We start from the raw sequence: 55,532 nt of genomic DNA, 5'->3' as shown, positions 1-55,532 counted from the left end.
TGGGAGACGACGCCGACGGGCTTCGCATTATTTTAAGTGGCGGTGTTCGCATTTGGATATCCGATCAAGACGGGCAAGAATTGACCGTTGCCTTGCTGGAAAAAGGCGACAGTTTTGGCGAGATCGCGCTGTTTGACGAACTCCCACGCACAGCAAGCGCAACGGCGACTGAAAACACCGAGTGTTTGTATGTGCCCCGTTCGGTTGCAGATACATTGCTTAAACAAAACCCCGACTTTGCCAAACAGATCATCCAAATCCTCTGCGAAACCCTGCGGCGCAACACCAAAGAAATGAGCGCGGTGATGTTCCTGAACTTGGAAAAACGACTGGCGCAAAAACTATGTGATCTCGCGTTTACCCATGCACGGATTGAGGACAACAAAGCCTGTTTTAACCGCAAGTTTTCCCAAGCCGATCTGGCAAAAATGTTGGGGGTGTCCCGTGAGGCGATTAATAAACGCCTCACGAATTTCGCCCAACAAGGCTTGATCGAAGTAAAGGGAGGAAAGCTGAGCATCCTCGATGTCGCCCGTTTAAGTGACTTCAAATAGACCCTCACGTCGTTGACATTTATGCCCTGCTCGCTCACGCAACTGAATAGGCCAGAACCATGCCACCCACCGCAGCAAGCGAGCCGCCCGACACAATGTTCAGCGCTTTGCTCAAGCCCGCTTTTGACAACGCAAAGCTCGCTAGAATATAAGGGAAGAGCGCAGCAAACCCTGACAAAATCACAGCAGAGCTAAAGAACACAGCGATCCCAAGGCTCGCACCGTTTGTCTGTTCGGGCATAAAGGCAGGAAATAGCGTTAGAAAGAACACCAAGGTCAACGGGTTCGCAAAGCCAATGCAAATGCCCGACAGGACCAATTTGGCAGGGCTGGTCTTTGTCTTGGCGTTGGGCATCGCAGAAATAGTTGATGTGGATCTGATAATTTTAAGGCCAAGCAAGACCAAAATAAATCCGCTTAGAATCTGGACTGTTAGCAGAACGTCAGAGCTTATGTTTTTTGCGCCCAGCGCAAGCCCTAAGGCGATCAGGCACCACATAAAGTCAGCAATCAAAATGCCGCACAAAGCGATATAGCCACCTCGTGCGCCAATACGGGCGGTAGACGCTCCGACCAAAGCGACGTTCTGCCCCGGCGCGACTGCGCTGATGAAATTGGCAAAGGCGAAGGCGATCCAAATCTCTAAAGTCATCAATTTTCTCCCATAAACAATGAGAGCGTTGTCGCAGAAATCCAACGGCCAAGCTGTGAACGCGGTCACACCTTTGCAAACGAAAGAGTTGCCGCATAGAAAATTACCGCTTAGCGTTTCTTTTAGGAAACGGCCTGTAGGTGCTGGTTTTCTTATTTTTTAGGAGACTTTATGCTCGTTGATCTATTTTTGCCCGCTGTTTTGACTTTGATTATGTTCTCGCTGGGCCTAGGCCTAAGCATGGCTGATTTCAGCCGCGTTTTTCAGATGCCCAAAGCCTTTGGCCTTGGCGCATTTAACCAAGTCATCGTTCTGCCCATCGTTGGTTTTGGCGTTGCTGTGGGCTTTGGACTGCCTCCCGCGCTCGCGGTTGGAACCATGGTTCTTGCGCTCTGTCCGGGCGGTGTGTTGTCCAACGTTCTTGCGCGTTATGCACATGGCTCAGTGCCCTTGTCGGTGTCATTGACCGCAGTAATCAGCCTGCTGAGCATTATCACTGTCCCTCTCTTGGCCGCTCTGTCAGTGCGCTATTTCATGGGGGATGAAGCCCCGCCCGTAGATGTGACCGCATTGGGTGTTGCGATGTTCTTGCTAACGGTTGTGCCAGTGGCGCTTGGGATGGCTTTGACCCGTATCGCGCCAGTCCTTGTCGAAAGGCTTGCCCCTATTATGGGCACGGTCGCAATGGTTTTGTTTGCAGTGCTGATTGTCGCCGCGCTGGCTGCGAACTGGGGCAGCTTCACCGCAAACATCGGCACGCTCGGACCTGCATTGTTAACGATGAACGCAATCTTGCTCTTGGTGGGCGTACTGACATCGAAAATGGCCGGGCTTTCGGTACAAGACACAACAACCGTCGCAATTGAATCTGGCATTCAGAACGGAACCCTTGGCATAGCCGTCGGCAGCATGATCGCAGGCGTCGCAACAGGACTGCCCGAAATGGCGCTCCCTACGGCGATCTATTCGATCACCACCTGGGCCTTGTCCTTGCCCTTTGTTGCATGGCGCCGCTCGCTTGCGCGTTAAGCGTCGAATTGCCAGATCAAAGGACGCTCGATACCGATGTTGCTCAGCAAATTGCGCCAATCATCGGTATCAGCGCTGGCCAGCCCAGCGCCCTCTAGCCGAAACAAGGCATGCGCAGCGTTGTAGGCCATGCCGAGCTGGTTTGCGGCTTCCACCGAAGCACGCCAGCTCTTTTCAGCCGCTTGCGCATCTCCTTTGAACCAAGCCGCATCGCCCTGCGCCAAATGCGCCATCGGCGCGCCAGTGCGATATTGCTTTGCAACCTGCTTACCGCTTTTGAGCACTAATTTCTGCTGTTCAAGCAATTCTGCATCCCGATGCCCACGCGCCCATAGCGCCCAGATGATATCCGAATAATAATCTACATTCTGCACCATATAAACTTGCGGTCGCTTGATCCGTTTGAGCATTTCAATAACGGTATCAAGCTCTGCCCGAGCATCTTCGTCGCGATGTTCTTTCAGTGCGCAAAAGGCGCTGGCATAGTGAAAGACCAGATTGTTGTTGTCGTTGGAATCGCCTGTCTTCGTCGGGTCATTCAACATGCGTTCCAGCGCAGCGACATCCTCGCGCAGCTCATCAAAATCGCTCAGACACAAGAGATCACGCGCGCGTCCATTATGGGACCAAATGATGCCGTGATCGATGCCGCGCTCGCGAGACGCCTGCATCGTCAGATCGCTCCACCCTTTGGCCTCGGAGAAATACCCCTCTAAACGCTTCAAATTGCCAAGGCAGGACATCGCCGTTTCCCATGTCTTACGCTCGCCGCACGCTTCTGACACAACGCGCGATTGGTTCAACTGATCCGCGCCGCGCGCCCAGCCGCCCTTACCCGTTTCGTAAACACCCGACACCATATAGACCCACGACGCGGTCGCGGGATCGTCCAAACGATCAACAATTTCCAACGCTTGCGCCTGCAATTCATCCCCATCAAGCGCCCAAGGCAAAGAGGTCGAAATCAAAGCCATCCCGATGTAAAGCTTAGCAAGGACCTGACTGTCCCCTCCCGCTTTACGCGCAAGGTTTGCGCCCTTCAGGATTTCAGACAGGGCAAAGGGGATTTTATTCAACTCATAATGAATTTCCGAGAGCATCATATTCGCATCCGCCGCCGTAATAATCGGCTTGCGTTGGGTCTCGGGTTGCTCTGCGCGGTGGGGGCGCAACTTTAGCTTTGCAAATTCACGCAGCAATTGCCCAGCCGCTTGAAATCCCGTTTCCGGCGCGGGGCGTTCAAGGGTGGAAATGGCCGACTTAAGAAATTCTTCTGCCCGTTGATATTGCCCAAGCGCACGCAAGCTTTCAGCGATTTGGACGCGCCACTCGCTTAACTGCAATGGTTTCGCATCAACCTCGTCACTCGCATCGCTCAACGCGATTGCGCGGGTTAAGAAATCGACAATCTCAACATTACTGTAACTGCGCCGCGACACACGTGCGGCCTCTGAAAGATAGGGCACCGCTTTGCTTGGCATGTTCGCTGCTTCAAAGTGATAGGCCATCAACGCCAATTCGGTTTGCTCTGCCTCACCGCCATCAGCCATAGCCAGCGCTTCGATCCGATCACCAGCCGCGCGATGCAGCGAATGCTGCTGTTCGCTCGTCAGCATTTCATGGGCGCAATCTGCAATTATCGCGTGATGAAATCGGAAACGCCCCTCGCCTTGATCCTCTATCAACCCCGAAGCGACCAACTCAAAAATTCGCTCATTTAGCGTCGCTGCATCTTCGTTGAGCGGATAGACGTCTGACAATGCCGACAACTCGAAATACCGCCCAAGTACCGCTGCGGTTTTTATCGTGAGTTGTCCGTTTAAATCGAGGCTAGAGATCCGTTGTGAAATCACGCCTTGGACACCCTGTGGGAAGCTCAAACTCGACAATGGCGCGCCGCCGAGATGCAGATGGGCATACCCATCTTCCAGCCGGATCAAGCCGCGATCCAACAGACTTCCGCAGAGCGCCGTTGTATAAAGCGGATGGCCCGCAGCTTCTTTAATAACAAGCTCTGTGATCTGATCCGCAACCTCTGCCCCGCCCAGCGTTTGCCCAAGGATTGAATGCGTATCCTCGCGCGAAAGAGGGCCAAGTTTGAGATGCAGCGCCCTGTCATCTTCGGCAAAAAGCTTTTTGGCTTCTGTTGGGATTTGGTCCTCATCAATCGGTCTTGCAACGATCATCAAAGCAAGCCCGTCAATATCCCGTTTCGCCGCTTCGATGCAAAGCCAAGAGGCTGAATCGAGCCAATGGGCATCTTCTACGATCAAGACTGCGACCTCGCCTTGCTCCAAGTCTAATAGCTTTTCGAGTAAAGAAACGATCATGCCGCGTGTAAGCTCTGCGCGACCAGCCCCAATCAATGTTTCTGTGTGATCATTTTCCGCAATGTCGACGGGCAAGACAGGGCTAAGCAGCGGTAGCAGGTTTAGCGCTTTGGCCTCACCTTCGAACATTTGCGCTAACCGCTCAGAGCAATCGTGTTCATTCATGTCTTCAGGCCAGTCTAGCAGCGCATCAAAGACTTGTCGAAGCGGTAAGTAGCTCGATGTTTGGCGCAGTTGCTCTGCATTCATGCGCAAAGCTTGCATGCCCGCGTCGTGTAGGCGTTCTTCAAACCATGCCGCAAGGCGCGACTTGCCGATCCCCGCCTCTGCGATGATGCGAATGTCATTGGCTTGCCCTTTGCGCCAAAGCGGCAGCATCGCATTCATGTTCTGGCACTCAGTTGCGCGACCGACAAAATCGCCCGCGTGATCTACGCGTTTCACCTGTTCGCCAATCGGTACAAAAACCGCCGTCGGCGCTGAATGACCTTTCAGCGTGATGTCCGTCAGTTTTTTGGAGGTAATTTCGCTTGGCAAGCTCTGCTTGCTGGTTTGATCTAGCGTAACATCGGCGAAATCTTCGACTGCCATACTCGCAGCGCGGCTGAGAACGTCGCCCACGACACTATATTGAAGCAAGGGGCGCGCGCCGAGCAAGCCAGCAAAAATCTTCCCAGACGTCACAGCCGCATTTGCCTTTACGCCCACCAATTTAAGATCGCCTGTTAATGTCTGCGCTGCCAAAACTGCGCGCGCGGCGTCATTTTCATAGGCGCTTTTTGCCAGCCCCCAAGCGGCAAGGCACACCAGTCCTTTGTCATCCGTGCATATCTGCAAAAGCGTGCCACCCTGCCGGTGAACGGCCAAACACATCTTGTTTATAATGTCGGCGACATGTTCGAGATCGCTCTCGCCAGCAAAGGTAAACTCGGGCACGCGCACAAAAAGGACATGAGCGGTGCGAAATTCAGCCAACCAAGTTTCCGCTCCGAGCGCGATGCTGCTGCGCAAAAAGGGCTGTAGATAGGCATCGCTCGCGGCGAAACGTTCGCGTGTTTCAACATCAAGCAAATCAATTGATTGCAGCGCAGTTACCCGCACCGTGTCTTTGTTTTTCTGCGCTTCAACTTTTCCAGTCACATGGTTGTCTAGCGCTGCAAACAAGGCGGCGTTCATGGAAACTCCCTGCCCTGACGCATTCAACGCATCCTGCGCCAACCCTTCCAGCACCGCGCCACAGAACAAGATTTGCCGCGCTTCAGGCGTTCCGGGCGCATCCACACACCAAAGCGGCCCATGACGTAGGTTCGCTTTCATCTCAATGCTTTGGCCCTGCCACATGTCTGGCAGTTTCTTGCACCGTTCCTGAATATCAAGGCCGCAGGCAACCGCGCGTGCGCAAGCGCTGCCAAGCTCATTCGCATCACCGGGCCAAGTCGCGTTCACCGCATCCCCCGCATAATACAGCAAGCTCCCCCCATGCGCAGTGACAGAGGCAACCACCTCTTCGAACACGGCATTGATAAGCGCGCCCAAGCCCTCTGCGCCCCGCTCTGACTGGGTGACTCTTTCAGATGCCAAACGCGAAAAACCTGACATATCAACAAAAAGAACGAGCGCTTTGGATCCATAGCACTTTGCCTGCGAAGCGCCCACTTGCGCACCTTTAAGAAGCTGCAATGCGCGGTCAGGAATGAAATCCTGAGTTTGTAAATTCAAAGTCATAAAAGCATATTCCAATTCGGGTAATGCCTTACGATACCACAAATTTGGCGTGCTTGGAGAGATTTGACGCACTCCACCCAATTCAACGCGATCTTGGCCTGATCAAATGGAGAACTGGCGCCAAAAGCGACGGTGCACCAGCGAAACACTTAACTATTTGATTGAAGATCGATGGCCAACAAACAGTCTCAAACGGGTCTTCACACATTGCCAAGCAGGAGCAATCGCACATAACATAAATTCAAAGTGCTTTTAAATGCAGATCCCTGCAATGCCGCGCTGTTTCGTGGAGGAAAATATGCCTAAACCTTTCGGCTCGCTGTTAGTTAGCATTGCGCTCAGCGGTGCAAGTGCCGCATCCGCTGTTGAATTAGAGGTTACACACTGGTGGACATCTGGCGGCGAAGCAGCAGCAGTTTCCAAGCTTGCGCAGGCGTGGCGCGCAACAGGCAACACATGGCTTGATGGGGCCATTGCAGGATCGGGCAGTACAGCGCGTCCTATTATCGTCTCGCGTATCCTTGGCGGCGATCCAATGGCCGCGACCCAGCTAAATCATGGCCGCCAAGCGGAAGAGCTGATCGAAGCGGGCCTGTTTCTGGACCTGTCAGACGTTGCCGAAGCCGACGGATGGAAACAGTTTGTGAACCCGCCGTCTTTACTTGAAGCCTGTACGTTTGAAGGAAAAACCTACTGCGTTCCTGTGAATATTCACTCAGCGCAATGGATTTGGCTCTCGCACGCAGCTTACGAAAAAGCAGGCATAAACGTTCCCGCCAATTGGAATGAATTTGTTTCATCAGCCGACAAGCTGCGAAGCACAGGCACATTGCCATTGGCGATGGGGCAACAAGGCTGGCAGCAAAATATCGCATTCGGGGCAATTGCCCTCGCCGTGGCGGGTCTGGATGCATGGAAAGAGGTTAACATTCACAAAAACGCCCGTGTTGCGCGCGGCCCGGAATATCAAGCTGTGTTCGAAGCAGCAGCCGACGCGCGTGAACTTGCGCGCGGATCGAATATTCAAGACTGGAACCAAGCCACCAATCTGGTGATTTCCGGCGACGCTGGCGCGCAAATCATGGGCGATTGGGCTCAGGGCGAATTCGCTGTAGCGGAACAAACGGAAGGCAAAGATTACTCCTGTCTTCCCGGTTTGGGTCTGAACGCTGTTTTGGACACGGGCGGTGATGCGTTCTATTTTCCTGTGATTGATGATCCGGAAATTACCGCAGCGCAGAAAGAATTTGCGTCTTTGCTGATATCGCCAGACGTCCAAGTCGCATTCAACTTGGCTAAAGGTTCGCTTCCCGTGCGCGGTGACATTGATATGACCTTGGCAAACGGCTGTATGCAAAAGGGCCTCTCAATACTGGCAGACGGCGGCGTGTTACCATCCAGCGACATCTCTTTTTCTCAGGACACAACCGTTCAAATCGAAGATCTGATGGCGCGTTTTTGGTCAAGCGATATGTCAGCGGAAATGGCACAAGCGGCCTATGCCGAGCTGATTGAAAAAGCCGACTAAAAGCGGTCGGCTTAGCTTGGGATCTGAATTTGACAGAGACTTTTAATTTGGCAGGACCAGTACGATGAACATGATCTCGCCGCCCTCTACCTCAAATGAAACGCGCCCTATCCGCCCCTTCAAGAACCTGATCGCCAAAATCGCGCTGCTTCCGATGATCGCTGCAGCGCTTGTCGTTTTCGTTGGCGGAACCGTTTGGAGCATTATTTATTCCTTTACGGGTTCTCGATTGTTGCCAAAAGAAAACTGGGTTGGCTTAGATCAATACGAACGCCTTTGGGCGTCGGAACGTTGGATTATCTCAATCAAGAACCTTGGCATCTACGGTAGCTGCGCAATGCTTCTTACGCTCTTGCTTGGCTTTTTTCTGGCTGCATGTCTCGATCGGAAAATCCGCTTTGAGGGCGCTTTTCGAACCATCTTCCTCTACCCTTTTGCGCTCTCTTTCGTTGTAACGGGACTGGCTTGGCAATGGATATTGAACCCCGATTTCGGCGTGCCAAACACACTGCACAAGTGGGGGTGGGAGAGCTTTTCGTTCAATCCCTTAAACGATCCCAATACAGTTATTTACGGACTTCTTATTGCGGGGGTTTGGCAAGGCTCTGGTTTGATTATGTGCATCATGCTCGCAGGGCTACGGAGCGTTGATGACGAAATTTGGCATGCCGCGCGCCTCGACGGGATTGGAACGATCAAGACTTATGTTGCGATCATCATCCCAATGATACGCCCCGCGTTTGCGACCGCTCTTATTCTTATCGCGGCAGGCATTATCAAGCTCTACGACCTCGTAATCGCGCTCACCGATGGCGGGCCTGGTCTGGCTTCGGAAGTTCCTGCAAAATACGTAATCGATTATATGTTCAAGGCTCAGAACCTCGGCCAAGGTTTGGCAGCGTCAACCATGATGCTCTGCTCGGTTGCGATTGTTTTGATCCCTTGGGCCTATCTTGAATTCGCAGGTCGCAAGCGTGGCTAGAGCGAGTGAAATCAGTGGCCCGAGACCTGCGCGGGCGCTCTCGCGAAACAGCATCCTGTTGTACGGAACGCTTTTTGTACTTTCCATTTACTACCTGCTGCCGCTGTACGTGATGATCATGACGTCGCTAAAGGGCATGCCCGAAATTCGCATGGGCAACATTTTCAGCCCTCCCATGGAGATCACATTCGAGCCTTGGATAAAAGCCTGGTCAAAGGCCTGTACGGGGATCAATTGCGATGGCTTGTCCCGTGGCTTTGGCAATTCCATTCAAATTTTGCTGCCCGCGCTGCTGATGTCTATCGGGATCGCCTCGATCAATGGCTATGTGCTGACATACTGGCGATTCAAAGGGTCTGAGGTCTTTTTTACGCTACTCTTGATCGGTGCCTTTATCCCGTACCAAGCGATGATCTATCCAATTGTGATTTTGCTGCGCGAAGTAGGTCTGATGGGCGACAGAGCAGGCTTGACCCTCGTGCATACGATCTTTGGCATGCCCATACTAACGCTGCTTTTTCGAAACTATTTTGCCGCGTTGCCCGAAGAAATTTTCAAAGCGGCCCGTATTGATGGCGCGGGCTTTTGGCAGATCTATTTTCAGATCATACTCCCAACGGCGCTACCCATTTTTGTCGTTGCGATCATCCTTCAGGTCACTGGCATCTGGAACGATTTCTTGTTTGGTGTGGTCTATACCAAACCAGCAAGCTATCCGATGACCGTGCAATTAAACAACATCGTCAATTCCCACCAAGGCGTGAAAGAATACAACGTCAACATGGCTGCAACGCTGATAACAGCCTTGTTTCCGCTGCTCATTTACCTCGTTTCCGGAAAGTTCTTTGTTCGAAGCATCACCGCTGGCGCGGTCAAAGGATGAGCAACACATGCGCAATGCCGTAGAAATCAAAAACCTCAGTTTGAACTTCGGGAGCGAGCAGGTCTTAAGCAACCTTAGCCTAGAGGTGATTGAGGGCGAATTTCTGGTCCTTCTTGGCGCATCGGGATGCGGGAAATCTACGCTTTTGAACTGCATCTCAGGGCTTCTGGATGTCTCGGCGGGGCAAGTTTTTATCAAGGGCGAAAATGTAACATGGGCCGACCCATCCGAGCGCGGCATCGGAATGGTTTTTCAATCCTACGCTCTTTATCCGCAAATGACGGTGCGCAAAAATCTCTCATTTGGTCTAAAAAATGCGAAGGTGCCCAAGGCCGAAATCCAAGAACGCATCGCGCGTGTGGCTGACACCCTTCAGATTACTCCCCTTCTTGATCGCAAACCTGCGGCGCTCTCTGGCGGGCAGCGGCAGCGGGTTGCGATTGGCCGTGCGCTTGTGCGCGATGTAGATGTGTTTCTCTTTGATGAACCCCTCTCCAACCTTGATGCCAAGCTGCGCATGGAATTGCGCGTTGAAATAAAGCGCCTGCGCAAGAAGCTGCAAAATACCATGATCTACGTGACCCACGATCAGGTAGAGGCGATGGCTTTGGCTGATCGCATATCAATTATGAAAAACGGGGTTATCCAACAACTCGGCACGCCAGAGCATGTCTACGCATCGCCCTGCAACAAGTATGTCGCGGAGTTTGTCGGCTCTGTCGCGATGAACATGTTTGCAGGGCATCTTGAAGGCAGCACCTTCAAAGGCGACGGGTTTAACGTTGATGTGAAGGGATATGAATTTACGGGCGACGGCCCGAGTGAGGGAGCGGCTTGGCTGGGAGTTCGCCCTGAACATATTGCTATTCATCGTGGCGACGATGGTCTTTGCTTTAGTGAGCAAGCGGAAGTCGAACTGGTTGAACCAATGGGCGCTGACACTCTGGTTTGGGTAAAGTTCGCAGGCCACTCCATACGCCTTCGTACTGATGGGCTGACCAAGCTAAAGATCGGCGATAAGATCGAAATAGGATTTGATGCCGCGCGTCTTCATCTGTTCGAGATGCCCACAGAACGTCGCCTCTAAACTAATCGCAGCGGCGCAATTTGCACACTTTTTAACCTCTCAGCCGATTTTTGCACTAAATTAAGGCACTTCACCCAGATTCAGCCACAAAAACAGGCATTCTTATAGCTCCAACCCGCCAACACCGTCACACAAACAGCGACCGATCAAGGCGGAGTCGAACGGATCAATCAACTTAGCAACATAACGCCCGAAGCTGTCGCAGTGCCTCAACCGCGTGCGATTGGGGCGGTGCGTCTCAGTACCAAGTTGCGAAAAGGACGCACCGCGCTTGATAAGTTGCACCAATCCGGGTCTTCCAAATGCTTGTTTCCGCGCAACGCCACACAAAACTTTGAAGCCGTGCTTTTGAACACAGCCGGCGGCGTCACGGGCGGTGATCGCTTTTCCAACACTCTGGAAGCGGGCACAGAAACGACGCTCACGATTAGCACTCAAGCCTTCGAGCGCGCTTATCAAGCCCAACCAGGCCAATGGGGCAAGATCGACAATCATCTGACGATTCAAGCAAAGGCACGGATCAACTGGCTGCCACAAGAAACCATTCTATTTAACGGATCTGCCCTCGAGCGCCGCCTCAAGATCGACATGGAGGCAAGCGCGTCCCTTCTGATGGTAGAGCCGCTGGTGTTCGGGCGCGCAGCGATGGGCGAAGTTCTCACAAAGGCCAATCTTAAAGACAGAATAGAAATTCGCCGTGCGGGCGACCCGATCTATTTTGACGCTCTCCATCTTAACGGCGATGTACAGTCGCATCTGGAAAACACCTTTGTCACGAACGGCGCATGCGCAATGGCCTCGCTGGTCTATATCGCTCAAGACGCTGAGAACCATCTGAATGCGATCCGCCAAATGCTGCCAGATACCGCAGGGGCCAGCATGATCCGCGACGATGCTCTGGTCCTGCGCTTGCTCGCCCAAGACAGTTTCGAGCTGCGCAAAACCCTTATTCCCATTCTCAACCGCTTAAACGGCGGTGACCTCCCCAGATGCTGGATGATTTGATATGAACCTGACCCCCAGAGAAAAAGACAAACTACTCATCGCAATGGCGGCAGAGGTTGCTCGCAAGCGCCTTGCGCGCGGCGTTAAACTCAACCACCCCGAAGCCATCGCCCTGATCACCGATACGGTTGTGGAAGGTGCGCGCGACGGGCGCACGGTCGCCGAAATGATGCAAGCAGGTGCGGAGGTGATCACGGCCGATCAATGCATGAGCGGTATCCCCGAGATGATCCACGACGTTCAGGTTGAGGCGACATTTCCCGATGGCACCAAACTTGTCACCGTCCACCACCCTATTCGTTAAAGGAGGCCAGTTATGATCCCAGGCGAACTTTTCCCCGCAGACGGAACACTGACGTTGAATGAAGGTCAGCAAGTCACGGTTCTCATGGTTGCCAATACGGGCGATCGCCCCGTGCAAGTGGGCAGTCATTATCACTTTGCCGAAACCAATCCTGCGCTGGATTTTGACCGCGTCGCGGCGCGTGGCACACGGCTTGATATCGCGCCGGGAACTGCCGTTCGGTTCGAACCGGGACAAAGGCGCGAAGTCGCGCTGATCCCGCTTTCAGGAGCACGCAAAGTGTTTGGCTTTAATCAAAACATTATGGGCACGCTCGACTGAATTTCCAGCGCCCCTTTTTCCTTTCTCGGAGACCACAATGCCCGCAAAAATAGCCCGCGCCGATTATGCAGCAATGTTCGGCCCCACCATCGGTGACAAGCTTCGCTTGGCCGATACGGATTTGATTATCGAAGTAGAGCGCGATCTGACGGCCGAGCGCGCAGCACAAGGCAGCGGCGCGAACGCCCTGCGCTATGGCGAAGAGGTCAAGTTTGGCGGTGGCAAAGTCATTCGCGATGGAATGGGGCAAAGCCAGATCACCCGCGCGCAAGGCGCGGCTGATACGGTTATCACCAACGCGCTTATCGTGGATCATTCGGGTATCTACAAAGCAGATGTCGGCTTGAAAGACGGGCGCATTGCCAAAATCGGCAAAGCAGGCAACCCTGACACGCAGCCCGGCGTTGATATTATCGTTGGCCCCGGCACCGAAGTCATTGCCGGTGAGGGCCGTATTCTGACCGCAGGCGGCTTTGACAGTCACATCCATTTCATCTGCCCGCAGCAAATTGAAGACGCGCTTCATTCTGGCTTGACCACAATGCTAGGCGGCGGCACTGGCCCTGCGCATGGCACGCTTGCGACGACCTGCACCCCCGGTCCTTGGCACCTCGGGCGTATGTTGCAAGCTGCGGATGCCTTGCCGATGAACCTTGCTTTTGCGGGCAAGGGCAATGCGTCGCTCCCTGATGCTTTGGAAGAGCAAATCCTTGGCGGCGCTTGCGCGCTCAAGCTGCATGAGGATTGGGGCACCACGCCCGCTGCAATTGATTGCTGCCTCTCGGTCGCGGATGATTTGGACGTTCAGGTAATGATCCACACGGACACCTTGAACGAAAGCGGATTTGTCGAAAACACCGTCGCCGCGATGAAAGGCCGTACAATTCACGCCTTTCATACCGAGGGCGCGGGCGGCGGCCATGCCCCTGACATCATTCGCATTTGCGGCGAAGAGCATGTTCTTCCCTCCTCCACCAACCCGACGCGCCCCTTTACGGTAAACACGCTCGAAGAACATCTCGACATGCTGATGGTTTGTCACCACCTCGACAAATCCATCCCCGAAGATGTGGCTTTTGCCGAAAGCCGTATTCGCCGTGAAACCATTGCAGCCGAAGACATCCTGCACGACATGGGCGCTTTTTCGATCATCGCATCTGATAGCCAAGCGATGGGCCGCGTGGGAGAGGTGCTTATTCGCACATGGCAGACCGCAGACAAAATGAAGAAACAACGCGGGCGTCTGTCTGAAGAAACCGGTGAAAACGACAATTTCCGTGTGCGGCGCTATATAGCGAAATACACGATCAACCCAGCGATTGCGCATGGGATCAGCCACGAGATCGGCTCGATAAGCGAAGGCAAACGCGCCGATCTCGTGCTGTGGGATCCTGCCTTCTTTGGCGTGAAACCCGAAATGGTTCTGATGGGCGGCACGATTGTCATGGCGCAGATGGGCGATCCGAACGCCTCTATCCCAACGCCTCAGCCGGTCTATTCGCGCCCTATGTTTGGCGCTTTGGGCCGCTCGCTTGAAAATTCCGCAGTGACCTTTGTTAGCGCTGCTGCGCAAGATGCGGGCATTGGCGCATCGCTTGGCTTGGCTAAACAAACCGTCGCGGTGAGCAATACACGCAACATCGGCAAGTCTGATTTACTGCTCAATGCGGCGACGCCCGAAATCGAAGTGAACCCCGAAACCTACGAAGTGCGCGCAGATGGCGAATTGCTCACCTGTGAACCCGCGCAAGAGCTGCCAATGGCGCAGCGCTACTTCATGTTCTGATCGAGGCAGCCGTTATGTCCCAACCCCAACTCATCGCGCGCAGATATCATGACCATTGCCACGGCCTTGAATTTGCCAGCGCTTCGCTTGATTACGATGCCCGCTTTCTGCGCCGCAAAGTGATCGCCACCGACGATGGCCAATCCGTTTTGGTCGATCTTAGCCAAACGACCTCCCTCAACGATGGCAGTGCTTTGATCTTAGAGGATGGCCGCGAAATACGCATCCAAGCCGCGCCAGAGCAGCTTTTGGAAGTGACGGGCGATGAATTGATGCGCATCATCTGGCACATCGGAAATCGCCATACCCCCTGCCAGATCGAAGCCAATCGCGTCTTGATCCAGCATGATCCTGTTATTCAGGACATGCTTGGAAAACTTGGCGCAAGCGTGCGAGAGGTCACAGAACCCTTCACCCCAGAGGGCGGCGCATATGGTCATGGGCGCACGCACAGCCATGCCCACTGACAGCGAAATCCTTACTCTCGCGCAATGGTTCTCGCCCGGGTTTCCTATCGGCTCATTCGCCTATTCGCATGGGTTGGAGTGGGCCATCGAATGCGGCGACGTGAGCGATGCCACATCTGCGCGGGCGTGGATCTTAACCGCGCTTGAACACGGTAGCGGGCGCAATGATTGCATTTTCCTAAGCGCGGCATTCAACGCTGAAAAACCCGAAAACATCCTCGAAATAGATGCCACGTGCCGCGCTTTCGCGGCATCGCGTGAGCGTATGAAAGAAAGCGATCTACAAGGAGCCGCCTTTTGCAAAGTTGTCTCGGCTATTTGGAAGAGCGAAATTGAAGGGCTGTGCTACCCCATCGCCGTCGGACGCGGCGCGCGTCTGCAAGGTTTGCCGCTGGAGCTTACCGCGCAAATGTATCTGCACAGCATGCTTTCCAACCTTGTTGCCGTTGCGATGCGCATAGTTCCGCTTGGCCAAACTGAGGGTCAAAGTATTATTCACGATCTCACGCCAAAGATGGCGCTAATTGCCAAATCTGCTTGCACAGCCAGCCTCGACGACGTCGCCTCAAGCGCATTCCTATCAGACATCGCCGCAATGAAACACGAAACGCAATACTCAAGGATTTTCCGCACATGACCCAGATGAATGGCCCTCTTCGTGTTGGCATCGGCGGCCCTGTCGGCGCTGGCAAAACCACATTGACCGCTGCTCTGTGCAAGGCGCTTAGCAAAACCCATTCGATTGGCGCGATAACCAATGACATCTACACCCAAGAGGACGCGGAAGCCCTGATGCGCCTGCAAGTTCTGCCACAAGATCGCATCATTGGCGTTGAAACGGGTGGCTGCCCGCATACGGCCATTCGCGAGGATGCTTCGATCAATCTGGCAGCGGTCGCCGAAATGGTCGCGCGTCACCCTGATCTGGAAATCGTGCTTATCGAAAGCGGCGGCGACAATCTTTCTGCTACGTTTAGCCCCGAATTGGCTGACGTCACAATCTACGTGATCGACGTCGCAGCTGGTGAAGAAATCCCGCGTAAAGGCGGGCCGGCGATCACCAAATCGGACATACTTGTGATCAACAAAACCGACCTTGCACCGCATGTTGGTGCCTCTCTTGATGTCATGGATCGCGACGCAACAAAAATGCGCGCGGGGCGTCCCTATGAATTCTGCTCACTTCGTCATGGCGCGGGCGTGGACAAAGTCGTCGCTTTGCTAGGGCAAATCGGGGGTATTTCTGGATTACCAAGCGCAGCCTAAGGCGCGCGGGATGGCCCAAGGCAAGCTCTTGCCGATGATCTATGCTTGCAGAAGTTTCGCGTTGTGACTTGCGCGCTCGTAAAATAACACTTTTGACGGGGCTTAGCAGTAGGCACTCAAGCGTCAAACGATCTTGTCGCCAGCCTACTCAGCCTTGATTGTAACGCTTAAACCCGCGCCCAAGCACTTAGGAAACCTCGCATGAAACTTCTTTCTGTTCTCGCCCTATCTTCGCTCGCTGCGGCCCCTCTTTTCGCAGAAGGCAAACGTTCGCTTGATGCACACGAGCACGGTGTGGGCCAGCTCGATATCGCGTTTGACGGCCAACAAATTGCGATGGAGTTTCATGCACCGGGCGCTGATCTGGTCGGGTTTGAATATGCCGCCACAAGCAGCGAAGATCGCAAAGCGGTAGATATGGCTGTCGCAACACTTGCGCGTCCTTTGGATTTATTTGTTTTGCCCCAATCCGCGGGATGTAGCGTCACGCAGGCCTCAGCCGAGTTGGAGAGCGAAGCTGCACACAGCACGCATGATGAGCACGATAATCATGCCGAACATGATGAGCACGATAATCATGCCGAACATGATGAGCATGATGAGCACGCCCATGAACACCATAGCGAACATAGCGAACACGCGCACGATAAGCACGAAGCAGACGATCACGCAGCCAGCGCGGGGCACACGGAATTTCATGCAGAATACATGCTGAATTGCGCCGATACCTCTGCTGTCGCCAATATCTCTTTTGCTTATTTCGACACTTTTCCTAACGCGCGAGAAGTTGAGGTTCAGATCATTTCAGAGTCCGGCGCGCAGTCATTTACTGTCGAGCGCACTTCACCAGTGCTTGACCTGCGCAATTTGTTCTAGCCACACTCAGGCGCATGTCCGACCTCGACCCCATTCTTAATCTTGAGAGCACGCGTTACCGATGGCCGGGGCGAGCTGGCTTTGAGCTATCAATCCCCACGCTAAGCCTTGCTCCGTCTGAAACGGTGCTGTTGCTGGGCGAAAGCGGATCGGGAAAATCGACGCTGCTTTCGCTTATTTGCGGCACGATCCTAGCGGACGAAGGACGCGTGTCGGTCGCAGGTTGCGATATTGCCCGGCTCTCTGCGGGCAAGCGCGATGGGTTTCGCGCCGAGCAAATCGGATTGATCTTTCAGCAATTTAATCTGCTTCCTTTTGCCAGCGTTGAAGATAACATTCTATTGCCGCTGCAATTCGCTCCTAAGCGACGTAGCCGCGTTTTAGACACGAAAGCCGAAGCGAAGCGCTTGTGCCAAGATCTGGAACTGCCAAGCGATATTATGACAATGCGCGCAGGTACCCTTAGCGTGGGCCAGCAGCAACGAGTTGCAGCCGCGCGCGCATTGATTGGTGCCCCTCCCCTCATCATCGCGGACGAGCCGACTTCTGCGCTTGATGCCGAGACACAAGCGCGCTTTCTCGATCTGCTGTTCGCCCAATCGCGCGCGCATGGCACAACGCTGTTGATGGTGAGCCATGATGCCCGTCTGTCGCGACAGTTTGATCGCGTGCTGCAAATGCACGATATCGCCAAAACGCATCGGCCAATGACATGATCGCGCGCCTCGCTCTTGGCTCGCTCTTGGCGCGCGCGCTTACAGTTTCGATGACTGTGCTTGCCATAGCGTTGTCTGTCGCGCTGTTTCTTGGCGTCGAAAAGGTACGCACCGGGGCAAAGGCCAGCTTTGCGGACACGATCTCAGGCACGGACCTTATCGTTGGCGCGCGCTCAGGCTCGGTTCAACTGCTTTTGTATTCTGTTTTTCGCATCGGGAATGCGACCAACAATCTGACAATGGACAGCTATCTCGACCTCAAGGCCCGCCCCGAGGTCGATTGGATCGTGCCAATTTCACTGGGTGACAGCCACCGCCAATTTCGCGTGATGGGAACAACTACGGAGTTCTTTGAGCGCTACAAGTACCGCTCTGGCCAGTCTTTAACGCTTCGAGATGGCGCGCTGATGGATGATCTCTTTGACACAGTGATCGGCGCGGATGTCGCCAAAACGCTGGGATATAGCGTCGGTGATCCAATCGTCGTCGCGCATGGGCTTGCTTCGTTTTCGCAGCACAAAGATCAACCCTTTCGGATTTCAGGGATTTTGAAGAAAACGGGAACACCCGTAGATCGCACCGTCATCGTCAGCCTCAAAGCGATTGAAGCGATCCACGTCGATTGGCAAAGCGGCGCGCAAATTCAAGGGCAGTCCACGCCGGCAGATGTACTCCGCAAAATGGACTTGCAGCCAAAAGCGGTAACAGCGGCCCTCGTGGGTGTCAAAAGCCGCCTTCACGTTTTCAAACTTCAGCGCGCTATCAACGACTACCCGCAAGAACCCTTGATGGCGATCTTGCCTGGGGTTGCATTGCAAGAGCTTTGGCAAATCGTAGGCATCGCCGAAACCGCATTAATTGCGGTGTCGGCGATGGTGGTTGTCACTGCCTTGATCGGTATGATGGCGACGATCTTTTCCAGCCTGAACGAGCGGCGCCGCGAAATGGCAATTTTCCGCGCGATGGGCGCACGGCCGCGCGTGATCTTAGGAATGCTGGTCCTAGAAGCCGCAGTCATGTCTGCATGTGGCGCAATTCTCGGCCTCGCCCTGCTCTATCTTGGGCTATTCATTGCACAACCTCTTATCGACACAGCCTTTGGTCTGTGGATTCCAATAGAAGCGCCTACGCTACGCGAAGCTTTGGTTTTACAGGGCGTCATCGTCGCTGGCGCAATTGTGAGTATGATCCCCGCTCTCAGAGCCTACCGCATGTCGCTGGCTGATGGTATGATGGTGCGGATCTAGGATTAAAGGCCAACCCATGTTTCTGTCCCGTCGCCAGCTTCTCGCCGCTGCCTTTGCGAGCGCCGCGCTCCCCCAAAACGCCTTTGCCAAAACGGCGAAGATCATCACGTGGGATGACTTGATCCCACCTGGCGTTCCTTATTCCGAGATCATCGCGGAAGGTGAAATAGACGAAGTTAACGATCGGTGGAAACCTGTCTTTGACGAGAATGCAAACAAGCTTAACCCGCGCCTTGATGGCGCCTATATCAAGATGCCCGGCTTTATCGTGCCGCTGGATCAATCGACCAAGGGGATCACCACTTTCATTCTCGTTCCATACGCAGGCGCATGTATCCATACACCGCCCCCACCGCCAAATCAGTTGGTGTTTGTCACAACGAAAACACCTTGGATGAGCGATGATCTCTGGGAGCCTGTGTGGGTCACTGGTTTGCTGCGCCATCAAGCGCAATCAACCGAAGTTGCCGATACAGGCTACGCGCTCGTTTCAGACCAAATCGAGATTTATGAATGGTGACGCGGTCTTTGGACAGGCGCGCGGTGCTGACGGGTCTCGCCGCCGCTACAGCGCTTTTGCCACAAAATGTGTTGGCAAAAGAGATCATTGATCTCAACTGGACAGACCTAATCCCCGAAGGCCAACCCGTTATTCCGCCTGCTCTTCGAAACCTGTTGCAACACGACGAAAGCGCGCCTGCCAGTCAGCAACCTCAGTCGATGGGCGTGAGGACTGATTGGAACAATCGAACGGTGCGGTTGCCCGGGTTCATTATACCGCTGGATTACTCGGGCAAAGGGATCACCGCCTTTATCCTCGCGCCTTTTGTCGGGGCCTGTATTCACGTCCCACCGCCGCCCGCGAACCAATTGGTGTTTGTGACAAGTGAAACGCCTTATTCGGGCAAAGGCATGTTTGAGGCAGTCAAAGTCGTTGGTGAATTGAGCGTTTCGAGCATTTCAACCCATCTGGCTGATGTAGGGTACGCATTGACCGCAGATCGGATCGAGCCGTACGAAGTCTAGCTATTAGCCCCACCTAAGGGCGCCGCGAGCATAGCCATCAAACATCATGCGCAATCGACGGGGCAACCTTTTCGAAGTTTGGATAAATGGCGATCCCTCGAGGACTCGAACCCCGAACCCTCTGCTTAGAAGGCAGATGCTCTATCCAGTTGAGCTAAGGGACCGCTAAAGCGATCTATCGCGCAAAGTGGGGGCGACGTGCAAGAGCGAATTCGCGCTAATCTTTTGCCAGTTCGGCCAATATTTCAGCGCGGTTAGCATCGCGCAAAGGTGCTGGGTTGATCTTTGGCACAACGCCATCAAATCGAGGCGCGGGCGCGGCTTGCAAATGCCCGTGCGCTTCACTCCACGTCGCGCGCGCGCGCATGTGTGGCTCCTGCGCCGCTTCCCACGGCGTTAAGACCGCGGCAACGCAGGCTTCCGAGCCATCAAAATGACTTGCCCATGCATTGCGAGACTTGCTTGCAAAAAGAGCTGTCAACGTTGCGGTTTGCGTTGGCCATTGACGGGCGTCGTGTTGCGCTGACATTGACGGATCATCTTGCAGATCCAATGCCTGTAGCAAAGCCGCATAAAACTGGGGCTCCAACGCCTGAACAGAAATGTATCCGCCGCAAGCGCATAGATAGCTGCGCGACCAATGGGGCCCATCGAGCAAGCTTTTTCCACGCTCATGAGAAAGCCCACCGCCTTGCCCGAGCGCCATCAAAAGCGACATCATATGGGCGGAGCCATCAACGATTGCAGCATCGACGACACAGCCCTGCCCCGTGCGCCCCGCTTTGATAAGACCAGCCAACATGCCCGCTACAAGATAAAGCGCACCACCGCCGATATCACCGACCAAAGTGGCCGGCGTTACTGGCGCATCCTTGGGCAGCCCAGCATAATGCAGCGCGCCAGAAGTAGCGATGTAATTGAGATCATGACCCGCTTGCTGCGCGCGCGGGCCGGTTTGCCCCCATCCGGTCATACGGCCAAAGACCAATCTGGGATGATCTTCGTGCAACGCTTCCGGGCCAAGACCCAAACGCTCCATCACGCCAGGTCGAAACCCTTCAATCACCCCATCAGCGCGCGTTATAAGCGCGCGCGCTATGCGTAGATCATCCTTGTCTTTCAAATCCAAAGCAATGGATCGTTTGCCACGATCCAAAAGACTTGAAGGCGCAGTTATCGCACCGGTCTTTCCTTTGCGGTGGATCACCGTGACTTCAGCGCCAAGATCGGCGAGCATCATTCCAGCGAACGGCGCAGGTCCAAGCCCTTCGATTTCGACGATTTTGACCCCAGAAAGCACTGTTTTTAAAACGCTTTAAAGGTCATCGTCGTCAGCGAGCGCTCGATGCCTTCAATCGGCAGCAGATGTTGGTTGATGTACTTTCCGATATCTTCGCCTTCGGGAATATACATTTTAACAATCAGGTCATACTCACCCGAGGTCGAGTAAATTTCCGAGTGAATTTCTTCGAGCGCAATTTTCTCCGCGACTTCATATGTCGTGCCGGGCTTGCATCTGATCTGCACGAAAACACAGGTTGCCATTGGATTGTTCCTTATCTGGGTTCGTCTCAAAGCTGGCATAGAGGTCACGCCAGTGCAATCGCGAAACGCAAGTGCTTGGCGCGGCGCGCGGCGGTGCTATAAGGGCGACAACTTAAGACACCCAAGGATATTTTCCATGCGAACGGCCACAGTGACACGCGCGACCGCAGAAACGGATATTTCGGTCGAGATCAATCTCGATGGAACTGGCGTTTATGATAACAAAACTGGCGTTGGGTTCTTTGATCACATGCTGGATCAGCTCGCGCGCCATTCGCTGATCGACATGACGATCCGTGCAACAGGCGATCTGCATATCGACGATCACCACACGGTTGAAGATACTGGGATCGCTTTGGGTCAAGCCTTGGCCGAGGCGCTCGGAGACAAACGCGGTATTCGTCGTTACGGCGAATGCCACCTACCTATGGACGATGCTCAGGTACGATGCGCGCTGGATTTGTCGGCGCGCCCTTTCCTTGTGTGGAACGTTGACTTGCCGACACAAAAGATCGGCGCGTTTGATTGCGAACTTGTGCGTGAATTTTTCCAAGCCTTCGCGACCCATGGCGGCATCACCCTGCACGTAGATCAACTGCATGGTTTCAACAGCCACCACATTGCAGAAGCTGCTTTCAAAGCCGTTGCGCGCGCTTTGCGCATTGCCGTTGAAACAGACCCGCGCAAATCCGACGCGGTTCCTTCGACCAAGGGAACGCTGTAACGTGCTGACGGCTATTATTGATTACGAAAGCGGCAATCTTCACTCTGCCGAAAAAGCCTTTGGCCGTATGGCGCAAGAGGCCGGCGCAGGCGATGTTGTTGTCACGACCGATGCCGACGTCGTGGCGCGCGCAGATCGGATTGTTCTGCCCGGCGACGGCGCGTTCCCTGCTTGCGTAAAAGCGCTGAAAGGCACGGGCGGCCTGTTTGATGCGCTGCAAGAAGCCGTCACCGTCAAAGCGCGCCCATTTCTTGGAATTTGCGTTGGTATGCAGCTTATGGCGCGCTTGGGACGCGAGTATGAAGACACAGACGGGCTTGGCTGGATCGACGGCGAAGTCGTCAACATCACGCCAAGCGATGCCAACCTGAAAGTGCCGCACATGGGCTGGAACGATCTGGTGATTGACGCGCCCCACCCAGTGTTTAAGGGCGTTGAAACTGGTGATCACACCTATTTCGTTCACTCGTATCATTTTGACGTGGCAAACCCTGCCGAACGGCTTGCCCATGTTGATTATGCGGGCGACATAACCGCCGTGGTTGGGCGCGATACGATGCTGGGCATGCAGTTTCATCCAGAGAAAAGCCAAGGCGTCGGCCTACGGCTTATCTCCAATTTTCTGACATGGACGCCGTGATTAGTTCACGCGCATCCATGTTCCCGCATCACGGCAAATTCCCAGAACGCAGCCATCCACCTTTAGCTTGGAACCAGAAAGCTTAAGACGGCTATTGTAGGTCTTATCGTTCGCAGGGTTCCAAATCTTGCCACCAGAATACTTTCCACCACCTTGGGCCTTCATATCCCAAATGATGCGTTTACCTGTATTCTCGGACTTAAACGGTTTGCCCGCGCTATCAAAAGACTGACCGAGTACGCCGCAGAAATTCGCTCCGCACGGCTTTACGTGAATATGTCCAGAATTGCCGTTCTCGTCCTTGATGGTGCGCCATGTTCCCACAAGTGGATCAGCAAAAGCTGTTGTTGCGGCGGCAACGCAAAGCGCGGCTGCTGTGAGTATAGTTTTCATAAGTTCCTCCCAATGTTTGCGCAAAGCCTGCAAGCGCGCGCCAAACAAAGCAAGCCCTGACCCTACGCCCCGTTGCAAATTGTGCGATCTCATGCCAATGCAGGGCGCAAGAAATGAAAGGCACGCCAAGATGATCCTATACCCTGCAATTGACCTCAAAGACGGGCAAGCCGTGCGCTTGCTGCGCGGTGAAATGAGCGAAGCGACGGTCTTTAACGATGATCCTGCCGCGCAGGCTTTGGAATTCGTCAAAGCTGGCTGTGAATGGTTGCATCTGGTTGATCTGAACGGTGCTTTTGCAGGTGAGCCTGTAAATGCCGCGCCTGTTGAGGCGATTTTGAAAGCCTGCGACGTCCCTGCCCAGCTGGGTGGCGGTATTCGGGATATGGCAACGATCGAACGCTGGCTCGACAAGGGATTGCAGCGGGTCATTCTTGGAACAGTTGCCGTTGAAAACCCGGATTTGGTACGCGACGCGGCGAAAGCGTTTCCGGGGCATGTGGCAGTCGGCATTGATGCACGCGGCGGCAAAGTCGCGACCAAGGGGTGGGCCGAAGAGACCGACGTTGAGGTGACTGACCTTGCGCGCTCTTTTGAAGACGCAGGCGTTGCGGCGATTATTTATACTGACATCAATCGAGACGGCGCGATGCAGGGACCGAACGTCGAGGCGACGGCGGCTTTGGCAAATGCGGTTTCTATCCCTGTGATTGCATCCGGTGGTGTTTCTTCAATGGACGATCTCATCGCGCTACGCGATTGCGGTGCGCAATTGGACGGAGCAATCTCTGGGCGCGCACTATATGATGGGGCGCTTGATCTCGCGGATGCATTAAAGGTGCTAAGCTGATGCGATTTTTCTGCGAAAAATCACCGGCTAGTTGTTTTTCTGCGAAAAACCCGGAGTTCGGCTCATGTTAAAAACACGTGTCATTCCTTGTCTTGATGTTGCAGACGGACGTGTCGTCAAGGGCGTGAACTTCGTAGGGCTTCGCGATGCAGGTGATCCCGTCGAGAGCGCGCGTGCATATGATCTGGCTGGCGCGGATGAGCTATGCTTTCTTGATATTCACGCAACCCATGAAAATCGCGGCACGATGTTTGATGTGGTCCAGCGGACCGCTGAGCAATGCTACATTCCTTTAACTGTTGGCGGGGGCGTTCGTGAAGTCGAAGATGTACGCGCGCTTTTGCTCGCAGGTGCAGACAAGGTCAGTTTTAACTCAGCAGCGGTCGCGCGCCCCGACGTTTTGGCCGAAGCGGCGGATCAATTCGGAAGTCAGTGCATCGTATGTGCGATTGACGCCAAAACCGTCGCGCCAGGTCGATGGGAAATTTTCACCCATGGCGGGCGCAAAGAAACAGGCATTGATGCGGTCGAATTTGCGCAATTGGTTGCTGCGAAAGGTGCTGGTGAAATCCTGCTCACCTCTATGGATCGCGACGGGACCAAATCCGGCTTTAACCTACCTTTGACCCGCGCGATTTCTGACGCGGTCAACATTCCAGTGATCGCATCTGGCGGGGTCGGTAATTTAGATCATTTGGTGGAAGGTGTCACCAAAGGCGGCGCGAGCGCTGTACTCGCCGCTTCGATCTTTCATTTTGGCGAATACACCGTAGCCGAAGCCAAAGCGCATATGGCAGCGGCAGGCATCCCGATGAGGTTGGCATGAGCGTTCTAAGTGATCTTTTTGATACCATCCAAGCGCGCAAACTTGAGGGATCGGGCGAGAGTTGGACTGCGAAACTGCTTGCTAAGGGGCCTGAAAAATGCGCCGAGAAATTTGGCGAAGAAGCGGTAGAAGCCATCATCGAAGCCGTCAAAAATGACAAGCAGGCGTTAACCAGCGAAGCTGCGGATGTGCTTTATCACCTCCTGGTCATGCTGGCTTCGCGCGATGTGAGCTTTGCTGATGTGGAAGCAGAACTTGCGCGTCGGCAGGGCATTTCAGGGCTCGCTGAAAAAGCGTCCCGCCCTGCAAACTAACGTGAGAATTCGAGTTTATTTGGAGAAATGAAGCGGGTTTGTAGTGCGAACCTGCCAGATGTCATCGGGTTTTGCCAAAGGTGCGGCAACCAGTCTGTTCTTGTCCCAAATGGCTGGGCTTGCCAGTAAGGAACGCCGCGGCAACACGGCTGTCTCGCGCCAATCAGGTAACTGAGAGAGACCTTGCGTGCCCAAGGGCGCGAGGCTTGCGTTTGCTGCAATTGGTCCTTTGACAATCCAGCGGCTCGGCCCGATTTGCGCCGCGCGCAGTTCCTGAGTGACACGCAGCGTATTTTTGGCGCGATACACAAGGCATCCGTGCAGCGTGGTAGCAGTTTCGCGCGCCAGCACCTGCTTTAGCGCAGTTAGGCGCGGGCGATAGGGGTTCGAGGATATATTGCAAAGCGCCCGCGAGAGAGCTCGGTAGGCTGTTTCCTCTGGCGCGTTTTGAAGCGCAGACAGGTTAAACACAGCGTCGCCATGCTCGCTCCAAGCGTTGTTGATGATCCACGTGTCCGCCGCCTGCTCTAACACTTCGGACGCGGCGCGCATCCAATCTGCGGTTTGTGCCAGCCTGTCCTGCGTAAGCCCTAGCGTTTCCAGCGTGCTTTGCGCTTGGCGCATTTTCACGCGGGTAAATCGTGGGTCAATATTGGAGGGGTCCTCGCTCCAAGACAGATCGCACACACGCAAGTGATCCTGCAATTCTTGACGGCTTACCTTTAGCAAAGGGCGCGCAAAACACATGCCGTCTCTGCGAAACAGCTCGGGCATTTTCGCCAACCCATCCACGCCAGAGCCCCGCGCGAGACGCATGAGAAAGGTTTCTGCGACATCGTCTTTGGTGTGCCCCAAAGCGACTGCGCCAAGGTTGTTTTCGATTGCCCATCCTGCCAGCGCGCCATATCGCGCATGCCTTGCTCGCGCTTGCAAATCGGCGCCGTCATCAAGTGAAAGCTCAAGCGTATCATGATGCACACCCAGAGATGTACAAAGCTGTTTGGCGATTTGCGCTTCCTGTGCCGCCTCACGGCGCAATCCGTGATTGACGGTCGCCGCGCGGACTTGGGGAGCGCCCAATGCCTCGACTGCGAGGCTCAAAAGAGCGGTTGAATCGCTGCCCCCGGAAAGCGCGATTCCAAGGGGGAGATGATCCGCAAGCAGTTGAGTGTTCAGCATTACACGCAGTTCAACGTGCTCATCTCTGACTGAGCAGAGCTCGCCGCAGCGGCGTCGGGATAGCGCACGCTAACTTCACCTAAAGTGACACATGCTTCGGAAATTTTCCCAAGCCGACCTAAAGAGCGACCCAGTCGAAACAATGCTTCGGGCGCGGTGTCGCTAGACGGATCACGCGAATACGCCTCTAGATACGCGCGGGCGGCCTCGCGGGAGTCCCCAGCGTTTTCGTGCGCTTCGCCTTGCTTCAAACGGGCTCGGCCTTCAAGCGGACTGCCCGGATAGTTTTGCGTAAACAACGCGAATTGCTCCGCAGCAGCAGCGCCATCCCCAGACTTTAGCAGCGCCTCAGCGGAGTCGAAATCCGCTTGCTCGCCCATCGCCAATTGAGCGCCGCCGGTCTCTGTTCCAGTAGAGGGCACAGGGGCCGCGACATTTGTTGGCTCTGCCCCGCCGCCTAATGTGCTGGTTTGACCAAGTTTGCTCACGTCGCCGCCTTCAAGTTCGACCAAGCGAAACTCCAGATCACCAATGCGATTGGTTCCGTCCTTAACGATCGAATCGATGCGAAATTCGAGTTGCTCAATTTTCCCAGTCAGACGCTGCAACTCGCCCTCGACCGAGGTGATGCGATCCGTGACACTCGTCCCGCCAATCGCAGCAGCAGAGCTGCCTGTTGTCGACAATTCACGCTTTAGGCGTTGCATTTCAACAAAGAGGATCGACATATCTTGCCGAATATCCGCAAGGGTCTGGTCGCGGCTTGCTTGGCCCTGCGCCGAGAATGGAACAAGGCTAAGAGCAAGCGCCGCTGCCAAGAATTGCTGTGTCACGCGATTGCGCATGTCCCTCTCCTTGTTTGTATGGCGTTAGCCAGAAACACCAGCAGCCAAAACAGTAACGGCGCGGCGGTTTTTGGAATAACATCCCTCTTGGCTACAAATTTCAATTGGCCGCTCTTTACCATAGCTGACCACCCGTAGACGAGACGACGCGATGCCTTTGCCAACCAGATAGTCGCGCACGGCGTTGGCGCGGCGCTCACCGAGCGCTACGTTATATTCTCGCGTTCCTTGCTCGTCGGCGTGACCTTCGATGATTGCGGTAAAGTCGGAGTTGTCCGTCAACCAACGGGACTGCCCGTCGAGGATCAAACGCCCCTGCCCCGTCAGTGAGGATTGATCAACTTCGAATAACACACGGTCTCCGACGTTTTGCTGAAAGAAGGCAACCGAGCGCGGATCATTCGCGCCGCCTGCATTTGCGTCAAAACCAGCATTTGCATTCGCATCAACGCCAGCGTTCAAATCGACGACGTCATCGCCCTCAAAATCGCTTTTGTTTGAACACGCGGCCAGCGCCAGAACGCCGGTCAAGAGCACTGCTTTGGTGGTCATTTTCATCTGTCTGTCTCGCTGCCAGTTATTATGATTAAAAGCCACGCTATTTAGCGTTGCAATGGGGACCAAGTCGGATCGGATGCACCGCCTTGGGTAGAAATACGTTTGAGATTGCGTCCTGAGATATCCACCGAATACAGCGAGGATGATCCAGACGCACCTTGGGTTTCGCGGGTGAACATGATCACGCGCCCGTTGGGCGACCATGTTGGTCCTTCGTCTAGGAAGGACGCTGTCAATAGGCGCTCTTCAGAGCCGTCCGTGCGCATCACGCCGATATGAAAGCGCCCTTTTGATTGCTTGGTAAAGGCGATCAAATCGCCGCGCGGTGACCAAACGGGGGTGCCATAGCGTCCTTTGCCAAAGCTAATGCGCTTTGCTTCGCCGCCATTTGCGCCCATGATGTAAATCTGCTGGCTGCCCGAGCGATCGCTTTCAAATACAATGCGACTGCCATCGGGGCTATAGCTTGGGGCAGTTTCAATAGACGGCGCAGATGTCAGGCGTGTGCTTGAGCCACTCGCAACGTCCATGCGGAAAATATCTGTATTCCCACCGCGCGCGAGCGAATATACAACGGTGCGCCCGTCCGGGGAGAAACGCGGTGCAAAGCTCATTGAACCTTCTTGGCTTTCAAGCACGCGGCGTTGCACAGATCCTACATCCAGAACATAAATGCGCGGGAAGCCTGTTTCATACGAGGTATAAAGCACGCGATCTCCGGTGGGTGAAAAACGCGGCGCAAGAACCAGATGCTCCGAGCCCGTCAGAAACTGAACGTTCGCGCCATCATAATCCATAATCGCAAGGCGCTTTCGACGTTTTCCCTTCGGGCCCTGCTCAGACACATAGGCAACGCGGCTGTCAAAATATGGCTGCTCGCCCGTAATGCGCGCATAGACCTGATCGGCCACTTTATGCGCCATGCGCCGCCATCCTTGCGTCGTACCTGCAAATTGCAAACCAGAGCCAAGTTCTGCGCCAGAGAAAACATCATACACGCGAAATTTAACGCTCAGGTTCGAACCGCTGACGTTTACCGCGCCCGTGACCAATGCCTGAGCGTTTATCGCCTTCCAATCAGCGTATTGCACGGGTGCATCAAAGCTGGTGATCTGACTGATATACGCATCACGCGGCACCTCTCGGAACAGACCAGTGCCCGCCAAATCCGAAACAACAACCCGCGCAAGGCGCTCTGCATATTCATTCGCTGCGGTGCTTTCAGACACGAAATTTGGTGCCGCAAACGGCATTGGTTCAACAACGCCCTCGGTGATCTCTAGGCGCAACGGCCCATTTTGCGCCAAGGCTGCAAAAGGCAATGCGCACACTGCGCACATTGCCAAAACTGCGAAAATTACTCTCAGGGTCATTGCCTGTCCTGTACCTGCTTTTCGCGCACTCTAAGCGGTGCACTCTTTATAAAAAAGGGCTTTGCGCGTGATAGGCAGGCGCTCGCCCATGATTTGTGACGAAAGAGACTCATCTAATGCGCATATCCTTGGGATTGAACGTCATTTCGATCTCTTTCCATTGCTCATACTTCTCTTCAGGAAGGTCATACCCTTCTTGCTGGCACCTCAGCACCGCGCGCCGCGCCGCTTGATAGGCTGTTTCGATGGCCACACCTTCGCCGCCCTTTGATGAGACCAGCCGCAGACTTCCCGGGATCACTTTACCCCGCAGATCCATGCTCATACCGACAACGACGGAGACATTGGCAGCTTGGCTGCCCACATCGACAACCCAACAATTTTGCACCGCAAGGCGCAAAGCATTGGTTTCACCCGCAGTAAGCGCAGGTCCGGACGGCGCATCGCTTGCGGCTGGCTCTGCCAAAGCTTCGGCCAAGGCCGCATTCACTGCTGCAGAGGTATCTGGCTCTGACTGCGCTGTTTCACGAGGCCGCGCACGTGGACGGGTTGAAGAGCTGGGCGCGCTTGAGGCAGGTTGCTCTGCCTCGGTAACGATCTCGGTCGTGGCTTCTTCTGGTGCGGTTTCGCTTTGCTCATCGAGCGTTTGGCTTGCGTCTGGATCAGGCTGGCTTGCCTCTTGCGCTGCATTATCGATCGCAACATCAGGATCAGGAGCGGCGACCGCTTGCGCAGCGACGCGATCAGCCGGGCGTGGCTTTGGCCGCAAAGACGTTTGAGGGGCCGTGTCAGGAATGACGACTGCTTCTGGCTCTGGCGTTGGCTCTGGCGCAGGTTCAGGTTCTGGTTCGGGCCGAGGCTCGGGCACTGGTTCTGGCGCTTCGGGCGGCGCTATTGGCTCTGGCATAATGATTTGCTGAGGCTCTGGGCGCGGCTGTGGTTCGGGCTCTGGCGTGGGAACTATCGGTTCCGGCTCTGGCTCAGGGCTTGGCTCACTCAGGATAGGTTCAGGCGCATCTTGCGGGACGTCGGGTGGCTGCGCCGCTTGCGTCAGCGCGGCGAACTCCGCTTCTGAAACCACAGAGACGTCCATGCTCGGAAGCTCTAGGGGCTCAGCGGAAAACAATCCGCCAAAGAGCGCATACCCCAGTACAAGCGCATGACCGCCTGCTGATATGTAGGTGCTCTTTTGCACCGCGCGCGCCCTAGTTACCGCTTACATCGGCGTCAAGCGCTGGACCGCCGGTATCTGTGACGAGGCCGATGTCACTGAACCCGCCTGCGTTCAGCGCGCCCATGACCTGTACGACCTGCTCATAGGCGACCGCGCCATCCGCGCGCAAATAAACGCGTGCGCTTGAACGCTCGGCTGCAATCGCTTGCAGCTTTGTGACCAACTCTGAAATATCTGTTTCGCTGGTCTGGATCATCACCCGCCCGTCCGCAGCGATAGTCACCGTTAGCGGCTCTTCCGCATCCGAAGGCAACGCACCTGCGGCGGTTTTCGGTAGCTCTACGGGAACGCCAACGGTCATAAGCGGCGCTGCGACCATAAAGATAATCAAAAGAACCAGCATGACATCCACAAAAGGCGTTACGTTGATTTCTGCCATAGGGCGCGCGCGCCCGCTGCGACGCCTGCGGCGCTGACCGCCGCTGTCTTTTTGAACAACTCCCGCGCCCATGGCTTAGCTGTCCAACTGACGCGACAGGATCGTCGCGAATTCATCGGCAAAGGCCTCATAGCCACCCACGATGCGATCGCTGTCTGCGTTGAATTTGTTATAGTAAATAACGGCTGGGATCGCTGCCAGCAATCCAAGGCCCGTCGCTAAAAGCGCTTCGGCAATACCGGGTGCGACTACCGCAAGATTGGTGTTTTGCGCTTCGGCAATCTCGATGAAGGCATTCATGATCCCCCAAACAGTTCCGAAAAGACCGACAAAGGGCGCGGTAGAGCCCACGGTCGCAAGAATGGACAGACCGCTCTCAAGCTTTTCTGCCTCTTTCGAAATTGCCACATCCATTGAGCGATCAATTCGGCTTTGCGCCCCCGCGATCAACCCTCCGTCAACGCGGTGCGAGCGGCGCCACTCTGTCATTCCCGCAGAGAAAATCTTTTCAGGCGCTGAGCTTGGATTGCCGCCAATTTGCTCAAACAACTGATCCAATGGCTCGCCAGACCAAAATGCTTGATCAAAAATCGCGGCTTCGCGGCGTGCGATGCGATATTGCATGTATTTCTGCACGACAATGGACCACGCCCAGATCGACGCGCCGATCAGCAAGATCATCACGAGTTTTACTGTAATCGTCGCGCGCGCAAATAACGCCCACATGGAGAAATCAATCTCCTGCGCCATCGCAAGGGTTTGTGCTTCCATTTGCCTGCTCTCTATGTCCGGCCACTGTAGTGGCTCTTAAGTACGCACGAGCTTAGACGACATCGGTTAAAAAACCAATATGCGCGGGCCTCACATCGCCGTAATCGCAGAATTTAGTGGACGATTCGGCGGATATTCGCTGGCAAACGCGTTGGCTGCCCGTCTCGCGTGAGTGCTACAAGCGTAACTTGCGCCGAAAAGAGCAAATCAGCGCCGCGCTTTACATCCTGAGACAGAACAATCCGCGCACCCGTCATTTGCTCCACTTTGGTACGCACGATCAACTCGTCATCAAAGCGTGCAGGCGCAATGTAATCCGCTTCAACGCGGCGCACCGCAAAGACCAGTCCCTCGTCTTCTTTCAAGCGCGTTTGATCGACGCCTTGGTCTCGCACCCATTCTGTTCTGGCGCGTTCGATAAAGCGCAAGTAGTTGGCGTAATACACAATGCCAGCAAGGTCGGTATCTTCATAATAAACGCGCAAAGCAAATTCGTGCATAGCGAGCCCCCTATTGCTTTTGCGGCATCCGCGCGGCAAGGCGCAATGCATGACTGGCATCCGTCGCTGCGACAGGCATAACCTTATCATAGGCCGCGGCAAGCAACCCTGAGATTTCCGGCTTTACGATCACAGCGCCATCAGGCATCGCCGCCAAGGGCGAGGCTTCAAGAAAGGCTCGGTCAGACCAAAGCACCATCATCTGAACGGCTTGGTTAAGGGCCAAAGTTTCGGCGGGAAGATCGCTCAAGCTCGGGTCCATGCGAATGAATGTGAAACAGGCCTTTATCGCGCCGTCTTCATCAAAGCGGAATACGCGGTACTGGTTGGCATTTGCCGCACTTACCCGCGCGACCATTCCCGCCAGATCAGGCACCAGTTCGTCCAGCTTGGGAACGTCTAGCAATTCCGCCCAATCCGAAAAGAAGAAGAACATCGCGTTGCTGCCAAGCTCCGGGTCCGTCTCGGCCATGTAGTGGTTTGACACCAAACACACCGCTTCGATCGCGCCTTTAACCACCTTCAAGGTTTCATCAGTAACGCCAAATACGACTGGCGATATCGCGCGTCCCCAGCGGGCAAACGTATATGCACCATCGGCGCGGGTAAACAAAGCTTCGATTTCAGATGCATCTAACATCGTCATTATCTTCCTAAATAGTCTTGCGGCATAGCGGGTCGCTGACTCAGCCAAACAATCCCGCTTGATCCGGCGCACGCGGCGCGGCCATGCCAAGATGTGTCCAGCCCTTTTGCGCCAGCATCCTTCCGCGCGGAGTACGCTGGATCAGACCTTGCTGCAACAAGAACGGCTCGATCACCTCTTCCAGCGCATCCCGGCTTTCCGAAAGCGCCGCTGAAATAGTTTCGATCCCAACGGGGCCGCCTGCATAGTTCTCAGCGATAAGGGTAAGGTAACGGCGATCCGCACCATCAAGGCCCAACTTATCCACGCCAAGCCGTGTCAGCGCCATATCAGCCAGATCGCGCGTGACCTTTCCATCGCCTTCAACGACAGCGAAATCCACAACGCGGCGCAATAAACGGCCAGCAATACGCGGCGTTCCGCGCGCGCGTTTCGCGATCTCGCGCGCGCCGCCTTCATCCGCAGGTGTGCCAAGCTTGCGCGCGTTGCGCTCTACAATCGTGTATAGTTCGTCTTCGGTGTAGAATTCCAAGCGCGTTGGAATGCCAAAACGGTCCCTCAGCGGAGTGGTTAACAAACCTAGCCGCGTCGTCGCCCCCACCAAGGTAAAGGGCTGCAATTCAATGCGGACCGTACGCGCGGCGGGTCCCTCGCCAATCACCAGATCCAACTCGAAATCTTCCAAAGCGGGATAAAGGATTTCCTCAACAACAGGATTCAGTCGATGAATTTCATCAATGAACAATACATCGCGCGCTTCTAGGTTGGTCAGGATCGCCGCCAGATCCCCTGCCTTGGCCAAAACAGGGCCAGAGGTCATGCGGAAATTCACCCCCAATTCGCGCGACATGATCTGCGCGAGCGTGGTTTTGCCCAAGCCGGGCGGGCCATGAAACAATGTGTGGTCCATCGCCTCAGAACGCCGCCGCGCGCTTTCGATGAACACTTTTAGATTTGCGCGCGCCGCCGCTTGGCCGATGAAATCATCCAGCGCTTGGGGCCGCAATGCGCGGTCGAAATCTTCGGGAAGCGCATCTGCGCGCAATGTGGGATCGGGCTCAATCATCCTCTACCCCTTTGGCGCGAGCAGCTTGAGCGCTGCGCGAATAAGCGCGGATGTATCCGCTTCTGGCTCGGCTCCTGCCGCTTCGGCAACGGCGCTTGCGGAGTCAGAGGGCGAATAGCCAAGGTTGCTGAGGGCCGATAGCGCCTCGGACTGGGCCGACGCATTTGGCGCGGCGATCACCCGCGCGGGCGCTTCGATGACTTCTGTATCCTCGCGCGCAAGAACATCGCCCATCGCGCTCGCAGGCGTTGCGCCCCCCATGGCCATTACGCCCGGAGCTTTGTCCTTCAGCTCAATCACAACTCGCTGAGCGGTCTTCGGCCCGACGCCCTTCGCCGCTTTGATCGCAGTCACATCGCCCAATGCAATCGCGCGGCTCACGCCATCAGCGCCAAGCGCACCAAGGATCGCCATCGACGCCTTGGCACCAATGCCTTGCACACTCATCAATAAGCGATGCCATTCTTTTTCAACGAGCGTGGTAAAGCCGAATAGCTGCAACAGGTCTTCGCGCACCAAAAGGTCTGTATATAATGCGACGACCTCGCCCGTACCGGGCAACCCTGCCAAAGTACGATCCGAGCAATAGACCATATACCCAACACCGCGCACATCGATCAGAACATGATCTACGCCGCGATAGTCAATTCGACCTGAGAGTTTTCCGATCATCCGTTTGCCGCCTGTTTTGCTTGCTCCCATACGCGGGTCGAGCGTGCATAATGTGCATGGCACATCGCAATCGCAAGCGCGTCTGCCGCATCTGGGCCGTTCAGCACCACCCCCGGCAATTGTAGCTTCACCATATGTTGCACTTGTTCTTTGGCAGCATGCCCCACGCCAACCACAGTTTTCTTAACCTTGTTCGGAGCATATTCGCCGATTTCAAGCCCCGCTTGCGCAGGAACCAGCATCGCTATGCCGCGCGCTTGGCCCAGCTTCAACGTGCCAGCGCCATCTTTGTTCACGAAAGTCTGCTCTACCGCTGCGGTATTGGGTTGGAACTGGCGCACAACGTCGCTGAGCTGCGTATGAAGAGACAACAACCGCAGGCTCAAATCTTTGCCTTCGGATTTACAAACCCCGTTCCCGAGATGGCGCATTTTGCTGCCGATCACCTCAATCACGCCCCAGCCCATATTCCTGAGACCCGGATCAATTCCAATTACGCGCATGCCTGCCCTGCACCTGTTGTTTTTTTGATGCACTAGCACGAAACGCGAACAAAAGGAAAGGTTAATACAAAAATGTCGCTTTCAAGCCGCGCGCGCATGAAAGCGACACGGCCCGACATCAAAGACGCCTCGATCGCGCAAACAACACTCAAAAACGACACTTAGGATGACGTAAATGACCCTTATTTTATGGGCTTTCGTCCATTTCTCAGGCATGCGGAAAGCGCATAGGAGAAATGCAAAAAACGGAACTTGTGAGCGCTCCAATAGCCCCCTAAATGCGCCTCAGAACGAAATGAATGACCTCCCTCCTGGCGGTCCGCTAAACAAGGAATACGATCATGGCAGTCATCGCCACCACACGCGCCGCTCACGTCTCCACTGGCGGGTTCGCACCAATCAGTAAACTGTTTGCCTCCCTTATGGAGTGGAACGACGCACGTCAGACACGCAACGCATTGAACAAACTGTCAAACCGCGAGCTGGAAGACATCGGTCTTTGCCGCGGCGACATCGACGCCGTCGCAAAGGGCTAATTGCTTTTTAACAATCGTCAAATCCGAAAAGCAAAAAGGGCCGCTGCACGTGAATGCAGCGGTCCTTTTTTGTCCGTTTCCTCGCATAAGCGTCAGGCACTGATCCAAGCCTGACACACCTGCGTGTTATCGGATTAGCGATCCGGTGTTTGAATAGATCGCCATAGTTACAGGATCGACTTGCAGCACAAATGCGCCAGCTCGTTCGAGCATATTGCCGGTTTTAAGAACCGCCAATTCTTCCTGATAGTCGTTTAAGCCTACGTTAAACAAAGCAAGCGCCTTGAACACCGTCACGAGGACGACAAGCAAAGCAAGCAGCTTGAATGGTGCAAGCGGCAGAGAGCGCGCGCGGCGGCGCGGAACGACTTGTATAAGCCCGTTTTTGTCGACGAGCGTCACATAATCCTTGTGGGATGCCCGATCTTTGTCGGCCAGCACCACAAATCCTGGTTTCTGTTGGAGATGGGAGTATCCCATGGCAGCCTCCGTTGATTTGGCCCCCACCAAACTCACAACCAAAGGTGTAATGACAAAATGTGGCAATTTCGGGGCAATTAGGGCAATTTGGTCCTAAATGCCCTTTAATTTAGACTTGTTTTTGAAGTGTTAGTGACGTCCACTCACCAATCTCCTCGCGATGGACAAGATTGATGCCATTTTGTGAATAAACTGCCACAATCTCATCGGCCTGCTCATTCAGAATACCCGAAAGAATCATATAGCCCTGCGCTTGAAGATTCGCCGCCATGTCAGGTGCGAGCATGATAAGCGGCCCCTTGAGGATATTAGCAAAGATCAGATCAAACGGCCCTGCGCCCGTCAGCTCTGGGTTGTCAAAGCCCGCCGCTTCTACGCAGCGTACGCGACCCGTCAGGTTGTTCGCCGCGACATTCGCTTTAGCGACATCAACTGCCACTTCGTCAATGTCACTTGCCAACACCACACCCGGCCAAATCCGCGCCGCCCCCATTGCAAGAACCGCCGTTCCGCATCCGATGTCTGCAACTGACGTCCCTACGAAGCCTTCATTTGCAAGGCGATCCAGCGCGCGCAAGCACCCCAAAGTCGTTCCGTGGTGCCCCGTGCCAAAGGCCATCGCGGCCTCGATCAAAAGAGGCTCTGATCCTTCTGGAACCTGATCCGCATCATGACTTCCATAGACAAAGAAGCGACCAGCTTCGACTGGAGCCAACTCACGCTTAACGTGTGCGACCCAATCAGTTTCGGGAATTTCTGAGACCGCAAAAGGTTTAGCGCCAAACGCAGCAGCCAAGATATCAAGCGCCGCTGAATCGGGTTTTTCGATGAAATAGCCGCCAACTTCCCAAAGACCAGAGTCATCCTCTACCTCAAACACACCGATACCCGTTGGCTCGGGGTTCAATCGCTCCATCGCTTCGCCCAAACGCTCTGCGCCGTCTTTGCCCATCAATGTGGTCAATGCTGTGAATGTGGTCATTGGGCTGTCCTTTGTAAGCTGTTGCTCCGCTCTAGCCTGCCTGAATGGACGCTGCCAGTCTTTTTCGCTCTCGCCCTCTGCGCGCATTAGCCCGCACGCCAAATCGTGCTACGCGCCCAGAAGCGCTAAAGCCGCCTCAAAGAACGTCTCGTAGGTGGGTGATTGCTACCTTGCTTGGCGATAGAAACGCTCGCGCGATAACACTGCGCAGAAACCCGCGCGCGTTGGTTCATGTTCTTCTGACAAAACCAAGCTTTGTTTCATTGCCCGGCTCAGGATCATTCGGTATAAGCAGCGCCAATCCGAAAGAGGTCAACGCCATTAGCGCGGCAATGATGAATACCGCAGACGGCGAAACAAGCCACAGATAACCGAGCGCAGCAGGCAAAAAGACCGCCGCAATATGATTGATCGTAAAGGCGACAGCCGCCGTCGGCGCGATGTCTTGCGGGTCTGCAATCTTCTGAAAATAGGTCTTGAGCGCCAGCGCCAGCGCAAAGAACATATGATCTAGCACATAAAGTGTCGCCGCAAGAACGACGCCCCAGCCAAACCAGTAGATGCCGCCATAGGCCAGAAACACACAGACAAGCCCCAAGTATTCAAACAGCAAAGTGCGCCGCTCTCCCCACCGCGCAACCGCACGTCCCATAAGGGGGGCCGCGATCATATTCACCACCAGATTGATGAGATAAAGCGCGGTGATCTCGTGCACTTCAAAGCCAAAGCGCTCGACCATCATAAAGCCTGCGAAGACCATGAAAATCTGACGCCGCGCGCCGGCCATGAATTGCAGCGCATAATAAAGCCAATAGCGTTTGCGAAGGACCATCTTTTTCAGTTGCGGATGCGGCGCGTCAAACTGCGGATATATAAAGAAGCAGGCGAGCGCCATAATTGCCGTCAAGCCCCCCGAAACCAAGTAAACAAAGTTATAGCTCAGGCCGAGGCTTTCCCATGTAAGCACAATCGCGCCATAGGCAATCAATGTTGCCCCTGATCCTGCGGCCAAGAGCCAACCCAGCATTTGCGGCGCACGCGCTTTGTCGATCCATTGCAATTGCAGTGATTGGTTCACCGTTTCGTAGTAGTGAAACCCGATTGAGCTTATCATCGTGATCGTCAAGATGCCCGCCATCGACGGAAACCAAGCGGTTACAGCCGTCGCGACACCCAGCATGATCAAAGCGACCAGCCCTAACACCTGTTCGCGCATGAACATGATGATCGCAATGACACCAACTGCGAAAAATCCCGGGATCTCGCGAACAGTATGGAGCCAGCCAATGTCAGAACCATCAAAATGCGCCGCTTCGATAACAAAGTTGTTTAACAGCGCCGACCATGTCGAAAAGGCAATCGGCATGGCAGCGGCCATAACAAACAAAAGCGCGACTGGCCGACGCCAGAACGGCAATTGAGTTTGCGCATCTTTAAGGGTGATTGGCTTCATTCACCTCCCTTATGCCCTTCGCACGAGCAATGCGAGCGCAAAGCGCCCATCTGATCTGTATCAAAGCGCCCATATTCAAATTTCGCGATGTACACCCTCATAGACATGAGACGAAAGAGGCGAAAATGGATTTGGTCAGCTTAGTAGAGAGAATTGGCGAAGCCCCTACAGCGGCGCTATTGGGTTTGCTAACAGGCACGATCTTTGGCATCGCCGCGCAGCGCTCGCGCTTTTGCCTTCGCGCCGCTGTTGTTGAATTCGCGCGCGGACGCCTTGGCGAGCGAATGGGTGACAAGATCAGCGTTTGGCTTTTGACGTTTTCCACCGCTGTCGTCTGGGTTCAAGGCGCGCAAATGCTGGGCCTGTTTGAAACCGCAGATGCGCGCATGATGGCCGTTCCGGGAAGCTGGTCTGGCGCCATAATAGGCGGGCTGATGTTTGGCGCTGGCATGGTGCTGGCACGCGGTTGCTCTGGCCGCTTACTGGTGCTCGCCGCCACTGGAAACCTGCGCTCGCTTGTGTCTGGGCTGATCTTCGCCGTCGTCGCCCAGATGAGCCTATCTGGCATGCTCGCCCCCCTGCGCGATCAAATCGCAAGCCTTTGGATCACGTCAGGCGGCCGCAACATGGACCTTCTTGCCACGCTCGGCTTTGATCAATCCTTCGGCTTGATCTTGGGCGTTGCTCTCGCGGTGCTGGCACTGGTTGTCGCGCGTCAGAACAAGATTGGTGCGTCGCGGCTTATCTTTGCCTCTGGCGTTGGGTTTGCCGTCGCTTTGGGTTGGTTCTTGACCTACTCCCTCAGTCTCGTCGCCTTTGAACCGGTTCAAATCGAAAGCGCGACCTTCACAGGCCCCTCGGCCCACACGCTGATGTTCTTCCTTGATCAGAACGCGGTTCTGGAATTCGACATTGGCCTCGTCCCCGGCGTCTTTCTGGGTGCCTTCATTGCTGCGGCTCTTTCGGGCGAGCTGAAATTTCAGGGATTTGAAACCACCTCAAACATGCGCCAAGCGATGATCGGCGCGGGCCTCATGGGCTTTGGCGGCATGCTCGCTGGCGGATGTGCAATTGGCGCAGGCGTCACGGGCGGCTCTATCTTCGCGGGAACCGCATGGGCCGCGCTTACCTCATTCTGGATTGGCGGAATGGCAACCGATTACCTAGTCTTTCAACGCAGCGCTTTGGTCCCCGCATAGATTGTGCTAACAATCGCGCATGCCAATTGAGAAAACCGCTGTTCAAAATCCAAACACGCCCGGACGCAGTGAAAACCTGCGTTCGGACAAATACGACGATATGCGCGCCGCCTTGATGCAGGTCCTCCCGAAAGAGGCTCCGGGCCTGACCTTCGACGCCCTAAAAACCGCCGCCAAACCACATCTGTCGCCCACACTCTTTCCAAATGGAAAAACCTCGGGCTGGTGGGCAAAATCTGTGCAACTCGACCTCGAAGCCAAAGGGCTCGTAACACGCTTGCCGACAAAGCCGCTTACATTCCACAAAAGCTAAACGCCCCTTCTTTGGTCCTCAAATATCTCGGGGGTGCGGGGGCTGGCCCCCGCTTCGGTCCGATGACGCAGTCATCGGAAAACAGTCAATAAAAACTCTGCGGATCAATATCCACGCTCAACCGCACCTGTGATGGCACTCGAACCTGCCGCAACCACGCCGCAATCGCTCGCTGAATAGGGGCGCTTTTCTCCGCTTTCACCAGTAATCGCACACGATGGCGCCCACGCACCCGTGCAATAGGCGCAGGCGCTGGCCCAAAAACCTGCGCACCAATCTGTCGTAGCGGCCCATCGCGCCGCGCGAGCTCACCGCCCAAGTCAAACACCTCTTGTAAATCGGGCGAAGACAAGATGATCCCCGCCAAACGCCCGTAAGGTGGCACAGAGGCCGCGCGCCGCTCACCCGCTTCTGCGCTCCAGAAACTATTCTCATCCCCCGCCAAAATCGCCCGGATCACAGGATGCTCTGGCTGATAGGTCTGCATCAAAGCCGTGCCGCGCTTGGCCGATCGCCCTGCCCGCCCCGCAACCTGCCGCATCAATTGAAAGGTGCGCTCAGCCGCGCGCAAATCAGAGCCCTGCAATCCCAAATCCGCATCAATCACGCCGACCAATGTCAGCAACGGGAAATTATGCCCCTTCGCCACCAATTGCGTGCCGATGATAATATCCGCCGCCCCCGCCGCGATGCCCTCTATCTCAGCCTTCAGCGCGCGCGCAGAGCCATACATGTCAGAACTCAGCGTCGCGATACGTGCATCAGGAAACAACTCTGCCGCCTCTTCGCCCAAACGCTCAACCCCCGGACCAACGGCGGCCAAACGATCCTCCGCCTCGCAGGACGGGCAAACATCAGGAATAGGCTTGCTCTCTCCGCACTGATGACAGACCAAACGCTTCTGAAACCGATGCTCCACCATCCGCGCATCGCAATGATCGCAGCCGATTTGATGTCCGCAAGCCCGGCAAATCGTAACAGGCGCATAGCCGCGACGGTTGATAAACAGCAAAGCCTGCTCACCCGAGGCAACCCGCGCTTCGACCTCGGCCTTAAGCTGCGGTGAAATCCAGCGGTTCCCCGCGATTTTCACGTCCCGCATATCAATCGCGCGCATATCGGGCATCACCGCATCGCCAAAGCGCGAGGTCAAATCGAGCCGCTTATACTTGCCCGCTTCCGCATTCGCCCAGCTTTCCAAGCTCGGCGTCGCGCTGGCCAAGATCACCTGCGCAGAGCAGATCGAGGCGCGCAGCACCGTCATATCGCGCGCGTTATAAAGAACACCGTCTTCCTGTTTATAGGATGTGTCATGCTCTTCATCGACGACAATCAGCCCTAAATCACGAAACGGTAGGAACAAAGCCGAGCGCGCACCCACAACCAGTTGCGCACCGCCCTGCCCGACCATTTTCCACGCGCGTCGCCGCTCTGTCATGGTCACGCCCGAATGCCACTCCGCTGGCTTGGCCCCAAAACGCGCTTGCACACGTGTGAGAAACTCCGCCGTCAAAGCAATCTCAGGAAGCAACACCAAGGCCTGCCGCCCCTTGCGCAAACACTCGGCCACCGCTTCAAGATAGACCTCGGTCTTGCCTGACCCTGTCACACCGCGCAAAAGCGTCGTGCCATATGCGCCCGACGCAACGCCCGCGCGTAAAATCTCTGCCGCTTCCGCCTGATCCGCCGCCAAGTCCTTGCTCGGCATATCAGGATCAAGTCGCGGATAGGGCAAATCGCGCGGCGTATCTTCCTCTCGGACCGAACCAAGTTTGACCAAGCCCTTTACGACAGAAGAGGTCACACCCGCCGCCTCGCTCAGCTCTTTCAATGTAAACGACAGATCACCAAATTCATCAAGCGCATCTAAAACACGCCCCCGTGCCTCGGTCATACGTTCAGGTTCCACATCGCCCTTGCGATAGACCTTTCGCATCGAAGGCGGATCACCCAGACCCGGTGCTCGCACGCCAAGGCGCAGCATCGATTCCATATCCGTCAGCGTATAGGCGCCTGCCTTTTCCAAGAACTCACGCAGCTCGGCGCGCATGGGCGGCACGTCCAAGACGCGGATAACTTTGCGAGTCTTGTTGTAATCGTAATCGCCCTTACCCGCAGACCACACCACGCCCATCACTTTGCGCGGCCCAAGCGGCACCTCGACAAAAGCGCCAAGCCAACAGCCCCCCTCAGGGGCCTTATAATCCAGCATCCGCCCCAAGGGCTGCGTCGTCCAAACCCCGACGAGCTGCCCTTCATCGAAGAACTCTTGTTCGCTACCGCGTTTTGAGGGGTTTTCGGACATACTCCCATGAGGTAAAGGCTCAGCCAAGCAACGCCAACCCCCTCAAAGGATAACCGCCCATGAAATTCTTCGTAGACACCGCCGAAATCGACCAGATTGCCGAACTCAATGACCTTGGCATGGTGGATGGCGTGACAACCAATCCCTCGCTGATCATGAAATCAGGCCGTGACATCTTGGAAGTCACCAAAGAAATCGCCGCGCTGGTGGATGGTCCTGTTTCTGCTGAAGTCGTCGCAACCGAAGCGGATGAAATGATCGCAGAGGGTCGCAAACTGGCCAAGATCGCGGACAACATCACCGTCAAAGTGCCGCTCACATGGGCCGGTCTGCAAACCTGCAAAACGCTCTCATCTGAGGGCACAATGGTTAACGTCACCCTGTGCTTCTCTGCGAACCAAGCGCTCTTGGCCGCAAAAGCAGGCGCAACCTTCATCTCGCCTTTCGTGGGCCGCATGGATGACATCAACATCGACGGTATGGAGCTGATCCAAGACATCCGCACCATCTATGACAACTACGGCTTTGACACTGAAATTCTGGTCGCCTCAATCCGCACTGTGAACCACGTCCTTGAATCCGCGCTGATCGGTGCAGACGTGATGACAGCGCCGCCAGCCGTTATCAAAAAGCTCGCCGATCACCCGCTGACCGATGCAGGTCTGGCACAGTTTATGGCCGATTGGGCAAAAACAGGTCAGAATATCCTCTGATTTCTGAGGCTCTCGTGCTATAGCGCTGAAAAAAAGAACGAGAGCAGAATGAACACCAGCGCTGAAATGACAGATGATCTGCGCGAGCGGATCATCACACGACCCGATGTAATCCTCGAAGACAAAGACCTGATGAAGGCTTTGATCGAGGCAAATGAACGCGCGATGGGCGGCAATATCGTCGATCTGCGCGGCATCGCGATGGAGCGTCTAGAGGCGCGTCTGGATCGCCTTGAGGACACGCACCGCTCTGTGATTGCGGCGGCTTATGAGAACCTTGCTGGCACCAACCAAGTACACCGTGCGATTTTGCGCATGCTTGATCCCGTTGATTTTGAAAGCTTTCTGAAAGACCTCGGCGGGGAAGTTGCTGAAATCCTGCGCGTGGATTGCATCCGCCTTGTTCTGGAATCCGTTCAGGCTGAAGACGAACCCGCAGTGAGCAAACTCTCTGACGTTCTTTGCGTTGCTGAACCCGGTTTCATCGCGACCTACCTTGGCGGCCATCCTGATCGCCCATCCCGCAATGTGACCCTGCGCCAAATTTCAGAAGGGCACGAAGCGATCTACGCCGAAGCCGCTGGTTGGGTGCGCTCTGAAGCCTGTCTCACGCTTGATTTCGGCGCAGGCCGCCTGCCCGGCATGCTGGTCATGGGCGCGGAAGATCCGCATCAATTTACACCGCAGCAAGGCACGGATTTGCTCGCCTTTTTCGGCGGTGTGTTTGAACGCGCGATGCGCCGCTGGCTGTCGTGAGTATGATCTCCCCTCAAGCGCGCGATGCACTTGAGCACTGGCTTGAAGCTCAAAAATCACTGAAAGGTGCATCGGAGAATACGATCAAAGCCTATAGCGCTGATACGGTCGAATTCATCGCCTTCATGAGTGAATACACAGGCGAGTCCCAAGGACTGGCAGCGCTTTCGCGTATCACAACACGCGACATGCGCGCATGGATGGCAGCGACCCGCGGCACAGATGTGGGAGCGCGTTCACTTGCGCGCAAACTCTCGTCAGTGAAAAGCTTTTACCGCTGGCTGGCTGAACGCGAAGGCTTTGAACCCACGGCCGTACTCACCATTCGCGCGCCCAAGTTTCAAAAGAAACTTCCGCGCCCCCTGGCCGAAGATGCGGCCAAGGCGATGATTGAAACCGTTGAATTTCAAACGCCCCATGCATGGGTCGCCGCGCGCGATAGTGCTGTGTTGACCTTGCTCTATGGTTGCGGATTGCGCATTTCCGAGGCGCTTAGCCTTCAAGGTGCTGATGTTCCCCTCCCTGAGAGCCTGCGCATTCTGGGCAAAGGCGGCAAAGAACGCGTGGTTCCTGTGTTGCCGGCAGCCCGCGAAGCGGTTGAGGCTTACCTCAAGCTCTGTCCGCATCCGCTCGAGCCAAGTTCGCCCCTGTTCAGAGGTATTCGCGGTGGTGCGCTTAACCCGCGCGCAGTGCAAGAGGTTATGGCAAAGGCGCGCATGCAACTTGGCCTTCCTGCGACCGCAACGCCGCATGCGATGCGCCATAGTTTTGCGACCCATCTGCTTAGCGCTGGCGGCGATCTACGATCAATTCAAGAGCTTCTCGGTCATGCGTCGCTCTCGACCACGCAAGCCTATACTGCTGTCGATACCGCGCGCCTCATGGAAGTCTATGATCGTGCGCACCCAAAAGCCTGAACCATTTGTTGCCGCTCGCTTTAATATCTTCGCTGGTGGACAATCCGTTTCAAACGAATTTTCGAAATTTCTTTGAAAGAAATTTGCGCCCCGTTGCAAAATAGGTCATGTCCTGCTGATGACACCACAAAATCGCGCTCTCGCCGTTCACCTTCTCACCGCCACTGGCGCGGTATTTGCAATGCTTGCCATGCTCGCCGCAGTCGATGCCAAATGGGATATGATGTTCCTTTGGCTGGTTGTTGCCTTTGCTGTCGATGGCATTGATGGCCCGCTTGCGCGCAAGTTTGATGTCAAAACCTATGCACCCCAATTTGACGGCGTCTTGCTTGACCTCATTATCGACTATCTCACTTATGTGTTCATTCCAGCCTTTGCCTTGTTCAAATCAGGCTTGCTGCCAGGCTGGACAGGTTGGTTCGCAATTATTGTCATAACCTTCGCTTCGGCAATGTATTTTGCTGATACGAGGATGAAATCAAAAGACAATTCTTTCTCAGGATTTCCGGGATGCTGGAACATGCTGATCATCGTGATTTTCGCAATTGAGCCGAATTTCTGGATTTCACTTGCTCTTGTCGCGGCGCTCGCACTTGCGATGTTCTTGCCACTGAAGTTCATTCATCCCGTCCGCACAGAGCGTTGGCGCGCGCTGTCGCTGCCGATTGCACTTGCTTGGACGTTCTTTGCTGGATGGGCCGCTTGGGTCGATTTCCACCCGGAAAGCTGGGCACATTGGGGGCTGGTCGTGACTTCTGTTTACCTGACTTTTGCAGGCATTGCGCAGCAGATCATTCCTGCTAAATCCGCGTAAGCACAACGCCGCAGATTATCAACGCAGCGGCGATGGCTTTGCCGCGATCCATTTTATCGCCCATGATGAGCCATCCGATAAGAACGGCAAACAGAATCGAGGTTTCTCGAAGCGCCGTTACCAATGCAATTGGCGCTTGGGTCATGGCCCAAACCACGATCGCATAAGCGCCATAAGATGCTGCCCCTGCGCCTGCGCCAACAAGCCAATCCGTGTGCGTTGCCCGAAGCACAGCGCGTCCACGTAAAGCCACTAAGACAGGCGTGAACAAAAGCGCGTCCAAGAAAAACATCCAAGCGACATAGCCAATAGCATCGCCCGCAACGCGCGCGCCCATGCCATCGACAATAGAATACCCCGCCGTCATAAAGGCTGATCCAAGCGCCAAAGGCACCAAGCGGCGCGACTCTCCATTAGAAAACACACCGCGCGCCATCATCAAGATACCTGCGCCCAGCACCAAGATGCCAAAAACTTCCAAACCCGTCAGCGTATCGGACAGCAAAACCCCGCTAAGCGCGAGAACAATCATCGGCGCGCCGCCACGCGCAATTGGGTAGACGCGGCTTAGATCGCCCTGCTCATAGGCATAGGTCAGGAACAGTTTGTAACCCGAGTGAAACACGCCAGAGGCCAAAAGCCACGGAAACCAAACCTCCATCGCGGGGATGGGCCGTGTCAGCGCGATGATCAAACCAAAGCCGCCTTGCAGCACGGTCATAATCAACATGGAGGTGAATTTACTCCCTCCCGATTTGATGAGCGCATTCCAGCTTGCGTGTAGCAAGGCGGCCGCAAGGACCGCGAAGAATACAAATGCGCTCATCTAAGGATCATCTTGCGTTACCCGTCCAACGCGTCAGAGCAACGGCCGCACACGCCTTGGTGTTTATGCGCGCCAACATCAGGCAAGATCTTCCAGCACCGCTGGCATTTCTCGCCGTCCGCCTTATCAAATGACACGGCAACACCGCTCACATCCGCCATAGTGAACGCGCCCTCTGGGGCGGCATCACCAGACACGAAGATCGCAGAGGTGATCGCGATATCATCAAACGGCACACTCTCCAGCGCAGCGCGCAGATCAGCGTCTTCGATGTAAACCGTCGGAGCCGCTTCCAGTGATGCGCCAATGACTTTCTCGGTGCGCTGCACTTCGAGCGCTGCCGTCACAACGCGGCGCGCGGCGCGGATAGCGGTCCACTTGGCTGCCAGTGCATCGTCTTTCCACTCCGCAGGCGTATCAACGAAGTCCACCAAGTGAACCGAGCTGTCCTCGCCTCCGAAGCGCTCAAGCCAGACTTCTTCCATCGTGAACACCAACACAGGTGCAAGCCAAGTCGTCAGGCGTGTGAAGAGGATATCGAGCACTGTACGCGCGGCGCGGCGGCGCTCAGTGTCGCCATCACAATAGAGCGCGTCTTTGCGGATATCGAAATAGAAAGCAGAAAGCTCAACCGTCGCGAAGGTGAAGACCGCAGAGAAGACCCCTTGGAAATCAAAGGCTTTGTAGCCTGCGCGCACGGTCTCATCTAGCTCGGCAAGACGGTGCAACACCCAGCGCTCAAGCTCTGGCATATCGCTTGGCTCTACGCGGTCGCTTTCAGAGAAATCATTGAGCGAGCCAAGCATGAAACGCATCGTATTGCGAAGGCGGCGATAGCTATCGGCGACACCTTTCAGGATTTCAGGCCCAATACGCTGATCAGTCGTATAATCCGTCTGCGCCACCCAAAGACGCAAGATATCTGCGCCGTATTGTTTGACGATGGTCTCCGGCACGATGGTATTCCCGATGGACTTGGACATCTTGAGGCCCTTCTCGTCCAGCGTCATCCCGTGGGTGACAACATTGCGATAAGGCGCGCGCCCGAGCGTGCCACAGGCCTGCAAGAGCGAGGAATGGAACCAACCGCGGTGCTGGTCGGTGCCTTCCATGTAGACATCCGCGATACCATCTTCGGTACCATCCGCGCGATCGCGCAGAACAAAGCTGTGCGTGGAGCCTGAATCGAACCAAACATCGAGCACGTCGAACACTTGATCAAAGTCATCAGGGTTGACGATACCATCGAGGAAGCGCTCCTTTGCGCCCTCCATATACCATGCATCCGCGCCCTCGGCTTCAAACGCTTCAACAATGCGCGCATTCACGGCGTCGTCTTTCAAAAGGAAATCCGCGTCCGTCGGCAGCTTGCCCTTGCGCGTAAACACGGTCAAAGGCACGCCCCAAGCGCGTTGGCGCGAAAGCACCCAGTCAGGGCGCGTTTCGATCATGGAATAAAGGCGGTTGCGCCCTGTTTGCGGTGTCCATTTCACCAGCTCGTCGATCGAGGTCAGCGCGCGCTCGCGGATGGTTTTTCCGTAGGTATCCTGATCATCGCCCACCGCGCGATCCACGGCCGCGAACCACTGCGGCGTGTTGCGGTAGATGATCGGTGCTTTGGAGCGCCAGGAATGTGGGTAGCTGTGCTTGATCTTGCCGCGACCCAAAAGGCCGCCGACCTCGACCAGCTTGTCGATGACAGCCTTGTTGGCGTTGCCCTCTTTGCCGTTCGGCTTGAGGATTGCCTTGCCACCAAAGAACGGCAGATCATCGCGGAAACGACCGTCGTCCATGATGTTATAGGTGATCACCTGTTCCAGCATGCCGAGATCACGGTAGAGTTCGAATTCCTCCATACCGTGGCTTGGTGCGCAGTGCACAAAACCTGTGCCTTCGGTGTCGGTGACAAAGTCAGCCGCGCGGAAATCACGGATGTCGTCCCATTCGCCTTCGCCGCCTTCCGCACCCGCGAGCGGGTGCATGAGCGAGATCGTCTCAAGCTGCGCGTTCGTTACGTCAGCCTTGCGAGTATACATGCCCTCCTCAAGCCGCGCGCGGCCAAAGACGTCGGCGGCAAGGTTATCGGCCAGCAAATAAGTATCGCCAGCACTCAACCAGCATTCCTCTGGCGTCGATGTGACCTCGTAGAGACCATAGGAAATGCCTGCGCCATAAACGACAGCCTTGTTGGACGGGATCGTCCATGGGGTCGTCGTCCAGATCACGACTTTGGCCGCATCCAGCGCGGCATCGCCCGTGCCTGTGACTTGGAACTTCACCCAGATCGTAAAGCTTTCCTTGTCGTGATACTCGACCTCGGCCTCGGCCAGCGCGGTCTGCTCAACAGGTGACCACATCACAGGTTTGGACCCTTGATAAAGCGTGCCGTTCATCAGGAACTTCTGGAATTCTTCGGCGATTACTGCTTCGGCGTGGAAATCCATCGTCAGGTACGGATCAGGCCAGTTGCCAGTGATACCGAGACGTTTGAATTCTTCACGCTGGATATCGACCCAACCTTCGGCAAACTTGCGGCATTCCTGTCGGAAATCGACGATGTTCACTTCGTCCTTGTTCTTGCCCTTCTTGCGGTATTGCTCCTCGATCTTCCACTCAATCGGCAGACCGTGGCAATCCCAACCGGGCACATAACGGGAATCGAACCCCATCATCTGATGGCTGCGCACGATCATGTCTTTGATGGTTTTGTTCAGCGCATGGCCGATGTGCAAGTGACCGTTCGCATAGGGCGGGCCATCATGCAAAGTGAAGGGCGGACGCCCCTCTTTGGCGCGAAGGCGGTCATAAACGCCCATCTTCTCCCAACGCTCCAGCCACTCAGGCTCGCGCTTGGGCAGACCCGCGCGCATGGGGAAATCGGTTTTCGGCAGATTCAGCGTGGATTTGTAATCTACACTATTGTCATTTGTGTTTTCGGTCGTGTCAGCACACATATCGGGCGTCCTTTGGAACGTAGAATTTTAAGAAAGAAGGGCAGCGCGGGCATGTCCCATACGCCTTATCCCGGCGGCTCAATGCTTAGAGCGCCGGGCTGATAATTCGAATAATGATCGCGAATATCCGTGCCATGTTGAAGGAGCTTATAGGCGCGCGCGCTCTTGGGGTCCAGAGGGTGTTCTATCGACGCCTATCCCTCTTTCGCGAACAACCCAGTGAGGGCACGGCGCACCAAACCTGTCACCGATGGACGTTTGAGCGCAGTGAACGGTAAGGGTCGGCAGACCTCCATCGCGGCCACGCCAACGCGCGCGGTCAAAGCGCCGTTGACCACGCCTTCTCCAAAGCGCCGCGAGACTTTGCCAAGCACGCCGCCGCCCGCAACCGAGGACAGGAAGTCATCACCAATCGCGACTGCGCCTGTCGCAACCAAATGGGTCATCACCGCGCGCGTGAGGCGCCAATTGCCCAAGGTGCCAGAGCGACCGCCATAAATCTCAGCAATACGGCGGATCATCCGCAGATTCGACGTCAGGGCCGTCGCAACGTCCGCCAAGGCCAAAGGCACAAGCGCAGTGACCATCGCCACCTGACGGGTCGCGGCCTCGATCTCGCGGAGTGCGGCGGTATCGAGCGGGCCAAGAACATCGCGCTCGGCCAAATCCAAAAGCGTATCACCATCAACAATGCCATCGCTGTTTTCGGCCAATGCTTCTCGGCCCCAGCGGGTATCTTCGCGCCCTTTATAAAGCCTTTTGATCTGATCAACGAGTGCTTGCGCGTCTCTCAAATCACCACTGGCACGGGCAGCCTCACCTGCACGATGCATTACATCCATGCGCTTTAGCCGCGAAAACGCTGCCAATTCACGCAAAGCCATCACCAGAAGGACCGCGACAAAGGCCACCATCAAAACCGTGACCGCATAACCCAGCAGCGGCACCCGAGCGATCAATCCGTTGGCAAAATCCCAAGCCGCGAGCGAAATCGCAAAACCCATCAGAGACAGCAGCAAACCCCAGAACCACTTAACCAGACGCGAAGGCCTGCGCGCCGCAAGCGTCGCGATCGTTTGCATCGCTTGCCCCTTGGGCGCGGGGGCCTCTAACTCTGGCACAGGTTGGGCCGCCTCTGGGCCAATCTCTGGCGCAGGTGCATCCTCAAGATCAATTAAGACAGGACCTTTAGCCATGCGCATTCTCCTTTTTGGGCGACTTCCAGACAAATCGAATATCTGGCAGGCCTTCTTCATTTCCAGTTCCATCTGTGCGTTCGGCTTCGCTAAAGCCATGACGCTGGTAAAACCGCTGCGCGCCTGTGTTGGCTTGAAACGTCCACAGCTCTAAATGATCAACGCGCTGTTTTGCGTCCTCCAAGAGCTGCGTTCCGATCCCCTGCCCCTGTGCATCCTTGCGCACGTAGAGCGATTGAACCATCGCGTCACTTCGCGCGATGAAGCCAACGACCTCGCCCAAAACCTCGCAAACCCGCACCCAGCCGCGATCTATCAAATCGCCCATATGCGCTATGTCCTGTGCGCCCGAATGAATCTGGGGCTTCCAAGCATTGGCCAAAACAGCTTGCGAGAGCATTTCGCCCAGTTTGCCAGAATCCGTGCTGCGCGCCGCTCTCAATACGCCGCTCACAGCTTGTCCCCGATCAGGAATTGCGCCGCTTTATCGAGCCTTATGTGCGGCGGGCCAGAACCCACCTTGAGCGTAAGTGGCGCAGGCGCAAATCGCATGATCTGATAGTCCTGATCCAACCAAGCCTCTGCCCCATTGCGCGCAGGCCCCAGCAAATGCGAGGGATCTTTTGGTAGCTGGCCGGGATAGAACGCGGCCTGTTTGCCGTTGTCCAAAAGCGTGCCGCGCACACAATTGAGCGAAGCCCCATCATGCTCGATGGTTTCTTCTGTCGTTGCGCGCAACGCCGCGAGGGACATTGAATTGGTTTTGGCACCCGCAAATTTGGCTTTGTCACGCGCTTCTCGCGTGAGCGCTTCCATAATGGCGGTTAACTCTGGATGCTGGGTATGATGGAGGTGATCCGCTTTGCTCGCCGCAAACAAAATACGCTCGACCCGCTTTCCAAGTAACAGTTTGCTTAGAAACGCATTTGTACCGGGGCGAAACGCGCTCAGAATGTCGCTCATTGCTGCACGCAAATCCTCAACCGAGCGCGGGCCGTTGTGAATAGCGCCCAGCGCATCCACCAAGACCACCTGACGATCAATGCGCGAAAAATGATCGCGAAAAAACGGCTTCACGACCCGCGCTTTGTAGGCTTCGTATCGTCGCGCCATTTCCCGCCCAAGCGAGCGACGTGGCGCGCCATGAGCATGGGGAATTGGGGCAAAGGTAATCACGGGGCTGCCCGCCAAGTCACCGGGCAGAATGAACCGTCCCGGCGTGCAATCGTAATACCCCGCTGAGCGCGCCTCATGTAGATAATTTGTAAAGCTGGCCGCTAGAGCCTGCGCCTGCGGCTCTTCCAATTTCGCGCTCGCGTCTATTTCGCCGATCAACTCACGATAGGCTTGCGCTTCCTTGCGGTTTTCAATCCTTTTCAGAACCTCGCTTGACCATTCGTCATAGCTTTTGTCGAGCAACGCCAAATCAAGCAGCCATTCACCGGGGTAGTCCACAATATCCAAATGCACAGTGCGCGGACCCTGCAAACCGCCAAGCAAGCCATTTGGTTGAACCTGCAAAGACACTCTCAATTCGGAAATCGCGCGTGTGCTATCGGGCCAATGGGGCTCCCGCGCGGTTAAGGCGCCAAGGTGGGTTTCATAGTCAAATCTGGGAACCGTATCATCAGGTTGAGGTTGCAGATAGGCAGCTGTGATGCGTCCTTCTGATGCGGCCAAAAGCTGGGGCATGCGCCCGCGATCAAGCAGGTTCGCAACAAGCGACGTTATAAACACGGTTTTGCCCGAACGGGCCAATCCCGTAACGCCCAATCGGATCACTGGCTCGAACAGGGTTTCGTTCACTGTATCGCGTGCGCCCTCAATCGTGCGCACAATCCCGTCTGCTAGGGTAGAAATAACCACTTTGGCCGCCTTCGTCCGTCATTCAATGCTCTCAAGGATAGGCATGCCGCTCTTGCGTTACCAGAGGGGAAAAGCATTGCCGCGCGCCCCCTATCAAGCTAAGAGCAGCGCCATGCCAAGATATGCCCTAAAAGTTGAATACCATGGTGCCCCCTTTGTCGGGTGGCAGCGCCAGAAAGAGCACGTCTCGGTGCAAGGCCAGATCGAAGCGGCGCTATCGAAACTGGAACCGGGCCCGCACACGATTGCCGCCGCAGGGCGCACCGACGCAGGTGTTCATGCATGGGGGCAAGTCGCGCATTGCGATCTGTCACGCGATTGGGACCCTTTCAAACTATCCGGTGCGCTGAATTACCACCTCAAGCCTGATCCCATCGCAATTACCGCCTGCGCGCGTGTGAGCGATGATTGGCACGCGCGTTTTTCGGCGACAGAGCGCCGCTATGAATTCCGTTTGCTCATGCGCCGCGCTCCTGCGACCCATGATGACGGGTTGGTTTGGCAAGTCTCTCGCACGTTGGATGTCAAAGCCATGCAAGCTGGCGCGCGCCATCTTGTTGGCCATCATGATTTCACAACATTCCGTTCGTCCATTTGCCAAGCTCAAAGCCCGCTCAAAACCCTCGATGAGCTAAGCATCCGCCAAATTGAAGGACCGTCTGGCCCAGAAGTACGCTTCACCGTGCGCGCGCGCTCGTTCCTGCACAATCAAGTGCGCAGCTTTGTCGGCACGCTTGAATGCGTTGGATCGGGCGCGTGGCATCCCGATGATGTCAAAACCGCACTAGAGGCCAAATCCCGCGCGGCCTGCGGCACGGTCAGCCCGCCGCATGGCCTCTACCTCGCGCATGTGACCTACCCATCGGACGTCTTTGCAGAGCCACATCAATAAACTTCTTTGGTCAAAAAATATCTCGGGGAGTCGATCTTTGATCGACGGGGCAGCGCCCCAGCCAACATTGCCTTCAATCGTTATCGCTTAGCCCAGCGCCAGCGCCTGCCAATCGCGATTGCTCGGTTTCGGGCACAAGGATGCGCGCTGCAAGAAGAGCCAATCCGTCCCAAACCTCTGGATCGACCTCAAACGGCCCAACAGGCACCGACCGCTGCGATAGAGCATCACACAAAGTCGCGCTGATTTTCGCCTCCAAACGAACATCAAGACCAGCAGCTTGCAAATCCGACAGACAAATCACCGCCAAAACAGGATGGCCGCCCGACAAGAGACCCTCTTGAAACGCAGGCATCTCAAAAGGCTCATTCAACAAATCGAGCGCTACTTCAAGTTTTCCGAGTGAGGCCAAATACGGAGCCGCGCGCGCAAATTCCTCAGCGCAGCCGAGCGTCATGCCCGCGCCGCGTGCAGCCTTCAAAACCATGCCCGAAATTTCGTTAGACGATCGCATCCTCTAGTCTCCAAAACATGGCAGCCACCAATCGTCGGCATTGTCCAACTCATCAAACAAAGGCGCGCCTTGGCACAGGGTGATCCGCGTCCAGCGATCTGATTTAGGGTCAAACTTGGCCGCCCCAAAGAACGACAATTTGCACCGCAACATATCAATCGGCAAGCAGCCCTCCCCAATGAGATTGTCGCGGATTTCACCATATGGTGCGAGAGCGAGCGTTTGAACGCGGCGCACCGCGAAACGCGTATCTGGAGCACGCAACAAAAACTCCGCAACGCTTCCTGTCTGATCCAAGCACGCCGCATAAAGCGCGGAAACCTGCCGTGCGATATCGAGCGGACTTTCAAGGTCAGCGCCCTCTTCGTCGTGCCGCATCCCTAGGCGCGGCTCTTGCTTGGCCTCTGATACATACCAGAACTGCGCCGTTTCAATCTGCCCGTCAAAATCAATATCCAGGGCCCATTGCCAATCTCGAACAATCAACGCACGCAACTCTGTGACGCTCATTGCTGGATCAAAATCCGCCTCATGAGCGCTCGCCATCTCGTCACAGAGTTGATCAATCAATGGGCCAAAGGGCTCTAACAATAGCGCAATGAGCAACTCTTGTGTATCTTCAAACCAGCGCTCTGCCGCTTCCAAAATACGCGCTATAGGGTTTTGGCCTGCGAGTTGGGCCTGCAGCAGACTCTGGACCTCTGGCCAGTCTTTACGAACCTGCGCAATCCTGCGCGCGGCAATTTCGTCAGGCACATCCCACTCATCTAAATGACGCGCAACACGCTTTGCCAACTCAAGCACTCTCGCCTGCGCGCGCGCGTCTAAATCGGGCACTCCTGCGACGCGCGCCAAAGCTGCTTCGCGTGTTTGCATCCACCGGTCTAACAAACGTGGGTGACTTACTAAAAACGGAGCCATGCCAAGCCCCGTTGAATTACCGATCCCCAAATGCCGCTTTAGACGCCGGTCAAGCTTCGCACCGCCAACATGCTCAACAAGATCATGGGTGAAACCGCGGATGAGCCAAACCGTCAACATTTCGGCTGCGAATGGGCCGCCCAAACACGGGCGCGCGGCAATATGGCCGCGATCAGCAATGCCAAACTTGCCGTTGCCATAGACAGCCGTTGTACGCATCAAATAGCCAATATCGCGCACCATTTTTTCATCTGGTTGCGCGCCGTTTTTTAGCGCATCGGTAACGTGCTGAAAGAGACGCACAGATTTGTTGGCGCGGCTCAGAACAAGATCGCGCGCGGTAAACCTTGCGGCTTCTTGTTTGGGCGCGGCCGCAACGATACGTGCAATTTCAGCCGCATTTGGAATACCATCATACAGCACATAAGCCGTATCCCAAGCCGTCGCGATCACCCGATCCGTGCGCATTTCGGGTGGCAAATCAGTGGACACCGCAACAAGCGAATACGAATGCCCCCCAAGTTCGAGCGCGTAGACAGCGTGACCAAAACCACCTTCATTCATTTGCCAAACGCGGCGTTCGACATGGGCGCTGTCTTGCGCGAGATCACGCATCAAACGGCGTAAGAACGACAGACGCGTCGGGAACATCGCGCCCATGCGGCGCAACCGCATGACTGTGCTTGGCGGGCGCATCGGCGATTGCGCCGGGGCATTTAGATCGGCGACGTTCATTTCGCTGGGCCAAACGACGTTTCGTAAAACTTAAGCCAGTTGCCACCCATTATCCCCTCGGCTTCAGCTTGGCTGAAGCCAGCAGTTCTCAAACCAGCTAGGATGTTTCCAAAATCACGATTGTCGTTAAACCAGCTTGGCATTGGCGGAAACCCGGCATCGCTGGCGCTGCCTTCACCGTAATCAATGACCTTGCTCCATCGCCCAACGCGCATCCATTCGACGATGCTATCGGGTTGATCTTGGCAAAGGTCCGTTCCGATTCCCAGGTTCTCTGCTCCATAACGCGACGCAGCTTCGGCGATCATCTCGCAAAAGCTATTGAGCGTGCAATTTGGTCCGTCTTTCAAATGATGCG

At 55.4% G+C, this 55,532-nt stretch carries 60 protein-coding genes and 1 tRNA gene (2 of these 61 cut by a window edge); 31 read left to right on the top strand and 30 right to left on the bottom strand.

Annotation, left to right across the window (positions count from 1 at the left end):
- Positions 1-554: the 3' portion of a Crp/Fnr family transcriptional regulator gene (locus tag ACRBCU_RS04455; RefSeq protein ID WP_431364162.1), read on the top strand. 133 nt of this gene lie to the left of the window's left edge; 554 of the gene's 687 nt are visible here — the last part of the coding sequence; its start codon lies off the left edge, out of view; the stop codon is at positions 552-554.
- A gap of 34 nt (positions 555-588) precedes the next feature.
- Here the strand turns inward: ACRBCU_RS04455 and ACRBCU_RS04450 are convergent, their stop codons facing one another.
- On the bottom strand, positions 589-1,206 hold the full coding sequence (locus ACRBCU_RS04450) for a LysE family translocator (protein ID WP_431364161.1): 618 nt from the start codon (positions 1,204-1,206) through the stop codon (positions 589-591).
- 171 nt (positions 1,207-1,377) lie between these two features.
- On the opposite strand from ACRBCU_RS04450, the gene ACRBCU_RS04445 reads away from it, so the two are divergent.
- A complete protein-coding gene (locus ACRBCU_RS04445) occupies positions 1,378-2,235 on the top strand; it encodes a bile acid:sodium symporter family protein (protein ID WP_431364160.1) in 858 nt (285 codons plus the stop codon).
- Here ACRBCU_RS04445 and ACRBCU_RS04440 read toward each other — a convergent pair.
- Entirely contained in the window at positions 2,232-6,290 is a 4,059-nt protein-coding gene (locus ACRBCU_RS04440) for an AAA family ATPase (RefSeq protein WP_431364159.1), read from the bottom strand. The genes ACRBCU_RS04445 and ACRBCU_RS04440 overlap by 4 nt on opposite strands.
- A gap of 298 nt (positions 6,291-6,588) precedes the next feature.
- Between ACRBCU_RS04440 and ACRBCU_RS04435 the strand changes: the two genes are divergently transcribed.
- The 16 genes from ACRBCU_RS04435 to ACRBCU_RS04360 all read left to right on the top strand — a co-directional run bounded on the left by ACRBCU_RS04435 (position 6,589) and on the right by ACRBCU_RS04360 (position 19,784).
- A complete protein-coding gene (locus ACRBCU_RS04435) occupies positions 6,589-7,818 on the top strand; it encodes an ABC transporter substrate-binding protein (protein ID WP_431364158.1) in 1,230 nt (409 codons plus the stop codon).
- 70 nt (positions 7,819-7,888) lie between these two features.
- Positions 7,889-8,800 carry a carbohydrate ABC transporter permease gene (locus ACRBCU_RS04430; RefSeq protein ID WP_431364212.1) on the top strand — a complete coding sequence of 304 codons (912 nt, stop codon included), beginning with the start codon at positions 7,889-7,891 and terminating at the stop codon, positions 8,798-8,800.
- Positions 8,793-9,683: a carbohydrate ABC transporter permease gene (locus ACRBCU_RS04425; RefSeq protein ID WP_431364157.1), complete on the top strand. Its 891-nt coding sequence runs from the start codon at positions 8,793-8,795 to the stop codon at positions 9,681-9,683. Before ACRBCU_RS04430 ends, ACRBCU_RS04425 begins: the two co-directional genes overlap by 8 nt.
- Positions 9,684-9,690: 7 nt before the next feature.
- Positions 9,691-10,770 (top strand): ABC transporter ATP-binding protein, encoded by a 1,080-nt coding sequence (locus ACRBCU_RS04420; RefSeq protein ID WP_431364156.1) that lies wholly within the window; start codon positions 9,691-9,693, stop codon positions 10,768-10,770.
- Between the two features lie 342 nt (positions 10,771-11,112).
- Complete coding sequence (locus tag ACRBCU_RS04415; protein WP_431364155.1) at positions 11,113-11,775, top strand: urease accessory protein UreD; 663 nt, start codon at positions 11,113-11,115, stop codon at positions 11,773-11,775.
- Position 11,776: 1 nt separating this feature from the next.
- Positions 11,777-12,079 (top strand): urease subunit gamma, encoded by a 303-nt coding sequence (locus tag ACRBCU_RS04410; protein WP_431364154.1) that lies wholly within the window; start codon positions 11,777-11,779, stop codon positions 12,077-12,079.
- 12 nt (positions 12,080-12,091) lie between these two features.
- Positions 12,092-12,400 carry an urease subunit beta gene (locus ACRBCU_RS04405; protein ID WP_431364153.1) on the top strand — a complete coding sequence of 103 codons (309 nt, stop codon included), beginning with the start codon at positions 12,092-12,094 and terminating at the stop codon, positions 12,398-12,400.
- Between the two features lie 37 nt (positions 12,401-12,437).
- Positions 12,438-14,186: an urease subunit alpha gene (gene ureC / locus ACRBCU_RS04400; RefSeq protein WP_431364152.1), complete on the top strand. Its 1,749-nt coding sequence runs from the start codon at positions 12,438-12,440 to the stop codon at positions 14,184-14,186.
- Between the two features lie 14 nt (positions 14,187-14,200).
- Positions 14,201-14,653, top strand: coding sequence for an urease accessory protein UreE (locus tag ACRBCU_RS04395; RefSeq protein ID WP_431364151.1), 453 nt, complete (start codon positions 14,201-14,203; stop codon positions 14,651-14,653).
- Positions 14,625-15,290 carry an urease accessory protein UreF gene (locus tag ACRBCU_RS04390; RefSeq protein ID WP_431364150.1) on the top strand — a complete coding sequence of 222 codons (666 nt, stop codon included), beginning with the start codon at positions 14,625-14,627 and terminating at the stop codon, positions 15,288-15,290. Before ACRBCU_RS04395 ends, ACRBCU_RS04390 begins: the two co-directional genes overlap by 29 nt.
- Positions 15,287-15,919, top strand: coding sequence for an urease accessory protein UreG (ureG, locus tag ACRBCU_RS04385; protein WP_431364149.1), 633 nt, complete (start codon positions 15,287-15,289; stop codon positions 15,917-15,919). Before ACRBCU_RS04390 ends, ureG begins: the two co-directional genes overlap by 4 nt.
- Positions 15,920-16,120: 201 nt before the next feature.
- Entirely contained in the window at positions 16,121-16,795 is a 675-nt protein-coding gene (zrgA, locus tag ACRBCU_RS04380; protein WP_431364148.1) for a zinc uptake protein ZrgA, read from the top strand.
- Positions 16,796-16,809: 14 nt separating this feature from the next.
- Positions 16,810-17,511, top strand: coding sequence for an ABC transporter ATP-binding protein (locus tag ACRBCU_RS04375; protein WP_431364147.1), 702 nt, complete (start codon positions 16,810-16,812; stop codon positions 17,509-17,511).
- Positions 17,508-18,758 carry an ABC transporter permease gene (locus ACRBCU_RS04370; protein ID WP_431364146.1) on the top strand — a complete coding sequence of 417 codons (1,251 nt, stop codon included), beginning with the start codon at positions 17,508-17,510 and terminating at the stop codon, positions 18,756-18,758. Before ACRBCU_RS04375 ends, ACRBCU_RS04370 begins: the two co-directional genes overlap by 4 nt.
- A 16-nt stretch (positions 18,759-18,774) precedes the next feature.
- Positions 18,775-19,278 (top strand): DUF3299 domain-containing protein, encoded by a 504-nt coding sequence (locus tag ACRBCU_RS04365; RefSeq protein WP_431364145.1) that lies wholly within the window; start codon positions 18,775-18,777, stop codon positions 19,276-19,278.
- Positions 19,272-19,784, top strand: coding sequence for a DUF3299 domain-containing protein (locus tag ACRBCU_RS04360; RefSeq protein ID WP_431364144.1), 513 nt, complete (start codon positions 19,272-19,274; stop codon positions 19,782-19,784). The genes ACRBCU_RS04365 and ACRBCU_RS04360 overlap by 7 nt, the downstream gene beginning before the upstream one ends.
- Before the next feature lie 87 nt (positions 19,785-19,871).
- On the opposite strand, the gene ACRBCU_RS04355 is transcribed toward ACRBCU_RS04360, so the two are convergent.
- The 3 genes from ACRBCU_RS04355 to ACRBCU_RS04345 form a co-directional block, all read right to left on the bottom strand.
- Positions 19,872-19,948: transfer RNA gene (locus ACRBCU_RS04355), tRNA-Arg, on the bottom strand.
- Positions 19,949-20,001: 53 nt separating this feature from the next.
- Entirely contained in the window at positions 20,002-21,084 is a 1,083-nt protein-coding gene (locus ACRBCU_RS04350; protein WP_431364143.1) for a CaiB/BaiF CoA transferase family protein, read from the bottom strand.
- 5 nt (positions 21,085-21,089) lie between these two features.
- The gene (locus ACRBCU_RS04345; protein ID WP_431364142.1) at positions 21,090-21,329 is read right to left on the bottom strand and encodes an Lrp/AsnC family transcriptional regulator; all 240 of its coding nucleotides are present in this window, start codon (positions 21,327-21,329) and stop codon (positions 21,090-21,092) included.
- Positions 21,330-21,465: 136 nt separating this feature from the next.
- On the opposite strand from ACRBCU_RS04345, the gene hisB reads away from it, so the two are divergent.
- Entirely contained in the window at positions 21,466-22,053 is a 588-nt protein-coding gene (gene hisB / locus ACRBCU_RS04340) for an imidazoleglycerol-phosphate dehydratase HisB (RefSeq protein WP_431364141.1), read from the top strand.
- Between the two features lies 1 nt (position 22,054).
- Entirely contained in the window at positions 22,055-22,693 is a 639-nt protein-coding gene (gene hisH / locus ACRBCU_RS04335; RefSeq protein ID WP_431364140.1) for an imidazole glycerol phosphate synthase subunit HisH, read from the top strand.
- Here hisH and ACRBCU_RS04330 read toward each other — a convergent pair whose 3' ends face one another.
- The gene (locus ACRBCU_RS04330) at positions 22,694-23,086 is read right to left on the bottom strand and encodes a DUF2147 domain-containing protein (RefSeq protein WP_431364139.1); all 393 of its coding nucleotides are present in this window, start codon (positions 23,084-23,086) and stop codon (positions 22,694-22,696) included.
- Between the two features lie 130 nt (positions 23,087-23,216).
- On the opposite strand from ACRBCU_RS04330, the gene hisA reads away from it, so the two are divergent.
- The 3 genes from hisA to ACRBCU_RS04315 all read left to right on the top strand — a co-directional run bounded on the left by hisA (position 23,217) and on the right by ACRBCU_RS04315 (position 25,076).
- Positions 23,217-23,936, top strand: coding sequence for a 1-(5-phosphoribosyl)-5-[(5-phosphoribosylamino)methylideneamino]imidazole-4-carboxamide isomerase (hisA, locus tag ACRBCU_RS04325; RefSeq protein ID WP_431364138.1), 720 nt, complete (start codon positions 23,217-23,219; stop codon positions 23,934-23,936).
- A 64-nt stretch (positions 23,937-24,000) separates the two neighbouring features.
- A complete protein-coding gene (gene hisF / locus ACRBCU_RS04320; protein ID WP_431364137.1) occupies positions 24,001-24,762 on the top strand; it encodes an imidazole glycerol phosphate synthase subunit HisF in 762 nt (253 codons plus the stop codon).
- Positions 24,759-25,076 carry a phosphoribosyl-ATP diphosphatase gene (locus ACRBCU_RS04315; RefSeq protein ID WP_431364136.1) on the top strand — a complete coding sequence of 106 codons (318 nt, stop codon included), beginning with the start codon at positions 24,759-24,761 and terminating at the stop codon, positions 25,074-25,076. The genes hisF and ACRBCU_RS04315 overlap by 4 nt, the downstream gene beginning before the upstream one ends.
- Positions 25,077-25,091: 15 nt before the next feature.
- On the opposite strand, the gene tilS is transcribed toward ACRBCU_RS04315, so the two are convergent.
- From tilS to ruvC, 12 genes are all read right to left on the bottom strand, one after another.
- Complete coding sequence (tilS, locus tag ACRBCU_RS04310) at positions 25,092-26,255, bottom strand: tRNA lysidine(34) synthetase TilS (RefSeq protein WP_431364135.1); 1,164 nt, start codon at positions 26,253-26,255, stop codon at positions 25,092-25,094.
- Positions 26,255-27,100 (bottom strand): tol-pal system protein YbgF, encoded by an 846-nt coding sequence (gene ybgF / locus ACRBCU_RS04305; RefSeq protein WP_431364134.1) that lies wholly within the window; start codon positions 27,098-27,100, stop codon positions 26,255-26,257. Before ybgF ends, tilS begins: the two co-directional genes overlap by 1 nt.
- A gap of 24 nt (positions 27,101-27,124) precedes the next feature.
- Positions 27,125-27,658, bottom strand: coding sequence for a peptidoglycan-associated lipoprotein Pal (pal, locus tag ACRBCU_RS04300; protein ID WP_431364133.1), 534 nt, complete (start codon positions 27,656-27,658; stop codon positions 27,125-27,127).
- A gap of 44 nt (positions 27,659-27,702) precedes the next feature.
- Complete coding sequence (gene tolB, locus ACRBCU_RS04295; protein ID WP_431364211.1) at positions 27,703-28,998, bottom strand: Tol-Pal system beta propeller repeat protein TolB; 1,296 nt, start codon at positions 28,996-28,998, stop codon at positions 27,703-27,705.
- Between the two features lie 142 nt (positions 28,999-29,140).
- Complete coding sequence (locus ACRBCU_RS04290) at positions 29,141-30,226, bottom strand: cell envelope biogenesis protein TolA (protein WP_431364132.1); 1,086 nt, start codon at positions 30,224-30,226, stop codon at positions 29,141-29,143.
- A 10-nt stretch (positions 30,227-30,236) separates the two neighbouring features.
- Positions 30,237-30,716: a protein TolR gene (gene tolR, locus ACRBCU_RS04285; RefSeq protein WP_431364131.1), complete on the bottom strand. Its 480-nt coding sequence runs from the start codon at positions 30,714-30,716 to the stop codon at positions 30,237-30,239.
- Between the two features lie 3 nt (positions 30,717-30,719).
- Complete coding sequence (tolQ, locus tag ACRBCU_RS04280) at positions 30,720-31,415, bottom strand: protein TolQ (RefSeq protein WP_431364130.1); 696 nt, start codon at positions 31,413-31,415, stop codon at positions 30,720-30,722.
- 113 nt (positions 31,416-31,528) lie between these two features.
- Positions 31,529-31,915, bottom strand: a complete 387-nt coding sequence (gene ybgC, locus ACRBCU_RS04275) for a tol-pal system-associated acyl-CoA thioesterase (protein WP_431364129.1) — start codon at positions 31,913-31,915, stop codon at positions 31,529-31,531.
- Positions 31,916-31,925: 10 nt separating this feature from the next.
- Positions 31,926-32,555 carry a hypothetical protein gene (locus ACRBCU_RS04270; RefSeq protein ID WP_431364210.1) on the bottom strand — a complete coding sequence of 210 codons (630 nt, stop codon included), beginning with the start codon at positions 32,553-32,555 and terminating at the stop codon, positions 31,926-31,928.
- 46 nt (positions 32,556-32,601) lie between these two features.
- Entirely contained in the window at positions 32,602-33,627 is a 1,026-nt protein-coding gene (gene ruvB / locus ACRBCU_RS04265) for a Holliday junction branch migration DNA helicase RuvB (RefSeq protein WP_431364128.1), read from the bottom strand.
- Positions 33,628-33,630: 3 nt separating this feature from the next.
- Positions 33,631-34,299 (bottom strand): Holliday junction branch migration protein RuvA, encoded by a 669-nt coding sequence (ruvA, locus tag ACRBCU_RS04260; RefSeq protein ID WP_431364127.1) that lies wholly within the window; start codon positions 34,297-34,299, stop codon positions 33,631-33,633.
- The gene (ruvC, locus tag ACRBCU_RS04255) at positions 34,296-34,802 is read right to left on the bottom strand and encodes a crossover junction endodeoxyribonuclease RuvC (protein ID WP_431364126.1); all 507 of its coding nucleotides are present in this window, start codon (positions 34,800-34,802) and stop codon (positions 34,296-34,298) included. The genes ruvA and ruvC overlap by 4 nt, the downstream gene beginning before the upstream one ends.
- Positions 34,803-35,143: 341 nt before the next feature.
- Between ruvC and ACRBCU_RS04250 the strand changes: the two genes are divergently transcribed.
- The gene (locus ACRBCU_RS04250; protein WP_431364125.1) at positions 35,144-35,338 is read left to right on the top strand and encodes a DUF1127 domain-containing protein; all 195 of its coding nucleotides are present in this window, start codon (positions 35,144-35,146) and stop codon (positions 35,336-35,338) included.
- A 126-nt stretch (positions 35,339-35,464) separates the two neighbouring features.
- Here ACRBCU_RS04250 and ACRBCU_RS04245 read toward each other — a convergent pair whose 3' ends face one another.
- The 3 genes from ACRBCU_RS04245 to ACRBCU_RS04235 form a co-directional block, all read right to left on the bottom strand.
- Complete coding sequence (locus tag ACRBCU_RS04245; RefSeq protein ID WP_431364124.1) at positions 35,465-35,818, bottom strand: hypothetical protein; 354 nt, start codon at positions 35,816-35,818, stop codon at positions 35,465-35,467.
- A 109-nt stretch (positions 35,819-35,927) separates the two neighbouring features.
- Positions 35,928-36,800: a 50S ribosomal protein L11 methyltransferase gene (locus ACRBCU_RS04240; protein ID WP_431364123.1), complete on the bottom strand. Its 873-nt coding sequence runs from the start codon at positions 36,798-36,800 to the stop codon at positions 35,928-35,930.
- A gap of 229 nt (positions 36,801-37,029) precedes the next feature.
- On the bottom strand, positions 37,030-38,253 hold the full coding sequence (locus ACRBCU_RS04235) for an MFS transporter (RefSeq protein ID WP_431364122.1): 1,224 nt from the start codon (positions 38,251-38,253) through the stop codon (positions 37,030-37,032).
- A 125-nt stretch (positions 38,254-38,378) separates the two neighbouring features.
- Here ACRBCU_RS04235 and ACRBCU_RS04230 point away from each other — a divergent pair, with 125 nt between their 5' ends.
- Entirely contained in the window at positions 38,379-39,452 is a 1,074-nt protein-coding gene (locus ACRBCU_RS04230) for a YeeE/YedE family protein (RefSeq protein ID WP_431364121.1), read from the top strand.
- A gap of 19 nt (positions 39,453-39,471) precedes the next feature.
- On the top strand, positions 39,472-39,765 hold the full coding sequence (locus ACRBCU_RS04225) for a DUF6958 family protein (RefSeq protein ID WP_431364120.1): 294 nt from the start codon (positions 39,472-39,474) through the stop codon (positions 39,763-39,765).
- Between the two features lie 85 nt (positions 39,766-39,850).
- Here ACRBCU_RS04225 and ACRBCU_RS04220 read toward each other — a convergent pair whose 3' ends face one another.
- Complete coding sequence (locus ACRBCU_RS04220) at positions 39,851-42,070, bottom strand: primosomal protein N' (RefSeq protein WP_431364119.1); 2,220 nt, start codon at positions 42,068-42,070, stop codon at positions 39,851-39,853.
- A gap of 59 nt (positions 42,071-42,129) precedes the next feature.
- On the opposite strand from ACRBCU_RS04220, the gene fsa reads away from it, so the two are divergent.
- From fsa to ACRBCU_RS04200, 4 genes are all read left to right on the top strand, one after another.
- Positions 42,130-42,783, top strand: a complete 654-nt coding sequence (gene fsa, locus ACRBCU_RS04215; protein ID WP_431364118.1) for a fructose-6-phosphate aldolase — start codon at positions 42,130-42,132, stop codon at positions 42,781-42,783.
- A gap of 48 nt (positions 42,784-42,831) precedes the next feature.
- Positions 42,832-43,539, top strand: a complete 708-nt coding sequence (locus ACRBCU_RS04210; RefSeq protein WP_431364117.1) for a DUF484 family protein — start codon at positions 42,832-42,834, stop codon at positions 43,537-43,539.
- Between the two features lie 2 nt (positions 43,540-43,541).
- Entirely contained in the window at positions 43,542-44,456 is a 915-nt protein-coding gene (locus ACRBCU_RS04205) for a tyrosine recombinase XerC (RefSeq protein WP_431364116.1), read from the top strand.
- Positions 44,457-44,574: 118 nt separating this feature from the next.
- Positions 44,575-45,270, top strand: a complete 696-nt coding sequence (locus tag ACRBCU_RS04200; protein ID WP_431364115.1) for a CDP-alcohol phosphatidyltransferase family protein — start codon at positions 44,575-44,577, stop codon at positions 45,268-45,270.
- On the opposite strand, the gene ACRBCU_RS04195 is transcribed toward ACRBCU_RS04200, so the two are convergent.
- From ACRBCU_RS04195 to ACRBCU_RS04175, 5 genes are all read right to left on the bottom strand, one after another.
- Positions 45,257-46,096 (bottom strand): EamA family transporter, encoded by an 840-nt coding sequence (locus tag ACRBCU_RS04195; protein ID WP_431364114.1) that lies wholly within the window; start codon positions 46,094-46,096, stop codon positions 45,257-45,259. The two genes, ACRBCU_RS04200 and ACRBCU_RS04195, sit on opposite strands and share 14 nt — an antisense overlap.
- Before the next feature lie 17 nt (positions 46,097-46,113).
- Positions 46,114-49,050, bottom strand: coding sequence for an isoleucine--tRNA ligase (gene ileS, locus ACRBCU_RS04190; RefSeq protein WP_431364113.1), 2,937 nt, complete (start codon positions 49,048-49,050; stop codon positions 46,114-46,116).
- Between the two features lie 194 nt (positions 49,051-49,244).
- Positions 49,245-50,246 carry a YcjF family protein gene (locus ACRBCU_RS04185; protein WP_431364112.1) on the bottom strand — a complete coding sequence of 334 codons (1,002 nt, stop codon included), beginning with the start codon at positions 50,244-50,246 and terminating at the stop codon, positions 49,245-49,247.
- On the bottom strand, positions 50,239-50,700 hold the full coding sequence (locus tag ACRBCU_RS04180) for an N-acetyltransferase family protein (RefSeq protein WP_431364111.1): 462 nt from the start codon (positions 50,698-50,700) through the stop codon (positions 50,239-50,241). Before ACRBCU_RS04180 ends, ACRBCU_RS04185 begins: the two co-directional genes overlap by 8 nt.
- Complete coding sequence (locus ACRBCU_RS04175; RefSeq protein ID WP_431364110.1) at positions 50,697-52,112, bottom strand: YcjX family protein; 1,416 nt, start codon at positions 52,110-52,112, stop codon at positions 50,697-50,699. The genes ACRBCU_RS04180 and ACRBCU_RS04175 overlap by 4 nt, the downstream gene beginning before the upstream one ends.
- Positions 52,113-52,224: 112 nt before the next feature.
- Between ACRBCU_RS04175 and truA the strand changes: the two genes are divergently transcribed.
- A complete protein-coding gene (truA, locus tag ACRBCU_RS04170) occupies positions 52,225-53,004 on the top strand; it encodes a tRNA pseudouridine(38-40) synthase TruA (protein ID WP_431364109.1) in 780 nt (259 codons plus the stop codon).
- A 73-nt stretch (positions 53,005-53,077) separates the two neighbouring features.
- Here the strand turns inward: truA and ACRBCU_RS04165 are convergent, their stop codons facing one another.
- The 3 genes in view from ACRBCU_RS04165 to ACRBCU_RS04155 are tightly spaced (at most 3 nt apart) and all read right to left on the bottom strand, a layout consistent with a single transcriptional unit that may run on beyond the window.
- Positions 53,078-53,518: a DUF3726 domain-containing protein gene (locus ACRBCU_RS04165; protein WP_431364108.1), complete on the bottom strand. Its 441-nt coding sequence runs from the start codon at positions 53,516-53,518 to the stop codon at positions 53,078-53,080.
- Positions 53,519-53,521: 3 nt separating this feature from the next.
- Complete coding sequence (locus tag ACRBCU_RS04160; RefSeq protein WP_431364107.1) at positions 53,522-55,174, bottom strand: hypothetical protein; 1,653 nt, start codon at positions 55,172-55,174, stop codon at positions 53,522-53,524.
- Positions 55,171-55,532 carry the end of a membrane dipeptidase gene (locus ACRBCU_RS04155; protein ID WP_431364106.1) on the bottom strand. 622 nt of this gene lie beyond the right edge of the window, so 362 of the gene's 984 nt are visible here — the last part of the coding sequence; its start codon lies beyond the right edge, outside the window; its stop codon occupies positions 55,171-55,173. The genes ACRBCU_RS04160 and ACRBCU_RS04155 overlap by 4 nt, the downstream gene beginning before the upstream one ends.

It is taken from the genome of Planktotalea sp., from assembly GCF_050633725.1.
Lineage (GTDB): Bacteria > Pseudomonadota > Alphaproteobacteria > Rhodobacterales > Rhodobacteraceae > Planktotalea.
The sequence above is the reverse complement of the archived record's forward strand: the minus strand, read 5'-3'. Positions and strand labels throughout refer to the sequence as shown.

Excerpts from the sequence above, each read along its gene's own strand:
- ACRBCU_RS04450 (WP_431364161.1), bottom strand. The coding sequence starts at position 1,206 with ATGACTTTAGAGATTTGGATCGCCTTCGCCTTTGCCAATTTCATCAGC.
- ACRBCU_RS04445 (WP_431364160.1), top strand. The coding sequence starts at position 1,378 with ATGCTCGTTGATCTATTTTTGCCCGCTGTTTTGACTTTGATTATGTTC.
- ACRBCU_RS04440 (WP_431364159.1), bottom strand. The coding sequence starts at position 6,290 with ATGACTTTGAATTTACAAACTCAGGATTTCATTCCTGACCGCGCATTG.
- ACRBCU_RS04435 (WP_431364158.1), top strand. The coding sequence starts at position 6,589 with ATGCCTAAACCTTTCGGCTCGCTGTTAGTTAGCATTGCGCTCAGCGGT.
- ACRBCU_RS04430 (WP_431364212.1), top strand. The coding sequence starts at position 7,889 with ATGATCTCGCCGCCCTCTACCTCAAATGAAACGCGCCCTATCCGCCCC.
- ACRBCU_RS04420 (WP_431364156.1), top strand. The coding sequence starts at position 9,691 with ATGCGCAATGCCGTAGAAATCAAAAACCTCAGTTTGAACTTCGGGAGC.
- ACRBCU_RS04410 (WP_431364154.1), top strand. The coding sequence starts at position 11,777 with ATGAACCTGACCCCCAGAGAAAAAGACAAACTACTCATCGCAATGGCG.
- ACRBCU_RS04405 (WP_431364153.1), top strand. The coding sequence starts at position 12,092 with ATGATCCCAGGCGAACTTTTCCCCGCAGACGGAACACTGACGTTGAAT.
- ureC (WP_431364152.1), top strand. The coding sequence starts at position 12,438 with ATGCCCGCAAAAATAGCCCGCGCCGATTATGCAGCAATGTTCGGCCCC.
- ACRBCU_RS04395 (WP_431364151.1), top strand. The coding sequence starts at position 14,201 with ATGTCCCAACCCCAACTCATCGCGCGCAGATATCATGACCATTGCCAC.
- ACRBCU_RS04390 (WP_431364150.1), top strand. The coding sequence starts at position 14,625 with ATGGGCGCACGCACAGCCATGCCCACTGACAGCGAAATCCTTACTCTC.
- ureG (WP_431364149.1), top strand. The coding sequence starts at position 15,287 with ATGACCCAGATGAATGGCCCTCTTCGTGTTGGCATCGGCGGCCCTGTC.
- zrgA (WP_431364148.1), top strand. The coding sequence starts at position 16,121 with ATGAAACTTCTTTCTGTTCTCGCCCTATCTTCGCTCGCTGCGGCCCCT.
- ACRBCU_RS04375 (WP_431364147.1), top strand. The coding sequence starts at position 16,810 with ATGTCCGACCTCGACCCCATTCTTAATCTTGAGAGCACGCGTTACCGA.
- ACRBCU_RS04370 (WP_431364146.1), top strand. The coding sequence starts at position 17,508 with ATGATCGCGCGCCTCGCTCTTGGCTCGCTCTTGGCGCGCGCGCTTACA.
- ACRBCU_RS04365 (WP_431364145.1), top strand. The coding sequence starts at position 18,775 with ATGTTTCTGTCCCGTCGCCAGCTTCTCGCCGCTGCCTTTGCGAGCGCC.
- ACRBCU_RS04360 (WP_431364144.1), top strand. The coding sequence starts at position 19,272 with ATGGTGACGCGGTCTTTGGACAGGCGCGCGGTGCTGACGGGTCTCGCC.
- ACRBCU_RS04345 (WP_431364142.1), bottom strand. The coding sequence starts at position 21,329 with ATGGCAACCTGTGTTTTCGTGCAGATCAGATGCAAGCCCGGCACGACA.
- hisB (WP_431364141.1), top strand. The coding sequence starts at position 21,466 with ATGCGAACGGCCACAGTGACACGCGCGACCGCAGAAACGGATATTTCG.
- ACRBCU_RS04330 (WP_431364139.1), bottom strand. The coding sequence starts at position 23,086 with ATGAAAACTATACTCACAGCAGCCGCGCTTTGCGTTGCCGCCGCAACA.
- hisA (WP_431364138.1), top strand. The coding sequence starts at position 23,217 with ATGATCCTATACCCTGCAATTGACCTCAAAGACGGGCAAGCCGTGCGC.
- hisF (WP_431364137.1), top strand. The coding sequence starts at position 24,001 with ATGTTAAAAACACGTGTCATTCCTTGTCTTGATGTTGCAGACGGACGT.
- ACRBCU_RS04315 (WP_431364136.1), top strand. The coding sequence starts at position 24,759 with ATGAGCGTTCTAAGTGATCTTTTTGATACCATCCAAGCGCGCAAACTT.
- tilS (WP_431364135.1), bottom strand. The coding sequence starts at position 26,255 with ATGCTGAACACTCAACTGCTTGCGGATCATCTCCCCCTTGGAATCGCG.
- ybgF (WP_431364134.1), bottom strand. The coding sequence starts at position 27,100 with ATGCGCAATCGCGTGACACAGCAATTCTTGGCAGCGGCGCTTGCTCTT.
- pal (WP_431364133.1), bottom strand. The coding sequence starts at position 27,658 with ATGAAAATGACCACCAAAGCAGTGCTCTTGACCGGCGTTCTGGCGCTG.
- tolB (WP_431364211.1), bottom strand. The coding sequence starts at position 28,998 with ATGTGCGCAGTGTGCGCATTGCCTTTTGCAGCCTTGGCGCAAAATGGG.
- tolR (WP_431364131.1), bottom strand. The coding sequence starts at position 30,716 with ATGGGCGCGGGAGTTGTTCAAAAAGACAGCGGCGGTCAGCGCCGCAGG.
- tolQ (WP_431364130.1), bottom strand. The coding sequence starts at position 31,415 with ATGGAAGCACAAACCCTTGCGATGGCGCAGGAGATTGATTTCTCCATG.
- ybgC (WP_431364129.1), bottom strand. The coding sequence starts at position 31,915 with ATGCACGAATTTGCTTTGCGCGTTTATTATGAAGATACCGACCTTGCT.
- ACRBCU_RS04270 (WP_431364210.1), bottom strand. The coding sequence starts at position 32,555 with ATGTTAGATGCATCTGAAATCGAAGCTTTGTTTACCCGCGCCGATGGT.
- ruvB (WP_431364128.1), bottom strand. The coding sequence starts at position 33,627 with ATGATTGAGCCCGATCCCACATTGCGCGCAGATGCGCTTCCCGAAGAT.
- ruvA (WP_431364127.1), bottom strand. The coding sequence starts at position 34,299 with ATGATCGGAAAACTCTCAGGTCGAATTGACTATCGCGGCGTAGATCAT.
- ruvC (WP_431364126.1), bottom strand. The coding sequence starts at position 34,802 with ATGCGCGTAATTGGAATTGATCCGGGTCTCAGGAATATGGGCTGGGGC.
- ACRBCU_RS04250 (WP_431364125.1), top strand. The coding sequence starts at position 35,144 with ATGGCAGTCATCGCCACCACACGCGCCGCTCACGTCTCCACTGGCGGG.
- ACRBCU_RS04245 (WP_431364124.1), bottom strand. The coding sequence starts at position 35,818 with ATGGGATACTCCCATCTCCAACAGAAACCAGGATTTGTGGTGCTGGCC.
- ACRBCU_RS04240 (WP_431364123.1), bottom strand. The coding sequence starts at position 36,800 with ATGACCACATTCACAGCATTGACCACATTGATGGGCAAAGACGGCGCA.
- ACRBCU_RS04235 (WP_431364122.1), bottom strand. The coding sequence starts at position 38,253 with ATGAAGCCAATCACCCTTAAAGATGCGCAAACTCAATTGCCGTTCTGG.
- ACRBCU_RS04230 (WP_431364121.1), top strand. The coding sequence starts at position 38,379 with ATGGATTTGGTCAGCTTAGTAGAGAGAATTGGCGAAGCCCCTACAGCG.
- ACRBCU_RS04225 (WP_431364120.1), top strand. The coding sequence starts at position 39,472 with ATGCCAATTGAGAAAACCGCTGTTCAAAATCCAAACACGCCCGGACGC.
- ACRBCU_RS04220 (WP_431364119.1), bottom strand. The coding sequence starts at position 42,070 with ATGTCCGAAAACCCCTCAAAACGCGGTAGCGAACAAGAGTTCTTCGAT.
- fsa (WP_431364118.1), top strand. The coding sequence starts at position 42,130 with ATGAAATTCTTCGTAGACACCGCCGAAATCGACCAGATTGCCGAACTC.
- ACRBCU_RS04210 (WP_431364117.1), top strand. The coding sequence starts at position 42,832 with ATGAACACCAGCGCTGAAATGACAGATGATCTGCGCGAGCGGATCATC.
- ACRBCU_RS04205 (WP_431364116.1), top strand. The coding sequence starts at position 43,542 with ATGATCTCCCCTCAAGCGCGCGATGCACTTGAGCACTGGCTTGAAGCT.
- ACRBCU_RS04200 (WP_431364115.1), top strand. The coding sequence starts at position 44,575 with ATGACACCACAAAATCGCGCTCTCGCCGTTCACCTTCTCACCGCCACT.
- ACRBCU_RS04195 (WP_431364114.1), bottom strand. The coding sequence starts at position 46,096 with ATGAGCGCATTTGTATTCTTCGCGGTCCTTGCGGCCGCCTTGCTACAC.
- ileS (WP_431364113.1), bottom strand. The coding sequence starts at position 49,050 with ATGTGTGCTGACACGACCGAAAACACAAATGACAATAGTGTAGATTAC.
- ACRBCU_RS04185 (WP_431364112.1), bottom strand. The coding sequence starts at position 50,246 with ATGGCTAAAGGTCCTGTCTTAATTGATCTTGAGGATGCACCTGCGCCA.
- truA (WP_431364109.1), top strand. The coding sequence starts at position 52,225 with ATGCCAAGATATGCCCTAAAAGTTGAATACCATGGTGCCCCCTTTGTC.
- ACRBCU_RS04165 (WP_431364108.1), bottom strand. The coding sequence starts at position 53,518 with ATGCGATCGTCTAACGAAATTTCGGGCATGGTTTTGAAGGCTGCACGC.
- ACRBCU_RS04160 (WP_431364107.1), bottom strand. The coding sequence starts at position 55,174 with ATGAACGTCGCCGATCTAAATGCCCCGGCGCAATCGCCGATGCGCCCG.